The following is a 56,553-nucleotide window of genomic DNA, read 5'->3' as shown; positions in this document are numbered from 1 at the left end:
AGCTTCGACAGGTTTCTTTAAATGAGCTAAATCATATTTCTTAGGTATGTTCCTTCTGAAGTAGATGTATAAGACTAAAATACTTGCCACTAGAGAAAATAAATTTGGAACAAACATTCTTGAGGCAAACTCTGCAAATCCGATTCCAAAAAAGTCAGCCGAAACGATATTTACAAGATTACTTACTACTAGTGGTAATGAAGTTGTATCAGCTATAAAACCACTAGCAATAATGAAGGGGAATATCATTTTTTCTTCGAACTTTAAATTTCGTACCATCGCTAAGACGATTGGTGTAAGGATTAGTGCAGCACCATCATTAGCGAAAAATGCTGCCACTAGAGCACCAAGAATACTAACATAAACAAACATTTTTATTCCGTTGCCCTTAGCCGCTCTTGCCATGTGAAGTGCTGACCATTCAAAGAACCCAATTTCATCTAAAATTAAAGAAATAATGATAATGGCAATAAATGAAAAGGTAGCATTCCATACAATTTTGGTTACTTCGAGAACGTCCTGGAAGTCAACAACTCCCACGATTAGTGCAAGAATGGCACCCCCACAAGCGGACCAGCCAATGGATAAATTTCTTGGCTGCCATATAACTAAAATAAGCGTAATTAAAAAAATCAATGATGCAAATATCGTAGAAACCAATGATGAAACCTCCAATTATTCACATGAAATTCTTAAACCTTGCTCTTCCAATTCCTTTAATCTGAAATCTTGGTTTGGAAGGTGCAGGAATAAATCTTCAACCAATGGAAAATACTCACTATCTTTATTCAAAGAGTAGATTATCCATTGTCCTCTCCTTGTTTCCCTCACCAACCCAGCATCTTTTAACTTACGAACATGTTGACTAATGGCAGGCTGACTGGTTTTAAATATTTCTACAAATTCGCAGACGCAAGCATCATGATTATCCAGAAGTTTAATCATGGTTAAACGCGTTTTATCCCCTAATAATTTAAAAAGATTCGCAGCACGCTCTAATTCGACTTCGATTTTATTGAATTCTGACATTTAGACCCTCCTAGCTATATAGGTAAATAATAATATCCTTATAAATTGATAAAATAAGTGTTTGACTTAAATTTTACTAGTATGTACATTTTATGTAAATACCCTTACGATACCAACTTCACTTACCCATCGATATATAATCATTTGCTTATATGATAATTAACTTATAAATAAATTTCAACTATTACTTTCATGCTTTATTATCCCATTTAGTTAAATCCAATGAGTGAGCCATATGAAAAAAAATAAGACAGCATAAGCTGCCTTATTTGTTACATATACTTCCGGTGAACGCCTTTCCCGTCATAAGAGAATAACATCCTACGCTCTTCAATCATGGTGTCAATATGGACGGGTCTTCCCCATAGCTGATGGATATATGGCAAAACCTTTTCAAGGTATTTCACATCTAATTCCACGCCCTCATACCAATGCTTTAGATAGAGTTCACCGTTCTTCAAATAGTCGCCGTCATTGACGGTAATGTACGGGAACCCTCCATTTACACGCATATTCACCAACTGATCGCGAACATGCTCCCATTCCTTATCGACGATTTTATAGTCCCTTCCCTGCTTCTGGAAGAGATACATATCTTCCCTCATGACAAGATCCTTGTTTAAATAATTCCGCAAAAAGGATATATCTGATTCCACTTCACGAACCTCAAACATCTTTTCCCTGCCAGAGCCTGGAATAACTCCTCTTCTCATCATGTCTTCTGTTGGGTTATTATAACGTTCTTCAATGTCCTCAAATATCTTAATTCCTAGGTAATAGGGATTTATACCGGTCTTTGACGGCTGTACAACCCCCGCATTTAATTTTGCAAATTCAATTGCTTCCCCACTCGTTAAATCCATCTCACGGATGATTCGCTGGTGCCAATATGAAGCCCAGCCTTCATTCATGATTTTCGTTTCTAGCTGCGGCCAGAAATAAAGCATTTCCTCACGCATCATTGTTAAAATATCTCGCTGCCAATCCGTCAGTTCCCTGCTATAGCTTTCAATAAATAATAATAGGTCCTTTTCCGGTTTTGGCGGAAATTGTTTTTTCCTTGGCTGACTTGGCTGCTTATTAGCACTATCATCTAACTTCCATAAATCATCATAAGGGGTCGCTGCGATCTGCGGCGATTCTTCATCCCCTTCATCCTCTAGAGACCATGCCAGCTTTGGTCTCATTAATGAAGGATCAATATGTTCATCAATGGCCAGTACGGCATCCAGGAAGGTCTCCACTTCCTTTTTCCCAAATTGTATTTCATAGCGCCTGATTCTTTCAGCTGTGGCGGCCATGCTTTCAACCATATCCCGTTTGGTATTTTGGAAGCGGACATTATTCTTAAAGAAATCACAATGAGCCAATACGTGTGCAACAATTAATTTATTTTGGATAAGTGAATTGGAATCTAATAAGAAGGCATAACAAGGATTTGAATTGATAACAAGTTCGTAAATTTTACTTAATCCTAAATCATAATGAAGCTTCATCTTATGAAATTGCTTCCCAAAGCTCCAGTGTGAAAATCTGGTAGGCATTCCATAGGCACCAAACGTGTAAATGATTTCTGCTGGGCAAATTTCATATCGCATAGGATAAAAATCCAAGCCAAAGCCCCGAGCAATTTCAGTGATCTCACTAATCGCGTATTCTAGAGCTTTGCGATCGTCCCCATTCATCGCCATTCCCCCTTTTCCTCTTACCACAATGTATGAAGAAAAACCGGGAATGATGAAACAAGATGTAAAAAACAGCAAGTCTCCTGGTTATTTCCGCTTTTTCAAGCTCTTTGCCTCTTTAGCAAGGGTAAGTCCTACATATTTATTTCTTTCCCATTCTGCTTTAAAGACCGATAAAGGCGGGGAAGTTTCTCCAACAAGAGGACTAACCTCAATCGTCATTGCCGGGCGGTGATAGTTAGTGATAAACCAATCCGTAAAACCACCTCCCGTTGCATGTTTAGGTGGTTTTGCTAATGGATAACCGGTCAAAGTTGAAATTCTTTTTGCAATCCGTTTGTCACGTTTTAATTGCTTGCCATTTTTATAATTCCAAAAAATCTCTCTGCCAGCCGAGTGATAAGCAACAGCAATTTCAGGATGAATGTCGCGAATGAATTTTGTTACAGCCTTTACTTCTTTTGCTGCCAAAGGCCTCTTTCCCTTATAAAATTGGAAAAAGGGAAATGGAGGTCCATCGGTGAGCTCCTTCCACCCTGCTGGATACTGTCTATTTAAATCAATCCCGATTCCATTCGCTTTCCAGCGCTCAAAGTTCTCTACACCATCATTCATGGACACTAGTTGTTTCATGTGTTTTTCAGGGAACAGATTGAGTTTATTTTGTTGGATGGTCACACCGTCTGGATTGAGCATTGGAATAAACCAGATGGAAACATCATTTAATATATCTGTTGAAATGGACCCGAACTCTCTTTTACTTTGGTACAAATCAGCATACACTTCAAGTTTCTTCATTAAAAGCATACTTGTTATCCATTCACGTCCATGATGGGCTCCAATTAAAACGATATTCTTCTTTCCTTTTCCAAGCCTAATCGCATAAATGTCTCTTCCAAAATGAGTTTCCCCTATTTTTTTTACTTTTACTGCCGGGTATTGATGATTGAGCTTTTCTAGGTCATCCTTCATTTTCTCATATGTATACGGACGATTTGTTTCAACAACTTTTGCCAGTGAGACATTTTCATGCTGGAATAATAAAACCATCAATATACATAATAGCTTCTTCATACTGGCTCCTTTTCGTTACCATTTCGCTGCATGTTATACAGGTAAAAGTTGCAAATAGCGTTAGAACGGATTGTCCAACATTTTCTGTGAAAGTTATCGCCGAAATATCATAAAATAACTTCAACTCCTAGTAAGGAGGAGACAAACCAAATGAATAAAATGGATTATGATCGAGCTTTGTATTATACACATCGCTCTGAATGGGATAATTTGCTGATACTCATGGTACGAACAAAAGACCAATTTTTATCAAAGAGGATAGAGCAATTCCTGCATGCTTATCACTTTGAACGTGACTATTCAGTAATTGAAAAAAGTTTATATTCTTTACTTCGTTATATCGACCATGCTAACGAAACCATTGAACCTGATAATGAGTTACCGATGTATAGTCTTTCCTGAAAAAACAAGTGGATACAATTTTTATTGAGAAATATTTTAACAACCGGACCAAAGAATTCCACCAAAACCAAAAAACGGCTTCCTCAAGGAGGAGCCGTTTTCTTATGTTAGGCGATAGGATATTGTTGAACAAGTGGGTGAAGGACAATTTCATCAATAAGCATATACTTAGGAGCTGAAGCCATATATACCACAGCGTTTGCTATATCCTCAACCTTAAGCCAATCCTGTTTTTCTGGTAAACCTGGTGTAGATTCAGCAAAATAGGTATCCACCATTCCTGGGTTAATAGTACCTACTCTGATTCCATATTCACGTACCTCTTGTGCTACCGAACCAGAAAAACCTTGTACAGCGTATTTTGAAGCTGTATAAGCTGAACCGTTAGCTATCGTATATCTGGCTACGTCAGAAGCAATGGTAATAATCGTTCCTGATTTTCGCTTCTTCATATGTGGAAGGACAGCTTTTGTTGCCAGAAACACACCTTGCACGTTAACTTCAAACACCTTTTTCCATTCTTCGAGGGTTACTTCCTCTGTTAATTTAAAGAATCCCACACCTGCATTATTAACCAACATATCTATATGTCCATATTCCTCAATTGTTTTCGAAACTACTTGCTGTAGGTCTTCTTCTTTCGAAACGTCGGCTCGAATAGGCAATACATGTGGAAACCCTTTTTTCTTCAGGTCATCAGCTGTTTCTGAAATTTGTGCTGAACTCCCGATTATTGCTAATTTCACTCCTTGCTCTGCAAGTTTAACAGCAATTTCCTTGCCAATTCCTCTGGACGCTCCAGTAACAATTGCGATTTGGTTTTTTAACATGCTTTTGTTCCTTTCATGTTGAGGTACTAAGATGCTTGATGAAAAATCAGTTTCCTGTTACCCTTTTGACTTTTTCGTCCACCAGATTCATAAAATTCTTTTCGATCTCGAGTAATTTACTTCTACTTTCTTCTAATCCATTGCTATTCACACCAAAATAGAATTTCACTTTTGGTTCTGTACCAGAAGGTCTCAAGCAAACCCAGGAACCGTCTGTGAAGGTATATTTTAATACATTGGATTTTGGTAAATCGATTTTCTCTTCCCCATTAGAGGTTTGCTTAAGGCCTGTTAGGTAATCTTCCGACATTGCTATTGTTAAGTCACCAAGTTGCTTTATTGGCTCAGAACGGAAGGAAGCTAAAATTTGCTGAATCTGTTCTGCACCTTCTTTTCCTTTTAACGTTAAAGATCTTAATCCTTCTTGATAGTAGCCATACTTTTCAAATACCTGCAGTAAACCTTCATAGAGTGACATGCCTTGTTTTTTATAGTAAGCACATACTTCTACAGACAAAATAGCTGCTTGGACAGCATCCTTATCCCGAGCAAAATCTCCGATTAAATATCCATAGCTTTCTTCATAGCCAAATAAGAAAGTAAATTCTCCCGTTTCTTCATATTCCTTTATTTTTTCAGCAATAAATTTAAAACCAGTTAGCACATCAAAGGTTGGTAATTGGTATTCTTGGGCAATCTTCCTGCCAATTTCTGAAGTCACAATTGTTTTTAACACCACTCCATTTGAAGGAAGGGTCCCTTTGCTTTGCTTTTGTGAGAGAATGTAATCTAATAATAGGGCGCCTGTTTGATTCCCTGTTAAAACAACATATTCTCCTTCATGGTTTCGGACAGCAATTCCTAAGCGGTCTGCATCTGGATCGGTTGCAATTAATAGATCTGCACCCACTTTTTTACCATCCCTGATGGCAAGTTCAAATGCTGCATGTTCCTCAGGATTTGGACTCTTCACTGTTGAAAATTCAGGATCAGGCAGTTCTTGTTCCGCAACGACCGTTACGTCAGTATAGCCCAGCGCCATCAAGGCCTGACGAACTGGTTTATTAGCCGTACCATGCAGTGGTGTAAATACAATTTTGACATCTGTTTCTTTTGAAATAGAGGGATTCTCAGAAATAGTTTTCAGCATTTCGATATAGGCTTGGTCAATCTCATCACCAATGGTGTTAATTAATCCAAGTGATCTAAGGTTTTCCTCCGTATCTACTTCGATCAACAATTCATTTTCTATTTCGTCAACTTTCGTTATTACCTCGTCAGCTGCAGCAGGCGGCAACTGTCCGCCGTCAGAACCATATACTTTATATCCATTGTACTCTGGCGGATTATGGCTTGCTGTAACGACAATTCCAGAAAATGCGTTTAGATATCTTAAAGCAAATGATAGTTCGGGAGTTGGTCTTAATTCATTAAATACATAGGTTTTTATCCCTTTAGTGGCAAGAGTCCTTGCAGCCTCCATACAAAATTCAGGAGATTTATGTCGTGAATCGTAGGCAATCACCACTCCGCGTTGTTTTGCTTCACTACCTTGGTCATCTATGTATGCAGCTAATCCAGCAGAAGCTTTACGAACTGTATATAGATTCATCCGATTGGTTCCTACACCAATTTCGCCTCTCATCCCGCCGGTCCCAAATTCTAAATTTTTATAAAAAACTTCTTCAAGTTGTTTTTCATCTTTCTTGATTTCCTCAAGCTGCTGCCTTAGTTCCTCATTTAAATTTGAAAACTCCATCCACCTATTTGCATTTTCTTTCCAATCCATTATTATATCCTCCCTTTTTTACCTATTTCATATTGTTGGATTTTCCCAATAAACTTACACCTTCTATTTATTTTATATTTTATCTCTGTAAGTTCAAGGATTATAAAAAAAAATGTCTGCAATTTGCAGACATTTTCCCTAGAACTTATACAAGTAGTTCATTTGCGGCTTTGATATAAACACTAAACACACTGTTTTTCATATTTTTTGCTTCTACGAATTGTTCATACTCAAACGGAAAGAAAAGACCAAATTCTTGCAGGTTCGAAACATTTTTATTAAATAGAACTGCATATTGCTCATCAAGAGTAGGAGACTCAAGTATGGAAATCACGGTTTGCATACTTGCCATTACTTGAAAAGCGTCCTTTAATGTATTAAAGTCATCTGGAGTATGCAATACTTTTAATTGTTCAAACTCACTAATTTCCCTATCCGTAAAATAGAGTGGAAAAACAGTTGAATAGATGTACCTCACAAGTCCACAAATTTCTTCTTCCTGACCTGGTGTCGAGGCAAAAACAATTTTCACTTGTAACCCACCTTTGCGATAACTATAATCTATCGTAATATATATACATAAGGATAGCATAAAAAAGAATGAATTTCGGTGGTAATTATAACCACGCCATTACTTTAGAGAAATCTCATGATATAAGGAGTTCAAATGCTAAAAACGACACGAAAAGGGAATTGGATGGAAATTAATACACCCAAAAGCTGGGAAGGAAAAACCATAGAAGAAATTTTTCGAAAAGAATGGGAGGTCTCAAAGAAACTTACTCATTTATTCCGAATGGAACAAAAAGTATTTGTTAATGGATATAAAGCTTCGTGGACATCTCCTCTTAAATTAGGAGATAAGGTGCTAATTAAGTTATTTGAAGATGAGGAAAGAATAGACATTCCTGCTTTTTTCTATGATATACAGGTTCTATTTGAGGACGACCATGTAATCGTTTTTAATAAACCAGCTTTTATGAACACACATCCTAACGACGAAACCGATAAAAGTACACTTTTACAAGCAGCACAATTTTATCTGCATTCAAAAGGTGAAAAAGTTGAGATTCGGCATGTCCATCGTTTAGACAAGGATACCACAGGCACTATCCTCTTTGCTAAACACGCATTAGCAGGAGCGATTTTGGACAGAATGCTCGAAAAACATGAATTGAAGAGAACTTACCTTGCTATTGTTCAAGGACCTTTGAAAAAGAAAAAAGGGATTATAAATGAGCCAATTGGACGTGACCGTCATCATGCAACAAGAAGAAGAGTTTCTCCAACTGGTCAAGAGGCTATTACGCATTATCAACTAATTAAAGAGGAAAACAGTATTACTTATGTAAAATGTTGGCTAGAAACAGGGAGAACCCATCAAATACGTGTGCATTTCAGCCACATTGGTCACCCATTACTAGGCGATATTTTATATGGAGGAAAGCCGCAATTCAATCGACAGGCACTACACGCGGCAAAATTAGAATTCACACACCCTATTACTGGAGAAGAAATCATTTGTTATGCCCCATTTATAGATAACCCACCTATCTTCGAGAGTGTAGACATTAATAAGCTATAATTCAAATTAAGAGGCCGCCCATCTGGGCGGCCTCTCTTTCAATTATCTGTCAGTTTTTCTAAATGCCCTCATTATAAGTGATAACAGGAAGACAAGTGCAACCGATCCGATAATGGCAGGGATAATCGCAAAATCGGCAACATTTGGTCCCCAATCTCCTAATAATAAAGTACCGAGCCAAGCGCCAATAAACCCTGCAATTATATTACCAATAATACCACCTGGAACATCTCTACCAACAATAAGACCAGCTAACCAGCCAATCACTCCACCGACGATTAATGCCCAAATGAAACTCATTAGAACACTCCTTTTTTAATCATTCTTTTAAAGAATCACATTTACTTAACAAGCAGTATCAATTCTTGTAACACTGTCTTGTACCATTAAAGTACCCATTTTATTACTTTACATACCAATGAAATTTACTCCGTTTAATTAATACATAATAATAGTTCTTCAGGAAACATTAAAAAAAATGAATAAAGCTAATACCATAAGTTTATTTTCAGAATTTTCTTTTGTTAAGTTTTTGTAAATTAGGTCAATTTTTTATGTTTTTTTAGTGTATTTTCTGTAAAATGTTGTCCGTTAGTGTAAAAACTTTTTACATAATTTTTAGGGGGATAAAAAAATGGCAAAAAAAGTTGATAAATTTTCTGCTCTATTAAGTAATATTTCTTCAAACTTAAAGGAAGGTGCAAATTACTTTGCTGATTATAAATTAAAAAATATAAGTGATTTGAAAATTTTCTCAGAGAAGATGAAAGAGATTGAAACGAAGGGTGATACCTTTGTTCATGAAGTCATTAAGCAGCTAAATGATGCATTTATCACGCCTATTGAACGTGAAGATATTCTCCATTTATCAAACAGTATGGATGACGTACTGGACGGCCTAGAAGCAACAGCTGCATTATTTGAAATGTATTCAATTACACAGGCAGATGATTTTATGCTTCAATTTGTGGCTGCCTTAAAAGCAAGTGTTCACGAAATTGATCAAGCGATGGGATTGCTAGCGAATAAGAAACTTCCTCAAATGCGAGAACATGCTATCAAAATAAAAGATTATGAATCAAAATGCGATAATATCCTTCGTCAGTCCATTAAGCATTTATTTACAGTCGAAAAGGATCCAATAAAAATTATTCAATACAAAGAAATATACGAAAATCTCGAGGATATTGCTGACAGCTGTCAATCTGTTGCAAATACACTTGAAACCATTATTATGAAAAATGCATAAGGAGCAAACAAATGGAAATTTTAATTATTTTAGTTGTCATTGGTGCCCTTGCATTTGACTTTATTAATGGGTTCCATGATACGGCGAACTCAATTGCAACCTCTGTTTCTACAAAGGCTTTAAGACCACGGCATGCCATTCTGTTAGCCGCAATCATGAATTTTGTAGGGGCGATGACGTTTACGGGTGTAGCTAAATCCATTTCCAAGGATATTGTCGACCCTTTTACACTTGAAAATGGATCTGTGGTTATTCTGGCAGCACTATTATCAGCCATTTTTTGGAACTTATTAACATGGTATTATGGAATTCCGAGTAGTTCATCACATGCAATTATTGGGTCCATTGCAGGTGCCGCACTTGCATCAGCTGGTTTCGGTGCCCTTAACTACGGTGGATTCATGAAAATCATCCAAGCTCTCATTCTTTCACCAATATTAGCTTTTGTGGTCGGATATATTGTTTACAGTATTTTTAAAGTGGTTTTTAAGAATGCAAATTTAGCGAAGACGAATCGAAATTTTCGTTATATGCAAATAGCCACTGCAGCCCTACAGTCATATTCACATGGAACGAATGACGCCCAAAAAGCAATGGGGATTATCACTATGGCATTAATTGCGAATGGTTACCTTGGCAGTAATGCAGAAGTTCCGTTTTGGGTACAATTCTCCTGTGCGCTGGCAATGGGATTAGGTACATCTGTCGGAGGATGGAAAATTATTAAAACCGTTGGCGGCAAAATCATGAAAATCAGACCCATTAATGGTGTAGCAGCCGATTTGACTGGTGCAGCTGTTATCTTTGGTGCTACTTTCATGCATGTACCTGTTAGTACGACACACGTCATTTCTTCTGGTATATTAGGGGTTGGTGCTTCACACCGACTTAAAGGAGTAAAATGGGATACAGCACAACGTATGCTGATAACATGGGTAATAACCCTTCCTATCTCTGCAGGAATCGCTGCAATCTGTTATTTCATTTTAAATCTTTTCTTTTAAAAAAGTACGATTAAAGAGGATGGTTTTTCCATCCTCTTTTTTATTTGCAACACTTCTAAATCTAAATCATTTTCATACTTTTTATGTAGGGACAAGTTTGGAGTGATTTTTATTGAAACAAAAAATTATTGCAATGCTGATAGGCAGTTTATTATTAAGCCTTGGTGTTAATGGGTTTCTCGTACCCTACCATCTGCTTGATGGCGGCGTGATTGGTTTAGGGTTAATCATTCACTATTTTTATGGTTGGCCAACTGGCCTTAGTATGATTGTTTTAAGTCTCCCTCTCTATATCTTGGCATGGTTCTTTGAAAGACGTTATTTCTACTACAGCCTGCATGGACTTATTATTTCTTCTTTTTGTATTGACTTACTTTCCTTTATGAATGGGAAAATTCAGCTTGGCATTTTTCCAAGCACAATACTTGGGGGAATTCTGGTCGGAGTTGGGATTGGTCTAATGCTCCGCTATGAAACAAGTACGGGTGGAACAGATTTACTAGCCCAAATTCTCACCAAATTTACTTCTGTTAATATAGGGATTATCATTTTCTTCATTGATGGTCTCGTCATTACTAGCGGTATTCAAGTAGTGGGTTTAGAAAAATTCTTCTATTCTTTATTAACCATTATTTTTGTTGGATTGATGACCTCAATAACAGTCATTAGAAAACCAGAAGCAAATTGAAAGAACCTACAAATTGCAGGTTCTTTTTCATGTAAACGTATTAACCTAGTGATTTCACCTTTTTTGTACAGCTTTCCATTGCTGAAAGGACTGATCCGCGAAACTGTTTTTTCTCCAGTGTAGATACTGCTTCGATCGTTGCCCCCCCAGGAGTACAAACATTATCCTTAAGTACTCCGGGGTGACTGCCTGTTTCTAGTACCATCTTAGCAGCACCAAGAACTGCCTGTGCAGCCAAACGATAGGCTTTATCTCTTGGAATTCCCTGAAGAACACCTCCATCTGCCAGCGCTTCAATAAACATATACACATATGCAGGTGATGATCCGCTTATTGCCGGTATGGCATCCATTAATTTTTCATCCATTCTTTCGGTTTTACTAAAAGTATGAAAAAGCCTCTCTACCTCCAGGATTTCATTTTCGCTAATGCTATCATTAGGACAAATAGCACTCATACCTTCCCCTACTAACGAAGGGGTATTGGGCATTGTCCGAACAGTCTTGATTTTAAAACCAAAATCCCTTTCAATATCGGCTAATGTAACACCTGCAGCAATCGTTATTATGATCACATCTTGGCTAATCACACTCTTTATTTCTTCAATGATTTTTGTATGTAAGTCAGGTTTTATAGCAAGAAAAAGGATATCTGAAAACCTGGCAACTTCCTTATTATCATTGGTGACTGCTATTCGATAGGTTGTTTGAATTTTATTAATTGTTGTATCTGAAATAGCACTAGCGATAATGTTTTCTTTTGCTACTTGATTTGTTTTGAGGATCCCTTCAATCATTGCTTGAGCCATTTTTCCTGCACCAATGAATCCAATCTTCTTATTCACTTACTCACCCTCGCCTCTCCATAAGTCTGTTGAATAATTTTATACGATTTTTTCAAACGTTCGTAATAGGTTGGCTGTTCCCATTCATCCCATGTATATAATAGTCCTGGTATCGTCTGCTGAATTTCCCCTTTATATGTTGTCGCTAATGCTACTCGGATTCCTTCAATCCTTTCACTTTTAGTTAATCCAGATTTCCATATGTCACCCATCACCTCTTTTAAGCTAGGGTCTTTAACGTTGATGAGCTGCCATGGTATCCTCATTTCAATTATTTTTTTATCCCTACTCATACTAACATCTGTTAAGGAATTAAACTCCTTATGCTCAGGGTTAGCATTACCAAACTTAAGGACACCTGTTTCATACCCTTCAAAAGGAACACGAGTATTGGTTGAGGGGATAATCAATTCTTTATTAAGAGCTAACCGAATGGGATGGAAAACTCCATTATTTTTTTGATTAACATAAGATTCTCTACTTATCATCTTTAGCAAATGAGCATATTGGTAGTAGTAAGTATCATAATAACTATCTACCATAATCCTTGAATGATCTTGTCCTGATAAATCGATTAAAAAGTCAACCCCAAGATCTGATAGTAATACAGCATCTTTTGATAATTGAATATTATTTTGACCTTGGTCCCCGATAGAATCAAGGAGTAAATAGATTGATTGGGTAGCAAAGTCTACAGGCTGTCCTAATGAAAGTAGGAAGTATAAATATCCACTATTAGAGGAGATCCTAACTTCCTTTATTGCCTCATTTTTTTCTTCAGTCTGATAAATGGTTTTACTATTCTTTTCTTTCCAATCCTCGCTTTCACCATCTATCAATATGGCTGTGTCTTTATTTCCCGGTTCAAATGAAAGCAATCCAAAGTGCTGCTCGTTTGTCTGCTGGTTATTCCAAAATGGTCGCCGATCTGGATTATCGAAGTCCATAGTATTCCATGTTCGTTTAAACCACTCATCCTGCCAAGTGAAAATTAATCCTCCGGCATAGCCTTCTGAAACAATCGACTGAAATAATCGTTTGTCAATTAGGCCCTGTTCTTCCTCAGAATGAAATCCTTGATTCATTCCGTAGACATTTTTATGAGTTAACCCCCTAGAGGATGGAACGCCAAATTCAGCCACTAGCACTGGCATTTTATGAGCAGTTACTAATTCATTTAAATACCCAGCATAATTATTCCTTTTGCCTTCATGATCGACATATTCTAGATATTTCCTCTCATAATTAAGAAAATCAGGAAAGTATGGGTAAATATGATAGGAAGCGAATAAGCCTGCATTAAAGCTATCACCAGCCATAATATGATTTGGGTTAACAGATACCAAATCCTCTTTTTCTGATGGCTCTGAGGGGTGTTTCAATAAGTCTGTTTTTACCCAATTAGTAAAACTCGTGGAATGCTGCCATTTATATTGGGTTGTTTCATAGTCAGCAGCATATTCCATTAATTTTGCCAGCCAAAATTCAAAGGCACTAGCGCCTTTTGTTCTAAAATATTTCCCTTCAAACTCTCCAATATCTTTATGCTTAAGATTAGTCTCGGATACTAAATAAGGGTCCCACTCTGTGCCCACTATAATCCCCAGCACATATTTTGATAAATCGTATTTGTAAACCCCTGAGGCGTGCCCTGGACGTTCAGGTATATCAGCTTTTCCATGAATAATATCAATCATATTTTTTATTTCAGTCTTTGCATCCTCCTCATTTTCAGGTGCGAATGCATCTGGATTGTGAAGGAGCTTTTCCTCATTAACCCAGGAACCATGAAAAAGAAATAATGGTTTTTCGGCAATCTGATTGTACTCGTAGAAAGCTTCATAAAACTGTGGTGGATGGAGCGTATAGATTCTAATCGCGTTGGCGTTCATTTCACCAATTTCCTTAAACCAACGGGAATATTCCTCTTTACTAATAGCTGTTTCTCCAGGAAAATACCCTGGCTTTGCGATTCCCATATTGACCCCTTTTATTAAGAAGTCGTTCCACTTACCATTCTTTTGAACTTGTATATATGTATTACCTGTGGTGCTATTTGTATTAATTCCATTCCTTTTGACAACTTCCACTTGTTCTTGTTTTACTGTTTGCTTAAGATCACTAGCTAATAAAACTTTCATCATAGGAACATAAACTTCCCAATAGAAGGAACCTTGTGTTCCAAAATGTTTTTTCCAAACATCCAGCCCTTTTGTTTGATAAATGGCAGGTACTTCTGCTTCATCTGCATAATCTCCTGCAAAATAATAAGAATTGTATTTTGCATTTTGATGATGGATAATTGCCGGAAAATTAGTTGGTATCCCTAGCCCTTTTAACTCTTCTTTCTTACTATCTGTAATAGGAAGATTATATTCCGCTAAGATCTCATCATTGCTTCTAGCAACATTGATATCGAACCAATACTGATACTTCCCTTGGAGTTCTCGTTTAAAATAGCTCTCGCCTTTTTTAGTTAGATTAAATAGAGCGCCATTCTTCTTAACATTTTCTTGGTCCACTACAACAATTTCATTATTTTTATTAACAAAAACAAAACCTTTTCCTTTAAAATTCCACTTTTTATTATTTACTTCGTATTGCTCTCTCACCCATATAGGAACTTCGCTATTGTTGAGGTCAGGAAAATACCTGCCAATCCAACCTGTCCACTCAAGATTTAATAGGTTCGCTAGTTTATCCCGGACGATATCTGGAGTTGGACTTGCAAATGTATTAAATTCTGCAATTAATGTCTTCCCTTTTTCCCCGAGTAATGCTTGTTCTATTCGATCTATATCCGATGATTCTAAGCCTCCATAAATGATGGAAGATTTCTCACCTGTTTCGTTTTCCCCTACGAAATCTTCTTCGTACACTCCATACTGATCGGTTAAATAATAGACATCATATGTTCTTAAATCATTAGGTAATGATGTGATGGAATATTTTTGTCCATTTTTTGGAACAAATCCTTTATAATCCTTATTTATTTCATAAGGCTTTTTATTTTCCTTTACATATTTAGCATTATTTAATATCCAAACGAGTCCTTTGTGTTCCCTATAGGTCTGATCTGGAACTGTTTTATCAAAGATTAGTACATTTAATTCTTTAGAGGGTAGTAATGTCCAAATCCAAAATGGGCTTAATAAGACAATGATAAATAGTATGGCGTACACAATTAGTGTCCTTTGTTTTTTCATTTTGAAACACCTTTTCTTTTCATTTCTCCCCAACTCGTATCCCCTATTAGCATCTGCCATATCCCCTCACATCTCCAAAAGACAGTCATGGGCCGATACCAGATCGTTTCCGTTAATGAGAATAAAAAGAGCTTTACAATATCTGATACTTTGGGGTATTTTGTTAAACTCCACTCTTCTAATAAAACGGCTGTCATTGAAAAAAGTGAGCCATATAGACAGGATAGTAGAAATAATAATATGGCAAATTCAATATAAACCCCGCCTAAAAAAAGGCAAAGAATCATAAACAAGTAACCTAAAAGCTCAATTATTGGTCCCAAAAACTCAACAATCCAAAAATATGGAAATGATATCATTCCAATGGAACCGTATTTGGGGTTAAAGGTTAATCCACGATGTGTCCATAAGCTTTCAAAGAGGCCTCTATGCCAGCGCCGCCTTTGCCTTCTTAAGATCGTCATATCTTCGGGTACTTCCGTCCAACAAACCGGGTCAGGAACATATACAATCTTTTTATTTACCCTCCTTTCTTTCAATAGACGATGAATTCTCACAACTAACTCCATGTCTTCTCCAACCGTATCTGTCTTATATCCTCCCGCCTCTAGCGTCCAATGTTTAGAAAAAACGCCAAATGCACCGGAAATAATCAAAAGAAGATTATGTCTGCTTAAACCGATTCTTCCCATCAAAAAGGCACGTAGATATTCAATAATCTGCATGACGACGATAGGATTATCAGAAAGACCAATTTTCAAAATATGTCCGTTCTTTATTTCACAGCCATTCGCAATTCGCACACTGCCGCCAGAAGCTATCACCTCTTCATTGGAATCAATAATCGGTTTCATAACCTTTAAAAATGCATCTGGCTCTAATACCGAGTCACCATCTAGAGAGCAAAAGTAGGGATAATGTGAAAAATTAAGACCTACATTCAAAGCATCCGCTTTCCCGCCATTCTCTTTATCAATTAAGAACAGGTTTGAAAGTAAGGAAGATTGGTAAATAGTCTTAATCGGCTTTGTATGAACTTGTTTACGTACCACTCTACTTATCTCTTTCATATTATAATGATCAATCATCTTTTTTAAGGTATTATCTGTGGACCCGTCATTGACCACGATGATTTCATAAGTTGGATAGTTCACGCTCAATAGAGAACGTACACTTTGTATGATTCCTGCCTCCTCGTTATAAGCAGGAACAATAATCGAGACAGGTCTAGTATTAAATTCATCCATGTAATCCTCAAAAGCCTGTATTCTGTCTAATTGGTATTCCTTTCGAAGTTGATATGTTGAAATAATTAATATAACCGAATAGAAAATAATAACAATGACCATATATAACGCTATAAACCAACCAAAAAATGAAACAATATCCACCCATTGAACATTTAACATCTTCTATACTCCTTTATGCAGCCAATCCCAAGCCATATCTCTTGCATATGCATCCTTGGATGTTTCTAAGACCTTTTGCAAAATTGCCTTCCCATTAGGGAACTGACGAATCGATTGCCCTGCCTGTGAACGGACCCACCAAGTCTGATCATGCAGCAGCTCAATTAATCTTGGAATACCCTTCTCTTCCTTAATCGAACCTATGAGTTTTGCCGCCACCATCCTCTCCTGCCATTTAGAAGAGTGCAACATTTCTAAGCATGGCTCTATATCTTTTACATAGCCTATTTCAGCTAGAGCCTTTAAGGCACGAAGCTTCAATTCACCTTGATAGGTTGAAAAGACATTTTCGGTAAATACACAATATTCTTTTGCTCTTTTCACTGAAATAACATCTAGAATGGCATATTTAAATGGAGTGGGGCTTTTATGAAAAGTTAATACAAACTGATCAAATAATCCGTGTTCTAACCGGGTTAAAATACTTCGATAGTCATACCTAGATAAATAATGATATTGATTTGGAAGTAAGTCTTTTAAACCGCTAAATTGAAAGGATGCAAGGATTCTCAGAATATGAATCGTTTCTTGATGGGTAATATTCTTTTTACTAGATAACAGAACAACATCGTCTATTAGCTTTACCATATGAAAATCCTCAATATGGTAAAGAGCATTCATACGCTGACTCCATCTTTTGCTTTTAAGACGTTTCCGATAGTAATCCTCTAGCCAAAGAGTGGCCAATTCTGATAATCTCTTTTTTTCCTCTTCACCCTCTAAAATTTTCACATACTTACTAAGGAGTTCTTCGATAGCTTTTTGTTTTAAAACTTTTTTTTCAAAACTTATTCCCCTGACTAAGTCGCCTTCAGCAATTATCGAAAGAACTTTTGGATATATTTTATTTTTATAGTTTTCAATCTTTCTTCTTTTTTTTATATCGTAAAATTTCCGAGTCAACAAATAAAGCAATAAAAGAAATAGTAAAGACAAAAGAGATAAAGTAATTATAGAAAGGAATATAACCTCTTGATTTATCATTTACTTCATCCTTTGAATAATTTGTAGAACTCTTGCCTGGAGTTCCTTAATACTAAACGGTTTCGTAACATAATCATCAGCTCCTAGTTTAAGTGCCTTTTCAATTTCAGATTGACTTTTTCTGCCTGAAAGCATTAATACATAAACATTACTTCTTGTACTTTTTACTTTTTGCAGAATCTCAATACCGTCCATATTTGGCATAACACCATCCAGAATCAAGAGGTGTTCCCCGGCTTCTTCCAGGTTGTTTGATTCAAAAAATTGAACACCATCGTCATATGCTTTAATATAAATCTCGAAGTGGTCTATATTCATCAAATTGAGAATCTTTACCAGCAGTGATTGAACCATTTCATCATTATCAATGATAGATATAAACAATTTATTATTACTACTCATGGTTTCCTCTTTCTTTTGCATTTTCAAAATCATCCACTGACTTTAATTATTTTTTAATTATGCCCTTTTTATTAAATTGCATGAAAAAAAGGCAGGATTAGAATCAATCCTGCCTCAACTTTTTATTTTAAATCATTTGGAGAAAATGCACCAGGAAGAAGTTCCTTAACTAGGAATCTTTGAACATCACCCTTTATGTTCGTAAGGATAACTTCCATCTCAGGGTCACAAAGTTCTGAAATTACCTGCCTGCAGGCACCACAAGGTGGAACTGGCCGATCAGTATCCGCCACCACAACTAGTGTATCAAACTGAGTGACACCTTCAGAGTATGCCGAAAATAAAGCCGTTCTTTCCGCACAGTTTGTCATTCCATATGATGCATTTTCGATATTACATCCATGAAATACTTTCCCATCTTTTGCTTTAAGAGCAGCTCCAACCTTAAATTTTGAATACGGCACATAGGCAAACTCTCGTGCCTTGACTGCTTCTTCCAAAAGTTTTTTTTCATCCATTGTGTTTTCACTCTCCATAGTCCACTTTTACCCTTGGAAAAATTTAACCATCCAATTAGCAATAACTCCGCCAAAATAAACACCGAAAACGCCAACTACTGCAGAAAACACTGGAGGAGCAGGTAATGGAAGCTTCATAAATTTAAATATGATCCCTACAATTAAACCAGCAACTAATGCTAATACTGTTTCTTTCATTTGTATCCCTCAAATCTAAATATTAATAATTGCTTTGAGAAATTTCACCTTTACTGATTGACACTCCAGAACTTGCACCGATTCGAGTAGCTCCTGCTTCAATCATTGCAAGTGCATCCTCACGGCTGCGAACGCCTCCAGAAGCTTTTACACCTATATCAGGTCCAACTGTTTCACGCATTAGACGAATATCTTCAACAGTTGCTCCGCCGGTTGAAAATCCAGTAGAGGTTTTTACAAAATCGGCTCCAGCCTTAACTGAGAGTTCACATGCTCTTACTTTTTCTTCTTTCGTTAATAGACATGTCTCGATAATTACCTTTGTAAGTGCTTTACCTTTCGCTGCTTCAACCACTGCTTTGATATCTTTTTCTACTAATTCATCTTGTTTATCTTTGAGTGCACCGATATTGATCACCATATCGATTTCATTTGCACCATTTTCTATCGCATTTCTGGTTTCAAAAGCTTTTGTTTCTGATGTAGATGCTCCTAAAGGAAATCCAATTACCGTACATACTTTTACTTCTGGTGTATCTTTAAGCATATTTGCTGATATTTTTACCCAAGTTGGATTGACACATACGGAAGCGAAGGAATATTTCTTAGCCTCTTCTACTAACTTCACGATTTCTTCCTTAGTAGCATCGGCCTTTAATAATGTATGATCAATCATTTTAGTCACATTTATAGTCATAAGATATTTCCTCCTGTATTTGAAGAATTACAATTAATTGTTACTTTTCACAAGCTAACTATAACAAAACCTATGAACATTTGTAAATATTATTTTGAACAAATGTAAAATTTATTTTTTATCAAGAAGGAACTTTGCCGAGAATTGGTCTGTTATTAACACATTGGCATAATTCCCCTTTAATGCACCGTAGATGCCCTCAATTTTATTCGGTCCACCGGCGACAAGTATCGAATATTCTTTGTCCCGTAAATCCTCTAATTTCACTCCCAGTGTTCTTTCGTTCAGACTTTCATTACACACTTCCCCCTCTTTATCAAAGAAACGTGAACAAATGTCCCCAACCGCTTTTTCATTTAAGGCCTTTTGATCACTTTCTGTAAAATATCCCATTTGAAACAATAGAGAGTCCTTTTTAATCGAACCCATCGTGAACACTGCGATATTGGCCTTTTTGCCAAGCTCTAGGATTTTATGAATATGCCGGTCAGCCTCCATCGCCTGCTTTACGACAACATGGTCCACAATCGCCGGCAAAGGAAGATTATGTGGTGTAGTATTATATGCTTTTCCAAAAAGGTACAGAATTTCAGACGCATATGTATTCGTTTCAGCATGGCTGACTCCGCCTTTTAACTGAACAACCTTAACGTCTTTGACAAATTTCTGTTTTAGCTCAACGGCAATATGGTATAACGTAGTTCCCCAAGTTACTCCAATAATGTCATGATCCTTTACAATTTCATGTAGATATTGGGCCGCTCTTTCACCAAGGTAATTTTTAATAATATGATTTTCAAATTGCGGAATAGACGCAACGATTACTTTTTTCAAGTTGAACTTTTTTTCTAACTGATGAGCTAAATTTTCAACATCCTCGGTTGGGTCCATAATAGTGATTTGGACTATTCCCTCGCTTTTGGCCTGCTGTAATAAACGGGAGACTGTTGGGCGTGAAATACCCAGTATCTTCGCGATTTCGTTTTGATTATAGTCCAATAAGTAATATAGTTTTGCTGCTTCTATTACTTTACTTAGTTTCTCTCGGTCCACTGTACGTCACCTTCTATCCTGATTTTTTTATATTATAGCAAGAAGTTAGGTGATTCCCCTAATATTTTTACATTTGTAAAAATCCCGATGAACATTATTTAACATCCCTCCTGTTGCATTTTCATTCTTAAAAGAGGGAATGATTCCTATCATATTTACTATGTCCATTACGTTGACACGAAATAGTCAACCACTGCTATTGGTCTGTTATGATATTCTAAGTTCAGGGCTAGAAAAAGGAGGTCTTAAATTGGGGAAACTTGGTGGACTCATATACCGTCACCGGAAAACGGTGCTTGCATTTTGGCTGCTTATTATTATAATTTCAGTGGTTTTCGCCATAAAACTACCTTCCGTATTAAGCGGTAACGGCTTTGAATACAAAGGTGAATATAACGAAACAAGAATGCTCCTTGAAAAGGAATATGGACAAGCCAAATCGTCTATTATCCTTGTCTTCGAAAGAAAGAGTTCGGTTAATGATCGTGACTGGAATCAATATATCAAAGAAACCTTTGAAGATTTAAAAAACTTTGACGGTACCAAAAGCATAACAAGTCCTTTTGACCGAGAAGGAATGATAAAGGACGAAGTTGCCTATGGTCTGTTGGCTTTTGATAAAAAAGCAGAGGATCTCAGCACTGAGATTGATCAATTAAACAAGATTCTTAAAAATAAACAGGGATTAACCGTTACCATGACGGGTGAGCCAATTATTGTTCAAGACCTCAATATTGCCAGCCAAGAGGATTTAGCTAAAGCTGAAATGATTGGACTGCCGATTGCTTTACTTGTCTTAGTCCTGGCTTTCGGAGGTTTAATTGCAGCCTCCATTCCGATTGTTATCGGGGTTGTATCGATATTAACCACGATGGGTGCTGTTTTCTTTTTTAGTTATGGTACCGATTTGACCATTTTTATATTAAATATTGTCCCGATGATTGGACTCGCTTTAAGTATTGACTTTGCCTTATTACTAATAAACCGCTACAAAGAGGAATTACATACAAAATCCATTCGGGAAGCCATCGAAATAAGCGTAGCAACAGCTGGACGGTCGATTATTTTCTCAGGACTTTGTGTATTTATTGTCTTATCGGCTTTATGGTTTATTCAAATAGATATTTTTCAAAATGTTGCGCTAGGCGGCATGGCCGTTGTATTTATTTCAGCCCTTTGTGCCTTGACCTTTCTTCCTGCCTTATTGGCTGTAATAGGGACTAGAATAAATAAATTTAGCATCCTGCGATTAAAAGATACAAAAACTAGCATTTGGCATCGGTTTGCAAAATTTGTGATGAGGCGTCCGGTTCTTATGGCAGGGGCTGCCCTAGCCATCCTCCTTGCAGGTCTTATACCTGTTGCACAAATGACGATGTCGATTCCTGGGACCGAATCTCTTCCGGCTAAATATCCATCAAGAGTTGCATTTGAAACCTTTGAGGAGCATTTTATCTCTAAAGATAAACGCACTGAAAAGAAAGTATCTATCGTATTGGAAACAAAAGGAAGTATTCTAGAATTAAATAATCTTGAGAAGGTAAGCAGCTTACTTGATCAGCTTTCAAAGGATAAACTTGTTGATACAGTTGATTCTCCCTTTTCCGCTACAGGTATACAGGAGGAGAAAACATTGTCTCAACTGCTCTTATATGGACAAAAACAACAGACTGCTCCCATTCTAGACTACTTTGTTCGAGATAATAAAATGCTGATTGAGGTGTATTTAAAAACTACTGATCATTCCGCTGAAGCAAGGGAGTGGATTCGTGATTGGTCCTCCAGGGACTTGGGTTTGGCCACCCATTTCGGAGGAGCAATAAAGTTTGAGCAAGAAATCTTTGATGAGATATCTGAAAAGGCTCCCTATGGATTGTTACTAATTGTTGTCTCAACCTTCTTCATTCTGATGGCAGCTTTTCGCTCAATCCTCATTCCACTGAAAGCCATAATAATGAATATATTAAGTCTTAGCTGTACGTTCGGAATAGTCGTCTGGATTTTCCAGCAGGGGCATCTAGGAGTAGAGCCTGCAGATATTGCATTAATATTACCTGTTTTTGTATTTACCCTTGTCTTTGGGCTATCAATGGATTATGAGGTGTTTTTGATATCGAGGATTCAAGAGTTTTATTTAAAAACAGGAGATAATACCGAGGCTACGATATCGGGGTTAACGTACACTAGTAAAATTATCACCTCTGCCGCAGCGATTATGATTGTGGTAACAGGTGCTTTTGCCTTTACAGGCGTCATGCCGATTAAGCAGCTTGGTGTCGGTATCGCGATTGCGATTTTCATTGACGCCACTATTGTTAGAATGGTCCTTGTGCCAGCTTTGATGAAGTTATTCGGGGATTGGAACTGGTGGTTTTTTGGACTAAAGAATAAGGTACAATCGAAGGAAAGAAAGAGGCCAGCATAATATCATAAGTAGTTTAGAATTGGAGGGCTAAATAAAATAACTTTATAGCTTCCCGTTAGGAATCGTTCCCTTAGATGACGAAAATGAGGGTTCAAGGGAACACTACCTGTAAAATTCAACAAACAATTAAGCCATTAATGCAAAAAGGGCAGCAACTTTGCTGCCTTTCCTTTTTATAATGGTATTTTTCGCGTATTGTTCGCTAGGTACTTTACTTAACACAACATATAAGCTGACAGGTTCACTGCCATTATTGTTAAAGGCAAGCTCTTCGTCGCCGCCAACATGAACCAAATCTGCTTCTGATACTGGTGTTTCCTGACCATCGACAATGAAGGTGCCAGTCCCAGTGACTACATAAAGATAAACTTCTGTACCAGGGTGCTTATGAACGGGAAGCTGTTGTCCAGGCATGAAATTTAATACAAACGCTGTTGTTTCACCTTTTTTGTAAATAATACGTTTTGTAAATCTTTCTTCGCTGAACTCTTGATAGGCTTTAACTGAATTTTTTTCCATCCTATTTCCCTCCCAGTGAATTCCTGCCTTTATCTTAACTGAAAATCATTTTCAATTAAGTGAAACGTATCACTGTTTATTATTTCTAATCGTGTTGAGAAAAACCAAAAAAAACAGCTTGTAGACGTGTTAAATATAAATTAAATAAATCTATTAAATTAAATTCCTACCTTTTCTGCCTAATAAATCGTTTCTGATCAATAGTCCATTTAGCTTTTCAGAGCCCAAAAGCATGATTGCAATAAAACCTGCAATGAAAAATGGGAAGATTCCTATTGTTGAGTTTGCTGCAATGAAACCAAGAAGTGGAGGCAAGAACGTGCTGCCTGTATAAGCAACAGCCATTTGATACCCCATAATAGTCTGAGAATGCTCCTGTCCAAATCGGATTGGTGTCTCTTGTAACATACATGGAAAAATAGGTGCTAATCCTAGCCCGACCAAAATAAAGCCTACAAGCGAGAATGCGGACGGCAAGGGCAAGAATAGAAGTGAGGCACCAGTTAATGCAATTATTTGCCCCATCCGAATGAGATTGCGGTTACTTACTTTAAATGTAATAAAGCCTGTTATAAATCTTCCGACCGTTATTCCTGCGTAATACAAGGAAACCCATTTTGCTGCGACATCCACGGATAATTCTTTAACATTTACCAGGAAACTACTTCCCCAAAGTCCCATAGTTGCTTCTGCTCCACAATAAAACAAGAAAGCTAGTAAAGCTAGCTTCACGCCCCTAATGTGCAAGGGATTTTGATTTTTAGAATTTGCTTCATTCAATCCACTATTTGTTTTTTCATGCTCCGTAGCTGCGATCTCATTGTTGTTTCCTGCAACTTTGTTCCATAAGGGCAAAGTTAAGAAGAGAATAACAACTAAAACAAACTGGAAACCTGCAATGGCAAGATACCCGCTTCTCCAAGTATTTTGACCAGAAATATACTGTGCCATAATTACAGGTCCCATTGTAGCCCCAACTCCCCAAAAACAATGAAGCCAACTCATATGGTGGGCTTTGTAATGTGAAGCTACATAATTGTTTAATCCCGCATCCACTGCACCCGCACCTAAACCAAGTGGTATCGCACAAATAAATAACCAAAAAATTGAAGGGGCAAAGTGAAAGCCGAGCAATGCTCCGGCTGTCATTAAGACGCTGACAAATGTGACAATGCCGGTTCCGAAGCGTTTAAGCACAGCTCCGCTAGCAAAACTGGAAATGATCGTTCCTCCAGCAATGGTCATAAAAAGCAATCCGGCAGTTTCTAGCCGTGCTCCAAATTCCGATTCCATCAAAGACCATGACACTCCCAATAATGAATCTGGTAAACCTAAGCTGATAAAAGCCAAGTAAATAATAACTAAAAAGAATGTAGCCATGAATAAACTCCCCATGAATTTGAAATGTGTTAATATGTCTTAGCTGCTCATATCGGTGATCATGAGGTCAAGACCAAGACTTTGTAATCCAAGTAGATAGTCTTGTTTCCAATCACTCATTAAAAGTTCTGGAAGATGCTCTGCTGGAATATACTTTGAGCTTCGTTCTACAATTTGGTCTATGATAAATTGGTTGACTTCATCATCGCAAAAAATAATGGCGTGAGGGTTAATTATCGCTGCAAATGAAGCTACTAATCTGCTAATGGCATCGATCTCATTTTCCTCACTTATAATTGCTTTTTTAGACCGGTTTCCACTTTCCAAAGCCTGCCCGAAATTTCGTTCATCATACTGTGGAACGAAAGAAACTTCACCTGAAAAATTAGTGCTGCCTCGCACCACAACTCCATTTACCATGATTCCTGCACCTGGGCCATTTTGACCTGAATATAAATAAATTAGAGAGTTATTTTTTTTGATTCCCTTACTATCGTGATAACCAAGCACTGCCGCATTCATATCATTCTCTATTACAACAGGTATGGAGAAACGATTTTCCAAGAATCCCTTTAAATCAAAGTTCTGAAGAGGCTTATAACCTGGTATATAAAAGATTCGCCCATTTTCAACGGAACCAGGTACACCAATGGCTATAGAATTAATCTTCGGATATTTTTCCACTATCTCTTCAATACATTCGGTTATAGATGTTAAACCATCATCTACTAAAAAGTTTGAGGTATTCCCCGCATCCTTCACCTCTCCTAAACAGTTAAAAACAATATAATTTATCTCTGTTCTCTCTAAAAAGATGGCCAACCCTAGCATGTATTCCGGATTGTATGTATATCTTTTTGCCCTTCTTCCACCACTTGAATCATCAAGGCCGACTAAAATAAGTTCACCTTCCTTTTCCATCTGTGCTAAGAATTTACTTATTGTAGGGAAACTAATTCCTAATTTATCGCTTAGTTCAACTTTGGTTACACTTTCAACTTCTAAAAGAGATTTACGAATATTACGAAGGATTTCCGTTCTCAGCGTTTTTGGAGTAGCATTCACAAGGGTTACCTCCTATTAAATAGACTTATTAAACCATTTTAATAAGTATCGAACAAAAAAACTTATTAAACGACTTTAATAAGTAATGATAATAATATATCATAAAAAATTACCGAAAACAAAACTTATTTCAACAAGAGTAGCCCTTAGATAATTTCTAAGGACTTCTCTTTTAGTTAATATAAAGTTGTTTAATTTTTGATAAAAAACACTTAACTGAGCTTAAAAGGGACTAATAAAATCGTTAAAATTTGGCTACTTCGTCTTGAAGTTACTGCTGTATTATCTGAATAAGGTTGCCACATGTATCGTCAAAGACAGCTATTGTGACTTCGCCCATTTTTGTCGGTTCCATAGTAAACTTTACGTCTTTTTCCATTAATCGTTCGTACTCTTTTCGAATATCCGCAACGCCAAACATTGTTGCTGGGATGCCTTCAGAAGTTATTTTCTTTTGATACTCCTTTGCAGCAGGATGGACATTGGGTTCGAGCAAAAGTTCAGTACCGTTTTGTTCATCTGGAGAAACAAGTGTTATCCACCTATATTCTCCGGTGGGAACGTCATGCTTTTTAACAAAGCCTAGCTTTTCTGTATAAAACTCCAGTGCCTTGTCTTGATCTTGTACGAATAAACTGGTAACAATAATTTTCATACTGTTTTGCCTCCTTTTATATTTTAGATGTTCGTGCTCAGGCTACGAGTAGAAAAACCACAACATTTATCAGATGTTGTTGAATAAAATTACTCTAACCATCCTTTCAGCAAATTTTTAAGTGGTTCGTTGTTAAATAGAAGTACTCGGTATTTTCCCTTTCGTTTTGACTTTACGAGCCCTGCATCTTCCAATACAGAAAGATGTTTAGCGATCGCTTGTCGCGAAATGGAAAGATTGTGCTTCATAATGAGTCGTACCGTAAGTTCATACAACGTTAGCTCGTTGCGTTCGGATAGTTCGTCTAATATAAGCCTCCGAGTCGAATCTCCCAGTGCTTTAAATATAGCGTCTTTGTCCCAATTCATATATTAAGTATAAGCAACTCTAGGGTTGCCTGTCAAGCATACGCAACTGTATGGTTGCGTGATGAAGGAACCGTATCATACAATCTTTATAAGTTAAATTCACCTATTAAAAAAGTGAACTATTTATTTGTTTAATTGGTAACTTAATTAACAACTAAATTAGCACTAAAAAAGGAGCATATGAGTTATGCTCCTTTTACATTTTAGAAGTTTTAAACAGTTTGGTTGTTTAATCTTTTTAGCTCTTCTTCAATCCTAACTGGATCTATTCGTTCAAACAATGGTTCCACATTTGATAAATGCTTTGATTTGACTAAAAACGCTTTCCATTCGCTTTCTGTTGTGTTTATCATTTCCTTGACTTTTCTGCTTGAAAAAGGAAGAAATGGGGTGAGAATATGAGCTAAATTTGCAATCAGATAAACACAATCTGCCAAGGTTTGGTTGCAAGACTCAGGATCATCCTTAATTTGTTTCCAAGGCTGTTGCTGATCAAAGTATTTATTCGAGAATCTGACAAGTTCAAATGTTTTTTCTAATCCTCGTTTGAAAGAATCAACATCGATACAATGCCCCACTTCATTGTATAACAATATTTTTCATTTTAGAATCCCGCTTTTTCACCCATCAATGGAATCAGATGCATCACCAGATTCCCTCCGAACCACCTTTTACTCTTTAAGGGAACATGAAATTCATATCACTTGATAAATTGGCAAATAATATTCAGGAGGTGATATTGTGGATGAGAATAACTTAAAGCTTACATCCTCTGAAATAGGAACACTATGGGGAGAATATGTGAACGGTACCATGACAGATGTGGTAAATAGATATATGGTCACAATTATTGAGGACGCGCAAATTAAAGCCATTTTTGAGAGTGCAATTATGACGTTTGGAAAACAAAAGAAACAAATCGTAACCTTTATTGAGAAGGAGGGCTTTCCAGTTCCAATTGGATTTACAGAATTAGACCTTTTTGAAGGTAAACAAAGATTATTCACGGATATATTTTGCCTAAATTATTTACATATCATGACATTACATGGTCTGCTGGGGCATACCACTTCATTCGCTGTTTCTGTTAGAAAAGACTTAAGGGAATTTTACGATTCTTGTGATAATGATGCGAAAAAGATGTATCATCAAACGATTGAATTATTGCTTGAAAAAGGAAATTTTCAGAGGGATCCTTTATTTTATCCAGCAAAAAACCCTGAATTTGTAACCAGCCAAGATTTCACAGATGGACTTTTCGGAAAAGGTAGAAAATTAGCAGCAACTGAAATCATTACTATTTCTTTCAACCTAAAAAAAAGCATCATGGCAAAAACCCTATCTATTGCTTTCGGTCAAGTCGCCCAAACAAAAGAAGTAAGAAAGTTTTTAACGGATTCTCAGAACACAGCTGATGGTCAAATAAAAACATTTTCAAAAATAATGCAAACGGATAACCTTCCAGTTCCGAAATCTTGGGAAACAGAAGTTACAACTTCAACGGACTCCCCTTTTTCGGATAAGTTAATGTTGTATCATATTGGTTTCTTGTTCCAAGCTGCACAAAACTATCATGGGGCAGGTCTAGCATCATCCATGCGAACAGACCTTGTGGCCGCTTATGAGGGGACTATTCTAAAAAATCTTATGGTTACAAAAAAGTGGCTTAATCTTATGGTTCAAAATAAATGGCTAGAACAGCCGCCACTTGCCCCTAATAGAAAAGAAATTGCTAAAGAAGTGTAGCCAAACAACTTAACGATATTTGAAATGTTATGGGTCCTGTTTAGTCTCAACATTGTTTGTTTTTCCTGGAATAATAATTGGATTAATTCTAAAAACCATCCTCATTTACTTTTAAGAAGATGGTTTTTTAATGTTATAAAGGTATGAAAATTTACTCTGGATTGTTTAGGTTGAGAAAAGAATGTTTGCTCTTTGCCGTCCCGGCGTCAATGCTTCAATTTCTCCAATTTTTATAATATCACTCCCGCAAAGTTCCCTCTCAACACTTGTTTCTCATTCTGATTTAAACAAAGGAAAGTTGCCACAATAGACATTCTATTATTATCTTGCTTTTCAAACTGTTCAATTGTTACTTCACATATTATTGTGTCTCCTGTAAAAACTGGTCTCAAGAACTCAAAATTCATAGAGCGAGCCAGTACATTATTATCTCCACCAACCTTTGTAGGTAATGTGGCTGTCAACAATCCTTGTATGACAAGTCTTCCCTGTTCGTCTGGGGTAATATGATGATTCCCTTCATCCAAAGATACTTTTGTAAACATTTCCACATCTTCTTTGTTGAAGGTACGTTCAAACCTAATTATATCTCCTACATTTATTACCAATCTGGACTCCTCCTTGAATTTTATACTAATTCTAGTATAAATAAACTCGAAGATTCAAACAATTGTTGACTTTCTTATAGTTAACTAGCCCGTTAGGAGGAAATGGCATGTACTGACGGGCTTTAGAATCTACTTTTATTTATCCAAGAAACCCAAAAAGTCATTAATACGAATGACCACACCTTCTAGCTTATGTTCTGCAGTTAAATTAGCTTGCCCACTCACCGTTTCAACTTCCCATAACTCACTACCTTCCTTTTGATACTGTAATTCTACTGAGAAATTATAGACCATGTCGTTGGTATCTATTTTTTCGTATTCGATGTTTTTCACCTTTAATTGGTATCCATTCCTTAGCGGAGTATTCATTAATACTGCTCCATAGCTATTTACGAATTCCATGTAGGACGTATCATCTGCAAAATATTTTTTATATCGATTTTCTTCATATTGCCGTAAAGGTTCTATCCATTCGGTTTGATTGATAATTTCTTTGAATTCATCACTTGGACCTGTAAGGGCATTCTGTAAAACAGCTTCCATATTCCGTATATTTTCATCTTGAGTTTCGTTTGCTCCAAGTGAAGTGAGAGTATTCAAAACAATATCCTTTCCATTAAAAAAGAAAAACCATGAAAATGCCAGAACACACAATGTGATACCACTTGATACATACGATAACCGTTTCATCATGTACCTCCTACTGACTTTTCTTGCACTTTCTCTAAGTTTATCTTCCGTTGATGAAACAAATTCCTGCCTTGGTTGTAAAGGAAATGATTCTTTAATTAGATTGAACAAATCCTTATCAGTTTGCATTTCCAATTGCCTCCTTTACATCTATATACAATTTCTGTTTAAGGTCTTTTAAAGCTCTGTGATAATCTACTTTGACCTTTGATTCACTGCATTTGAGGATCTCAGCTGTTTCTTTTATTGAAAATTCATTTATACCTCTAAGCAAAACGACTGCTCTATAATTGGGTTTTAATTTCGAGATTCCTTCATGCACTAACTTTTGCATTTCACTAAGTTCAACTAATTCATTTGGTCCTTTTTCCTTTGAAACCATATTCTTGAAAAATCCCTCTTTAAAAATAGAAGAAAACCTCTTCTTTCTATAGTGGTCTATTGCTACATGTTTTGCGATTGAAAAAATCCAAGTTTTGATAGTACTATGACCATTGAAGTTTGATAAGTTTTTCAGTAAACGAATAAATACTTCTTGTGTCATATCCTCCGCTTCATCTTGATTCCCCGAAAAACAAATAAGGAATCTATAAACATCTAAATAATGATGATTATATATTTCACTGATTTTTTCTTCCAAATTCTCTAAATCAAACAAACCTTTCCCCCCTTACATTGAATTATTCATCTATTAATCGTTTAACTTAAGAAAAAGTTACAGGATTTTGTTTATTGACTGATTTCACTCACATAACAACACTTTGAAAGATAAAAAGCCTAATCCCTCCGCATTTTTAGCGAGGAATTAGGCATATGATTTTCCATAAACGCACCCGTATCTTGAAGAATGAAATTAAAGCTTTTCCCTAGGTGATCCCGTTCACAAATTCAAATTTAGCTGTCTGTGCAAATTTAGACCCTTAGCGAGCCACGAAACCCTCTGGCTCCATAGTAGGAGTCCGCACCGTTATGATACAAGAAGACGTGTCCGAAGCGACAATCGCAAAAAAGGGCACCGCCGAGTTTTCTAATATCAGAGGGTGTTTGCACCCAACTCGACGTTTTCAAATCGAATCTTTCAAGTTTCTGCAAGGCACGGTATTGTTCTTCCGTTAAAACTTCAATGCCCATTTCAACTGCCATATTCATAGCACTATTTTCTGGTTTATGTTTTTTCCTTGCCTCCAGCGCTTCACGGTCGTAACATACACTTCTGCGACCTATAGGACTTTCCGCTGAACAATCACAAAAAATGTATTCATCCTTCTTTTCATCATAACCAACAACATCCGGTTCACCGCCGGTTCTTTCCATTTCAATGAGCGACCACAGTTTTTCAGTATTAGCATCCAGCTTAGCTTGGACTTTAGCCCATTCGAGACCTTTATGGCGGTGCATGTTTTTCTCAAAACGGGCTTTTAATACGCTGAGCAATTCTTCAGGGTGTTCTAGTGATAACTCCTTTTTATTGCTGATTTCATTTTTGTTTGTCATGCTAATTTCCCCCTTAATAACTATGTAAATTTAGTTTACAATAATTTATCTGATTATGAAAATCCATTCCTCCAGATTAAATAAAAATAAAGGAAACTGTATACTTCAATACCAATATCATAAACTAATCCTAGAATAGAAAATGAGTAGAATTAGAGGTATTTCCTATGGGGATTTTCAGGAAATCAAAGACCATTACCTTGACCGCTGCAGAAGTATCCGCCCTTTGGCTTCAGTATTTGGGTGATAGTATGGCAGTATGTGTTTATAAATATTTCCTTAACATAGTTGAAAATAATGAAATTAAACCTATTTTAGAATTCGCATTAAAGTTAGCTGAGAGCCATATTACGAAAATCACCGAATTCTTAGATAGTGCTAATTTCCAAATCCCAAAAGGATTTACAGAGAATGACGTGAATGTTAATGCACCTCGTCTATTTTTCTGACCAATTTCTACTATTTTACTCCTATATTATGACAATACATGGGATAACTGCATATGGCTTGGCTGTTTCAAACACGGAGCGACTAGACCTTCAAGATTACTTTTTTGATTGCACAGTATCCTCTAAAGAATTGTTCCAAAAAATAGTGGAATTGGCTAAAAACCAACCAAAATATACAAGTGTTCCATCCATTCCTTCACCTCATGGAGTGGAGTTTATGGAATCGACAGGATTCATTTCTAATTTAATTGGAGACAAAAGACCACTAAATAGTTCGGAAATCAGCACCCTTTTCTTTAATTCAACGAAAACTGGATTTATCAGCTCGTTAAGTTTAGCTTTTAGTCAGGTGGCGGTGCGTGAAGATGTTCGTAATTTTATGTTAAAAAACGTTAAATTAGCAGGGAAAGATGCTGAAAGCTCTGACACTATATTACAACAGGATCATTTACCAATACCTGAAAAGTGGGATGAAGAGATTACAGATTCTACCGTAAGTCCATTTTCAGATAAATTGATCATGTTTCATGCCGGATTTTTAGTTAATGCGGCTCTTACTTATTATGGTGCATCATTAGGTTCAAGCTACAGGTCCGATATAATCGTAAACTATAGTAAAGTATTTACCCATGCTATGGAGGCAGGTGCGATTTCTTATAATATTATGGTTAAACATGGATGGTTAGAAAAACAACCTGAAACTAATTAACAGAAAACCTCATAACCACTGGCATATAATTAAACCACAAATTACATAAGAAAACGCAAAGTACATAGCAACTTTGCGTTATTGTGATGAAAACTAGCAGTGAGTGAACTGCTAGTTTTGTTGTTTGTATATTCCTTCAACGATTTGATAAAAACATTTTCACGAGTGATATTCTCGGTTATAAGAATTAAGCAAGAATACTGATGAGACGGGGTTTATGTTATATGAACCTGGGGAACGAGAAACAACGGTTGAACAACAAAGAATATCAATCAAAAAAATTATGATTGAAAAAAACTCAATCTTCTTTGTTGCCGAAACGGAAAACAAACTTGTAGGGTTTATTGCAGCAATAGGCAGTAATTTAAAACGAAATCAACATTCCTGCTATCTAGTTTTAGGAGTTTCAGAAGATTACCGAGGTCAAGGTATTGCGACTAAGCTATTTAACAAATTGTTTGTTTGGGCAAAAGACGTTGGAATTTCCAGATTGGGATTAACGGTTATTAAAGGCAAGACGAAGGCGTTTAACTTATAAAGAAGATGTGGTTTGTTTTAGAAGGAGAAAAAGTTCACTCACTGAAAATTAACGGGGAATTCGTAAACGAATATTACCTATATAAGTTGTTATAAAATCAATAAAGCACGATTAGAAATTTTCGTTACTACTTGGCTCCTTTTTTAGTCCGAACGGGCACGAATAGCCTTTATTCGTTACCACTTGGCCCCTTTTTCAACCTGAACGGGTACGAATAGCGTTAATGTCCGAAAAATTTCTAAATTTCCCGTGTATGCTTCCATTTAATGATGGCCCCCAAATGTAAAAACAGCCTGAATGATAATCAGGCTGTTTTTACAGAACTAAGCCCCTTATTGAGAGCTTGTTTGTTAACCTCAATTAAATGGTGTTTTTCTTCTGACAGTACTTTTTTCAATGATTCGATGATGGATTCACTCGAAACTACCTTTGTCAGTTCGATAAAGGCGCCTAATAAAATCATGTTCGCGACCCGTGCATTTCCAAGATCTGCTGCCATATCGGTTGCAGTTAATTCAATGATTTCGATATCACTGCGTTCGGAAACTCTTGTCACTAATGATGAATTAATAATCAATAATCCTCCTGGACGTACACGGTGTTCGAATTTATCGAAGGAAGGATTATTTAGAATTATAGCTGTCGAAGGATTTGTGACTAGCGGGGAACCAACGGGTTCATCGGATACAATCACTGCACAGTTTGCCGTTCCGCCGCGTTGTTCAGGACCATAGGATGGAAGCCATGAAACGCCTTTCCCTTCGAGCATGCCTGCATATGCTATCAGTTGACCCATTGACATGACACCCTGTCCGCCAAAACCTGCGATAATGATTTCCTCCAACATGTTTACTGGCCCCCCTCGATATTTTTGTAAACGCCTAGAGGATAAGCAGGAATCATATTTTCTTTTACCCATTCAAGGGATTCGTAAGGATCAAGACCCCAGTTTGTCGGGCAGGTTGATAATATCTCAACCATTGAAAAGCCAAGCCCATTTTTTTGTGCTTCAAACGCCTTCCGAATCGCACGTTTTGCCTTTTGGATATGTGGTACATCATGTGCAGAAACTCTTTCAATGTAGGCAGTTCCATCTAAAGTAGCCAGCATTTCACAGACTTTAATCGGCGATCCCTGAATACTTTCATCACGTCCAAAAGGGGTAGTAGCTGTTTTTTGGCCGATCAAGGTAGTCGGTGCCATTTGTCCGCCTGTCATACCATAAATCGCATTATTTACAAAAATAACCGTAATTTTTTCCCCTCTAGCGGCAGCATGAATGACTTCACTTATACCGATGGATGCTAGGTCCCCATCACCTTGATAGGTAAATACATAGCGGTCAGGCAGCACCCTCTTCACACCTGTTGCCACAGCTGGAGCCCGGCCGTGAGCCGCCTGGGTCATATCACAATTAAAATATTCATAGGATAAAACCGAACACCCGACAGAGGCAACCCCAATCGTGTCCTCTAAAATATCCATTTCTTCCAAAACCTCACCGACAAGCCGGTGGATGACGCCGTGTGTACAGCCCGGACAGTAGTGTGTTGGGTTATCGGTCAAACCGTTTGTCTTTTTAAAAACTGTTTTCATACTCATACCGTAATACCTCCGGTTACAGTTAAAATCTTTTGATAAATTTCTTCCTGAGTTGGTACTACTCCGCCTGTCCGTCCGTAAAAGTCCACCTCTGTATGACCATTAACAGCCAATCTCACATCCTCAACCATTTGACCGGCACTCATTTCTACGGAAATATATCCTTTTACTACATCTCTCGTTTCTAGGAACGGTTTTTCTGGGAATGGCCAAAGTGAAATTGGACGGATTAATCCTACTTTTAAACCTTGCTGTCTAGCTTTATTAATAGCATTCATCGTAATTCGGGCTACGGTGCCAACAGCTACCATAATATAGTCAGCATCATCGGTTAGATAGGTTTCGTAGCGAACCTCGTTTTCTTTTATTCTCGCAAACTTTTTCTGCAAGGCTTCGTTACGAGTTTCCAAGCTTTTAGCATTAAGCTCCAGTGAGGTGATAATTCTTCGCGGTCCGTCTCCGCGGGTTCCGGTTGTTGCCCAATTCTTTTCTGGAAGCTCTGATTCAGTCCGCTCTAAAAACTCTACTGGCTCCATCATTTGCCCGAGCATCCCATCTCCCATAAGAATCACAGGTGTACGGTAGCGGTCGGCGATGTCAAATGCTTCACTTGTTAATTCGACGATTTCTTGTAAAGAAGCGGGTGCCAACACGGGGATATTATAGTCCCCATGACCGCCGCCCTTTGTTACCTGGAAGTAATCAGATTGGGCAGGCTGGATATTCCCTAAGCCAGGGCCGCCCCGAACGATGTTTACAACGACAGCGGGTAACTCTGAACCTACTAAATAGGAAATTCCCTCCTGTTTTAAGCTGAATCCAGGACTTGAAGAGGAGGTCATAACCCTGACTCCTGTCCCAGCAGCACCATAAACCATATTGATCGCAGCGATTTCACTTTCATCCTGCAGAAATAAGCCGCCAACCTCTGGGAGTCTTCTCGCCATGTAGGCTACAAGCTCACTTTGCGGTGTAATCGGATAGCCAAAAAAGTATTTACAACCTGCTTGGACCGCTGCTTCCGCGATGACTTCATTTCCTTTCATCAACACTTTCCCCATAAATAAGGCTCCTTTCAAATTAAACAGTTTGCAAAACCTTGACTGGTCTGTATACGGAAATGACACAATCCGGGCAAATTTGGGCGCATTTCGCACAGCTAATACAATGGTCCTGATCGGTGACGGCTGCTGGACGATAGCCTTTTCCATTTAAATAGTCTGCTAGAAAAATAACATTTGTTGGGCATACCTGAACACAAAGTCCGCACGATTTACAAATATCCTCATTAAAAACAACTCTTTTTTCCACCTGTTTTCACTCCTATCCTTCCCAGGGTAATTTCATATAACGCTCGATGAACATCACCTGATGGCTTTTTGCAAAACAACTGGCTTCATTTTCTAAATCAACAGAGATGGTTGTGTATAGCAGCGGAATTGAAAGCATGTTTGACACCTCCAAACTCATCTCATACCCGTTGAGGATATCTGCCATGCTCGTTTCGCTGCCGATATTTGAATTGTTGATGATTCCCGTTACCTTTAAACGAGCAGCCTTTTCAATCTGCTCAATCGTGTAGCTCGCACCTTCTATGGTACTAACATATGGACGATTCGCGTTCAGGACGAATAACAGCTCTGGTTTTAAATACTTCCATTCGTGATAATACTGTCCCAAAGCCATAGCTCCATCTTTATCGCCACCGGCATCGATAATCACTCTGTAGCAAGGATCATGTAAAACACGATAGATTTCTCCCGAAACAATGGGTAAATCTGAGGTTGCCAGGCGGTTGGCAGGAGATATTAATTCAATATCCCGCTGCTCGAAAAGATCGGAAACATCCCTAGAACGAAAATAAGGATTAATGACATCTAAGTCGTTAATAGCTGTTTTGTTATGTAGCTTTTTCTCATTCATTGCCAGATTTATCGCAATCTCTGTTTTGCCACTACCAAAGTGACCGGTTAGGATGGTGATTCTGTTCAATGTAAAGGATACCTCCTTAAACGAAGCTCTTTTGCAAACGGTTACATTTAAATAAATACCTATTATATACTTTATTATAAAGTACGTTTTCACCAATAGGCGTTGACCAATGTCACAGTTTAATGAACATGTTGTTGTACTTTTAATGGTTCATTTCGCATGTATCAACAGCTGCAATCTGCCAAATAATAACACATAATTAACTGTTTGGAGGGGGTTGACGTTTATGAACAATAAAAAGGTGTTCCTTTTACTCATCATGTTTGCAATCACTCAAGTACTATTTCCTTCTAACATGGATGCAGAAAACACAAGAATCGTTGATTTACGAATCCTCGAGACGACCGATTTACATGCTACTTTAGTGAATTATGATTATTACCAGACGAAAACAGACAATACAATTGGACTGGTAAAGACCTCCAGCCTTATTCATCAGGCGAGAAATGAAGCAGTGAATTCCCTTCTGTTTGATAATGGCGACCATTTAAAAGGAAACCCGCTTGGTGAATACCTGGTTAGAATAAAAGGAATTCAAAAAGGAAAAATACATCCCGTTTACAGTGCCTTTAATTATCTAAAGTATGATGGGATTGCAATCGGCAATCATGAATTAAATTATGGGCTTAAATTTCTAAAAACTGTCCTAAAGGGAGCTAAAATGCCTGTGGTTAATGCAAATGTATATAAAGCAAAAACCAATAAGCCTTACTTTAAGCCTTATGTAATTTTAAAAAAGAATGTTGTCGACATTCAGGGACAAAGTCATGAATTAAAAATTGGAGTCATAGGTTTTATGCCGCCTCAAATTATGCGATGGGATAAAGCAAATTTAGAAGGTAAAGTGATTGCGCGGCCCATAGTGGAAGCCGCGAAGGAATTCGTACCGAAGATGAAGGCCGAAGGAGCAGATATTATAATTGCTCTTGCCCATACAGGTATTGATAGTGAACCATACCATCCTGAAACGGAACATGCAGTCTATTACCTAAGTGAGATTCAAGAAATTGATGCCATTCTAGCCGGACATTCTCATGGCATTTTCCCGGGACGCGCCTACAAGGATTTACCTAAGACAAATATTGACGAAGGGAAAATCAAGGGAAAGCCAGTTGTCATGGCAGGTGCCTTTGGAAGCAGGCTTGGAATTATCGATCTTCAGTTAGAGGTTCAAGACGGAAAGTGGAAAGTTTTAAACAGTACATCGTTTACAAGAGCGATTGCAGATGAAACCGGAAATCCCCTTGTAAAAACTGATAAAAAATTACTTAAACTAATTAAACCTGAGCATCAAGAAACAGTAGACTTCCTAAAAAAGCTTGGTTTATAGCAATTTATATACATGAAAAAAGCTGGAGCCTTTAAAGTGACCGTGGCTCCAGCTTTTTTGGGGTTTTGATATAGTTGCTAATTTTATTCGGTAAATTTTTTAAAAACCAAAGTGGCATTATGGCCACCAAATCCTAATGAGTTGGATAATACCACTTGAACATCCTTTACCTTAGCTACGTTAGGGACATAATCTAAATCCAGTTGTTCATCAGGTGTTTCATAATTGATCGTTGGCGGGATGATTCCATCCTTGATTGCAAAAAGAGAAAAAATCGCTTCTATTGCCCCCGTTGCGCCCAACAAGTGGCCTGTCATTGATTTCGTGGAACTGACAGATAATTTATAGGCATGGTCTTTGAAAACTTCTTTGATGGCTAATGTTTCATACAAATCATTATAATAGGTGGACGTGCCATGAGCATTGATATAGTCAACATGGTCAGGGGTAATCCCAGCATCTGCTAATGCTAATTTCATTGCTCTTCCAGCCCCTTCTCCTTCTGGTGCAGGAGTCGTAATATGATGGGCATCACCTGTTGCTCCATATCCTATTAATTCTCCATAAATGGCAGCACCACGAGCTAATGCATGTTCTAATTCTTCTAAGACCACAATCCCTGCGCCTTCCCCAATGACAAATCCATCACGATTTTTATCAAATGGTCTGCTTGCTGTGGCCGGGTCTGGATTTTTAGAAAGTGCGGTCATATTTGAAAATCCCGCAACCGTCATCCCGGTAATGGTTGCTTCCGTTCCACCAGCAATCATCACATCCACATCTCCCTTTTGAATCACGCGGAATGCATCACCAATGGAATTGGCACCGGACGCACATGCTGTAACCGAACAATTGTTGATTCCTTTAGCACCAAGTGAAATGGATACTTGACCTGCTGCCATATCAGGAATAAACATCGGTATTGTAAACGGGTTGACCCGTCTTTGGCCTTTTTCTATAAACTTCCGATGTTGTTCCTCAAATTCAGCCAAGCCGCCAATTCCTGATCCAATCCATACGCCGACCCGTTCTGGTCGGATCTCCTCTCCAATTTGGATTCCTGCATCCTTAACTGCCATTTGACTTGCTGCAATAGCAAACTGGCTATAACGACCCATCCTTCTTGCTTCTTTTTTATCCATAAACTCTTCTGGTGCAAATCCTTTAACTTCCGCTGCAATCTTAACGTCAACTTTTTCGACATCAAATAGGGTTGCAGGACCAATTCCGGAAACTCCACTTTTAATTTGTTTCCATGATGTATGAGCATCATTGCCCAAAGGAGTGACTGCTCCAACACCTGTAATCACTACTCTTTTATTCATTTAATGCTCACTCCCAAATAGATTCTTGATAATCTAACACTACACTCTTTCTATAGTTTATCGAATTCAGAGTGGCTGGACAAATTAATTTACTCCGGCATATCATTTCACATAAAAATAATTTCCGCCCTAATAGAGATTCCTTAGACTTTTGTGTAAATATTTAGGATAATATAATCATATTTACAATACGATTACTGATAAATCTCCCAATAGTTACCGTAAAAGTTTATAATAGATTTATTCATTAGACAAAAAAAGGATTTGGTATGAATTGTTTGGATTAGTAATTATCTTAATTTTAGTTTTATTTTTACCGTTTTCGGTAAAAAAGGTCGAACACAATTTGGAACTATTCTTATTTGTAATGGGAATTGCAGCTGCTTCGATAAGCGGCATGATGAATCTTCATTTAATCGAAAAAGCCCTGGTTGATCCTATTAATATTACACTAGCTGTTTTAATTGCAGGATTAGTTTGTAAATGGGGACAGGTTCAGCTGGAAAAATCAATACTATGGTTGAGCAGAATACTAACTCCTAGGATTTTCTTCGGATTAACCGTCATTATTCTAGGACTTGCATCAAGCATTATTACGGCAATTATTGCAGCGATTGTGCTCGTAATCATCATTAATGTCCTTCCACTCGACCGTAAATCTGAAATTCGCTTTACCGTTTTAGCTTGTTTTTCGATTGGGCTTGGCGCAGCCCTCACACCCATCGGTGAGCCTTTAGCAACCATAACACTCAGTAAGTTAAATGAAGACTTCTTCTATTTACTGAAATTAATTGGTCCTGAAGTGATTCCCGCCGTTGTGATTTTTGGTATATTGACAATATTTTTAGTTAAACCACAAGAAAGTGCTGATGGTTTAAAGTCAGATCAAAAAGTAGAAAGCTATAAAGAAATCATTATTAGATCAGCCAAAATCTACTTATTTGTAATGGGATTAACCTTCCTTGGTCATGGATTTGAACCGTTAATTAATGAATATATTCTAGGACTTCATCCGATGCTGCTCTATTGGATTAATATGATCTCCGCTATTTTAGATAATGCTACCCTGGCTGCAGCCGAAATTAGTCCAGCCATGGACCAAGCAACCATTCAGGCTGTTTTAATGGGGCTAATTATTAGTGGTGGAATGCTAATACCAGGTAATATACCAAATATTATTGCAGCAGGAAAACTCAACATTACCAGTAAAGAATGGGCAAGCTTTGGCGTTCCCGTTGGACTTATTACCATGGCTTTTTATTTTGTCATTTTGTTTGTTATTTATTAAGCTAAGGCTGAAAAAAAGAATCGAATCCACTCAAAGGTGATTCCGATTCTTTTTTATTTTGTCAGCATGCTCATACGAACAATGGCTTTCTCTTTCATCAAGGGAGTAAACAAGGAGTAGCAATTTCTTCCCCGCTCTTTAGAGTGATACATCGCAAGGTCAGCATTCTTTATTAGTGTTTCCATATCTTCACCATGGTTGGGATGCAAACTTATACCGATACTTGTTGAAATCGTAAACTTTTGACCATAAATACAAAATGGATTTTTCATAACTTTTACGATTTCTTCTGCTAAATCAAATACCTCGACTGCAGATAATAATTCAGGAATAAAGATAATAAATTCATCTCCGCCAAAACGTGATAAAACTTTATCAGCTTGAATAACTTCATCCAGTCTGCTGGCAACTAATTGTAATAACTGATCTCCTGCTTCATGCCCCAGGCTATCATTAATCAGTTTGAAATGATCTAAATCAAGCAATAGTACACCCTGCATACTATGAATTTTATCAATGTTAAAGTTTTTTAAACAGGTTTTTATAAACCAACGATTAGGCAAACCTGTTAGGGCATCATGGTAGGCCATATGTGAAATTTTTTCTTCGGCATTTTTCAACTCCGTAATATCCAATCCAAATCCGAGCAAATAGTCTCTCTTAGATTCTTCTAGTTGGATAATCGTCTTTCCGGTAAGCATATGCCCCTTTTTTCCTTGAAATTCGGTCTCCACCTCATTCGTTTGAAGAGTACGATTCTTCCATACTTCTAAGTCGATTTCTCGCTGTTTCATTGCAATAGGATGTGGAAAAAAGTCAAACACTGTTTTCCCCACAAGTTCCTCCATATTTACACCATGTGCAAGACAGGCCTGTTTATTTGCAAATATCGTTCCACCTTCAGGATCCTCTAGGAAAACATTTATAGGTAACGCATTAAGAATCTTTGAATGCAAGGATTGATTTAAGCGAAGACTTTTGACTAGCTGTTTTTCTCTCTCCTCAAGTTCTACAACTCTCTGACGTAATAACGCTAATTCACTTTCATCATTCATTTGGGAATTTTGTACATTCATAGTAATTCCGCCTTTTGGTATTAAATCTTCACAATGTTCTAACTTAATCATATTGCATTACTGATTAATTATCATAAAAGAATTCTAACAATTTAATGAATTAATTCCTACTTAAAATTAATAATATACTTACCACTTTTCGACACTTAATGTTCACGAACTTCACCATTTTTACAAAAATTGAGAGGGTTATATTTTTTATAATAGTAGTAATGAGGTTTATTAAAATGATTGGATGTGTCTAAGTGGGAAAATTATTATATATTACAGCAAATCCAAAAGGACTTGAGAAATCAAAAGGGCTGAAAATCGGTGAGGCATTTATCAATACAATAAAAGAAGAATGTCCAGAGATGGAAATGAAAACAATTGACTTGTTTTCATTTGATATCGCACATATGGATGCAGAATTAGTGTCTGCAAGAGGCAAACTAGCCGGCTATGGGTATACCTTAGATCAGTTAACAGAGGAAGAACGAGAGAAAATTCTTAAAATGCATGCACTTGCTGATGAATTTCTTTCTTATGACTACTATGTTTTCGTCTCTCCTATTTGGAACTTGAGCTCTCCAGCCGTATTAAAAGCATATTTAGATAATTTGTTTATTGCTGGTAAAACTTTTGCCCATACAGCAAATGGTCCAAAAGGTCTCCTCACTGGTAAAAAAGCAATCCATATCAATACACGCGGCGGCCTCTACACAGGTACACCAATGAAGGAATTAGAATGCGGCGATCGTTATTTAAGAATTGCGCTTGAATTCCTCGGTATTGAGGTTATGGATACCATTATTGCAGAAGCTTTAGACCTCTATCCGCAAAAGGTACCGGAAATAGTTGAAAAAGCCAAAGAAGAGACAATTCAAGCTGCCAAGGAAATGATAAAAGTGCCCATGCTTCAGTAATAGCATAGAGAAAAAGCTTCCCCCAACAGGAAGCTTTTTCTCTATGCAAAACGATAGTAAATAAGGAGAAAGGTGGCCAGTGTAAAAACAAAATTCAAAAATACAAACACCATTTGAGAAATTTTGGTCCGATGTATTTTTATTGGGGGATCATAAAATGATACTCCTTCTATGATAAAGATAATTAACACGATATGAATCATCAGGTGCCCAATAATTTCTGTGACACCAAATAACATGGTGGATGAAATAAATATCAATGTCAAGACAAAGGCCAGGAGACGATTTAAGATCCCTACGATTAATAAATATCCAACGACAAATTCAATAAAAGCAGCTAGTACCACAAACGTTGCCGGCGGAAAACCAAAGGTTGGCACACCATGCTGATGAATAATATCCATACTCATTGCAGGATAGACCCATTTCTCAACGGCTACCCAGCATAAGGATAATCCTGTCCCTAAATATAGAAACGGAAATCCCCAATCTTCAAGCTTCGTTTTCCCGACTAATAATACCCCCACAATGGCTAGATAAAAGCCATAGTCTAGCATATGAAACAATCCAGAGAGGATGAGTTGATGAATAAATAATCCCAATAAAATAAGGGCACCAGCTTTTGTTGCATAATGAATAGGTATCAATAGCAGGATAATCGTTATCCACATTAGGATTCTTATGATTTGATTTGTGATAGCAAATTCTGGTGCAAATATCGTCCCTGCCAAAACCTGAATAATTAACGCAATCGCAGTACCATATTTTAAAATATACCTAGAGGATTTTCGGTATCTGTCCAATACTTCATCGATATTTTTAGTAATAGGAACTTTATCCAGCAGAGGCAATAACTGAGTCAACATAGCGAGAAAAGCCGCAACCAATAAGGTAATCGTCATGAACAGCGGCGATAAGATATGTTCAACTTCTTCTTTTTCTGGAGTAACTTCTGTAAACCATTTTACATGTGCGTCTACAAAAAGAGGTGTACAAACAATAACCAATACGAACAAGATGAAGACTTTACCTCTATTTTTCATTAGGCCCTCCCTAAAAGTATTCATCTATATAGTTTTCGGTTACTTGCTTAAATATTCTATTTCACAGGAGAATGTTTTTCTTCTATAATAAATGGATATGCGAAACAGAAAAAAGATTGTATCTATTATTAGGAGAACATGAATGTTAAAAGATTTCTTTTCAAATGCAACCATTCTGATTGCGTCATTTGCAGTGATGGGTCAAATTTTTAAAAATATGCCATTATCTCCCTCTTCATCACATTTAACAAAGCTTTATTGGGGAATTTGCTATGGTGTTCTTGGAAACATCTTAATGGTATTTAGTTTTCAAATTAACTCCACTACGATTGCTGATTTACGTCACCTTGCCATTGTCGTTGCCGCTGCCTTTGGGGGCGTTGTACCTGCAATTATTGCTTCTGTATTTATTGCTTTTGGAAGGGTTACTCTCTTTGGTCTTACGGAAACTGCCTTTGTTGCAGCCATTAGTGCACTCCTGACAGGAATCGTGTGTGGCTGGTTTTCCAAATTAAACATCCAACCAACCTTAAAAGCATTTACTATGAACCTGATTGGATTATAATTGGTGGATTTTTCGCTTATCATCTATCGGTATATATTGTTAATTCAAATGCAGCAGAAAGAGAATTAAATCTTAGTCTACTAAAATTAAAGGAAAGTGAACAGAAGCTGCACAAGAACTTCTAAATCAACTTTCTTATATGGATGGGTTGACAAGTATCGGAAATAGAAGGCATTTTGATGAAGTTCTTAACAAGGAATGGACCAGATTAACTTCAACCGAGTCACCATTAACTTTACTTATGTTTGAATTGACTACTTTAAAAAGTACAACGATACTTACGGTCACCTTGCTGGTGACCAGTGCCTGCAAAACATTTCATCTACCATAAAAGAACTTGTGGCCAATAATTCATATGCCACATTTTGTCGATATGGCGGTGAGGAATTTGCCCTTATCTTAACCAAAACGAAGTTGGATAAGGCGGTTGAAATAGCTAATTTGGTTCAAAAAAAGATTCAGTCACTTAAAATTGACCATAGTAGTTCGGAAGTTTCAGACATCGTTACAATCAGCATTGGAATTGCATCAATCATTCCGAATTTTAATTTGCAGCCAAAAGATTTAATTCATTTAGCTGATACTTCTTTATATACCTCCAAGGCTAAAGGAAGGAATACCATTTCAACTCTATATTAATAAAACGGAAGGGCTTTAATCCTTCCGTCTTTATACATATTTCTACAATTTCCATCCCTTTTCATTTATTTATTCAAAATAATTAGTAAATTTTATTGTATTAATACGAAGAAAAATGTAAAATTTTCCTATAAGCACATTGGATGGTGAAATAGATGGAAATTACTAAACACCTTTTCTTAAATCTTTCCATTTTAATAATATTGCTTCTTTTTTGCTTAATTTGGCTTGACCGAAGCAAGACACTTCCTTTTTCCAAAACGACTATTACCATCATTTCTGTCTTATTATTATGGATATGTCTTCAGTTCGCCTATAGTCCTGTTCCCTATGCAAGATACGATTTGCGTATCATTCCTATCGTCATTGGCGGTTTATATCTCGGAATCGGTCTTATACTTGTCGCAGGATTATTAATCCTTAGAAGCCTATATGGCCTTGACTCAGGTTTGGTTGGAACGATACTTCTTTATGTACCACTCGCTATTGTTTTTTTTCGATTATCACCTTGGTTTTGGAAACAATCCTCCGAACGACGAATTTACACTGCAATTTGTCTAGGTATGATACTTGGAGTTCTAAGCACTGTTGGGGAAGTGCTTAAAGATACAGGCAGCCCCTGGTATGATGTTTTGTTTGCCTACCTAGTACTTCCTCCGCTAGGCATTGGTCTTATTGCCTATTCGATTGAATTTATCAAAAAAAGTGTAGAACTTAAACATGAATTAATCAAGGTAGAAAAACTAAAGGCCGTCGAACAAATGGGTGCTGCCATCTCACATGAGATTCGAAATCCGTTAACTGCTGCAAGTGGGTTTGTCCAGTTACTCAATGATGACTACCTCCCTAGACATAAACGTAAAGAATACCTTTCAATCGTAAAAGACGAACTTAATTCCGCTGAAAGAGTAATTGAAGATTATTTAACGTTTGCTAAGCCGTCTTTAGTCTCGATTGAAGAACTAAATGTTAAAAATGAACTTAGGCAAATTATTAACATCTTAACTCCAATGGCAAACCAAAATTCCGTTGAAATTATCACTGATTTTTCGGTCATTGGATTCATTAAAGGGGATAAACAAAGATTTCGTCAATGCTTCATTAATATCCTCAAAAATTCAGTTGAAGCGATGCCGACTGGCGGTCATCTTTATGTTGAAACCCATTTTAGCAAGGATTATATAACCATCTGCATCAGGGACACAGGAATTGGAATGACTTCTGAGCAGCTTGAACGTCTCGGAGAGCCTTATTATTCAACGAAAGGGAAGAATGGTACAGGTCTCGGAATGATGGTCGTTTATAGTATAGTCCGTGCTATGAATGGTTTTATTCGAGTCGAAAGTGAATTAGACGCTGGCACCACATTTCGCATTAAGTTTCCAACTATCACCTCTTTTATGAAAAATGAAAATTCACAAATACAATAGAAATCGACAGGTATTGTACCTGTCGATTTTAGTTAGGCATACATTTTATTCTCTTCTTCTTGGAAAAAGCTCTTCATCGCATGGAATACATCCGCTTTTTGCTTAAGAATATAATAACGGAACTGCTCATCCTTGATATTCTTGTAGGCTGACATTAATGTGGAATGACGATTATACTGATTAACTTCTCCATAACCAAACATGTTTGAAACCTTCATTAGTTCTTCAACAAGCTTGACGCAGCGAGCATTATCAGATGTTAGATTATCACCATCAGAAAAGTGGAATGGATAAATGTTGAACTTACGTGGATTATATTTAGCATCAATAATTTCTAAGGCTTTGCGGTATGCCGAAGAACAGATGGTTCCCCCACTTTCACCTTTTGAGAAGAAATCCTCCTCAGTAACGACCTTAGCTTCTGTATGATGCGCAATAAATTCAATTTCAACGGTTTCATATTTGGTACGTAAGAAGCGTGTCATCCAGAAGAAGAAGCTTCTAGCCATATATTTTTCCCATATACCCATCGATCCACTTGTATCCATCATGGCAATAACAACTGCCTTGGAATCTGGTTTGATTACTTCATTCCAAGTCTTAAATTTCAAATCTTCCTTATAAATAGGATGAAATGCAGGTTTCCCCGTCATGGCATTTCTCTTAAATGCAGACATCATGGTCCGCTTTTTATCAATATTACCCATTAATCCAGTTTTGCGGATATCATTGAATTCAATATTTTCTACTAAATGTTCCTGGTCTTCTTTTCTTTTCAGATTCGGCAGCTCTAGTTGTTTAAACAAAGCTTCCTCTAATTCCATTAATGAAACTTCTGCTTCAAAGTAATCCTCACCAGCTTGATCCCCAGCGCCCTGCCCTTTTCCTGGACCCTTTTGCGCATTTGAACCATCACGAGCAACTACGTCACCTACTTGGCTTTCACCGTCACCTTGGCCCACGTGTTTGTTTTTGTCATAATTGTAGCGGATTTTATATTCGTCTAATGAACGAATTGGTATTTTCACCACATCGCGTCCATTGGACATAATAATGCTTTCTTCTGTAATTAAGTCGGGAAGATTGTTTCTAATTGCCTCCTGAACTTTTTCTTGATGCCGTTGCTGATCATCGTGGCCTTTACGGTGGAGGGACCAATCTTCTCTTGAAATCACATATTGATGGTTATTGTCAGACAATGTAAACCCCTCCTTATTAATTTTTGTTGTTTTCCAGAGTCACATTTTTTTTGAAAAATCATAAGATAACCCGAGTGAAAAAATGCAGATAATGTTGATTACTTTATCCTATGCAGAAGCAGAAAATAATTTACAAATTATTTTGACAATTAGGCTCACACCTTTAAAAATGGACGAGCTACTTTGGTTTGACAAATTATTAAACTTATCACCATTATTGAAAAAAACAGACTGGCAGATTCCTTCCGCCAGTCCCTACTATTTTAATTACCGGTTTAATAAACTTCCAACATACCGTAATAGTTCATTTGCTGATGTTGAGTTATAGCCGTGTTCGTCAATTAATCTAGCAACAACATCATTTATTTTCTTTAGCTGCTGCTCATCAGGTGTTTTGGAAGAAGTGGTAATCTTGACAACATCTTTGAGGTCTGCAAATAATTTCTTTTGAATTGCTTCACGAAGTCGATCATGAGAATTGTAATCAAATCGTTTACCTTTTCTAGCAAAGGCGGAGATTCTAATCAGGATTTCTTCCCTAAATGCCTTTTTCGCATTTTCAGAAATCCCAATTTGTTCTTCAATCGAACGCATTAATTTTTCATCTGGGTTGATTTCCTCACCTGTTAACACATCACGAAGCTTCGCTTTGTTGCAGTAAGCCTCAACATTATCAAGGTAATTATCCATTAACGTTTTAGCGGACTCTTCATAGGAGTATACAAATGCTTTTTGAACTTCATTTTTGGCAATATTATCATACTCTTTCCGTGCAACCGAAATATAATTCATATAGCGCTCACGAAGTTCAGCTGTAATAGAAGGATGTTGATCTAGACCGTCTTTTAACGATCTTAAAACATCCAGCGCATTTATAGACGGTACTTCTTTACGGATGATAGTAGATGATATCCGGTTAATAACATAACGCGGGTCTATCCCACTCATACCTTCATCTGGGTATTCTTTCTTAAGTTCACTGACATCAACCGCATTAAAGCCTTCCACATTTTCACCATCGTACAGGCGCATTTTCTTGACTAAGTCAATATCACCCTTCTTTGGTTCCTTCAGACGGGTTAGAATCGTAAACATCGCTGCAACCCGTAATGTATGCGGTGCAATATGCACATCCGATACATCACTTTCACTAATCATCTTTTCATAGATTCTTTCTTCCTGTGAAACTTTTAAATTATACGGAATTGGCATAACGATAATCCTGGAATGCAAGGCTTCATTCTTCTTATTCGAAATAAATGAACGGTATTCCGTTTCGTTTGTGTGAGCTACGATAAGTTCATCCGCACTAATTAACGCAAACCTTCCAGCTTTAAAGTTTCCTTCTTGTGTTAAAGAAAGCAAATGCCACAAGAACTTTTCATCACACTTCAACATTTCCTGGAATTCCATCATTCCCCGATTCGCTTTATTCAGTTCACCATCAAAGCGGTAGGCGCGTGGATCTGATTCTGAACCAAATTCGGCAATAGTAGAGAAGTCAATACTTCCTGTTAAATCAGCAATATCCTGTGATTTTGGATCCGATGGGCTAAAGGTTCCAATTCCAGTTCGCTTATCCTCTGAGAAAAAGATTCTTTCAACTAACACATCTTCGATTCTTCCACCATACTCCTGCTCAAGGCGCATCATATTCAATGGTGAAAGATTTCCTTCAATTCGAATACCATACTCTTCATAAAAATCCCGACGTAAATGATGAGGGATTAAATGAAGAGGGTCTTCATGCATTGGGCAGCCTTTAATGGCGAATACAGAGCCTCTATCCGTATGGGAATAGGCCTCTAAACCACGTTTCAGCATGGTAACAAGTGTAGATTTACCTCCGCTTACCGGACCCATTAGTAATAAGATCCGCTTTCTTACATCCAGCCTTTTAGCCGCAGGATGGAAGTATTCCTCGACAAGTCTTTCCAATGATTCCTCTAAACCAAATAATTGATTCCCAAAGAAATTATAATTCTTAGTCCCTTTTACTTCCTCAATTCCAGCGTCTTTGATCATATTATATACTCGTGAATGTGCCGATTGTGCTACCCATGGCTTCTCTTTTAACAACAGTAAATAATCTCCAAATGACCCTTCCCAACGTAGCTTTTCTTCCTCTTCTCGAAACATCTCAATTTTTTTTAGGATATCCATAAGGCCCTCCCCCTGTAGCGTTATCAGAGACGATTAATATACTCTATGCACCAAAGAACTTGAACATGCGTAACGTTGAAGTATTCCTGCCTTTCTTTTTTGTTTTATGAAAAGATTGGAATATTGCTCTTTTCATTTTTTTAAGATAGGCTATAATAAATGTATATGTGTCTAAGCTAAGAAATATTTTAAAATTAAGGAGGCTTTACATAAGCATGGGACTATTTCTAGTTATTTTAGTTATGGTGGCGTTTCTAGCAGCTATCTTTGCATCAGGTTATAATGATAAGCCAGGATCTAGTAAATAATATCTTTCCATTTAAATAGGCTGCCATGAGGGCAGCCTTTTATATTTGTAATGAATCTATGCGTTTTTGTAGAAGCTGTATGTTTTTTGTAGAACCTGTACGGTTTTTTGGAAAACCTACACGCTATTATCTCAAATCCATCTTATTTTTTTGAACAAATTCCTGCATATACATCCGTGTTTGCTTTTCAAGCATGTTTGCCATTTGCTCAGTCCAGGTATCCTTCCTTTTCCCGCTTGTCCTCTCTAAATAATAGTTGGAGATTACCTGATTATATTCTTGCAGCTGGCGCAAATATACGTCTTGATCCTGTTCATATTCTTCTTCATGATAAACATGTTCAAAAGGAAGTCTTGGCTTTTGGTCGTTTATTTTCTCAGGATAGCCTATAGTCATTCCAAAGAGCGGGATGACCCTGTCAGGAGTTTTTAATAATTCTTTTACATCCTCAAGCTTATTTCGAATTCCACCTATGTAACAAATTCCGAGTCCCATGGATTCCGCCGCGATGGCAGCATTTTGAGCTGCCAGCGTCGCATCGATGAGCGCCACCATAAATTTCTCCGTACTTTCAATTGAAGCGAGTACATCTTTTCCTTCCATTTTTCCAATCAATTCATGCCGGCTTAAATCGGCGCAAAACACAAATAGATGGCCATTCTCCGCAACATATTCTTGGTTTCCTGCTATCTCCGCAAGCTTCCGCTTTTTTTCCTTATCCTTTATGCCTATAATCGAATATGCCTGGATAAAACTTGATGTTGAAGCAGCTTGGGCACAGGCGACAATCGTTTTTATTTGTTCATCACTTAACTGCTTATCCTTAAAATGACGGATCGATTGATGATTTAATATAGTAGTAATTACTTCATTCATTATTATTCTTCCTTTCTGTTTAGCAAAAAGAGGCCAGCAGCTTGGCCTCTTACGTCTTATTTTAAATGACGATAGTCTTGCTGCCTTAATGCCTCATAAATTAGAATCGCAGCGGTATTGGACAAATTCAAGGAACGTATATTGTCATTCATCGGAATCCTTAGGCTGACATCCTTATTATTTTCAATCACGTCTTTTGGGAGCCCTGTCGTTTCACGGCCAAAAATGAAAAAATAATCTTTATCGGGATTGCTATAATCAAAGGAACTATAGGGCTTCTCCCCAAACTTAGTGATATAGAAAAATTCTCCGCCTTCATTTTTCTGATAAAAATCATCTAGTGAATCATAATAAACAATATTTACAAATTCCCAATAATCCAATCCCGCTCTCTTTAACATTTTATCATCCGTTGAAAACCCTAATGGACGGATCAAATGTAAGGATGTATCGGTTCCAGCACAGGTTCTTGCGATGTTTCCTGTGTTTGAAGGTATTTGCGGCTGATATAGTACGACATGTATTGCCAAGAATCTCACCTCATAAAAAAAACTCTTTTAACATTATACCATTATCACCCAGCCAAACAAATTTTCTCACCCATCGACAATCGTGAAAAACTTATATTTAATATTCGGTGTATAGGCAGAAGAATCTTCATAGGCCCAATATCTCATACGGCTATTGTACGTGTTTGCATTAACCAGCGGCATTCCATAAGCATCCTTGGCTGTCACGATCGTGTTATGGTTATAACGGCCATCCCCTTCGAAATCGTAACAAATGACATCCCCCAATAATAATTGATTCGGGCTGCTAACTTCTTTTGCTCTCAAACCACTTTTAGAATTAGCTAAATATAACCGCATAGAATGTGCTACAGCCCAACTATAACTATAATTTTTATTTCGGAGCCACCAGCCAGTGCCCCGGTTAGGATAACCTCTCGTTGGAGCTCCTCCTGCATAAAGACATTGTGAAATAAAGTTTGTACAGTTATTTTCAAATTTTATAAACGCTGGATTATAGGTATTCCACCAGCGTTCCGCATATTGAACAGCTTTTAAGCGATTATACTGATAACTAATCCGTTCCTCCTGTTCATCCTCTGCTGCAAATTCCAACTCAGGCTGCTTCGTATAAGGATTTATTTCTTTATCCATAATCAAATCATTTTTAAAAAACTTGCACATTCGTACTTCGACTTCTTCCTCTTGATACAGCGTTCCTTTTTGTTTAATCAGGTATTGGTAATGAACCTGATAGATCGTGGTTTGAAAATCCCCATCCACGGATCGTTTGAGGATGTTCCCCCGTGCCTTAACCTTTACGATATCTGCGGACCGTTTCACAAAAGACGCCAGCTTCTGTTCGGCCTTTTCATAATTCCCCGACTGCCATTTACGCTTTAAAACAAATTGTTCGACTCGTCCTTCAAACAATTCTTGGAGTGATTGATTCACCTTCATCTCCCCCTTCTGTTTCATACATATGTGTAGTTGGGAAATTTAATTTAAAAAAATGAGCAAAGACAGAATGTCCTCGCTCATTTAGTTCTTTAGTTTTAGTAAACTTTTATTAATCTCACTCTTCACTACTAAATCGACTTCACTTTTTGCTGCTTTTTCTAGTGCCTCAACCGCTTCCGGACTGCCAATTTTCCCGAGAGCCCAAGCAGCCGTTTCCTTTAGAACACTGCTGGTTTCATTTTCTAACACACCTAGTAAATCTGGAATGGCACTTTCATCCTTGAAATGTGCCAGAGCAATGATGGCATTGCGCTGAATCGGCCTTTTGCCTCTCCACGATCCCGCTAAGGGACCAAATCTGTTCTTAAATTCACGATTACTCATTTTTAACATCGGTCTCAGTAACGGCTTGGCTGTCTCGGGGTCAGCCTCCATTTCCTCATGGAAGTGAAAATCCTTCCCTTTATTGACGGGGCAGGACGTTTGACAGGAATCACAGCCATACACCCGGTTGCCAATTTTATCTCTAAATTCTTCAGGAATCACAGCCTTTGTCTGCGTTAAAAAGGCGATACAGCGCTGAGCATTAATTTGTCCGCCCTGCACCAACGCTCCCGTCGGACAAGCGTCAATACAAGCTGTGCAGGAACCGCATTGATCCTCCATCGGAGTATCAGCTGCAAAAGGAAGGCTGGTAATCATTTCGCCTATATAGACGTAAGAGCCAAACTCCGGCGTCATGACTGCACAATTCTTACCGCTCCAGCCAATCCCCGCTCTCACTGCAACAGCGCGGTCAGAAAGCTCACCGGTATCAACCATCGATTTGAGACGAGCCTCTGGCACTTTTTCTAAAATAAACGCCTCCAGCTTTTTTAAACGGTCTCGTAAAATATGATGATAATCTAATCCCCATGAAGCTCGGGAAAAAAAGCCTCTCCGCTCACCTTTTCTCCCTTCAATACGAACCTTCATTTTTGAAGGATAGGCCAGAGCGATGGAAATAATAGACCTCGGTTCTGGAAGAAGCATGGCTGGTGTCACCCGTTTTTCAATATCAGGCTCTTCAAAACCAGATTGATACCCAAGTTCCTGCTGGCGAATCAGTCTATTTTTCAGCTCAGTGAAAGGATCTGCCGTGGTAAAACCAATCTTATCAATGCCAATCGTTTTACTATACGCAATGACTTCCTCCTTCAATTGATCAATATTCATTCGGAAACCTCCCTTCACTAAAAATACTCTATAGTAAGCCGCTAATTTCTCGTTCCACATCTCATTATGATAAACTATTTTTATGAAATTTTGGAGGTGGAATCATTGGAAATTCAGCTTTCGTCAGAAATAATCAGCCAGATTCCTCATTTTAAGCTTGGAATCATTGAATATAAAGAAATTACCGTAGGCGATTCCCCACAAATGGTCAAAGGAAGACTGCAGCTTTTTCAAGAATCGATTTACTTTGATTTAGAAAATAAAAATCTATCTGAGTTACCAGGAATCCAAGAATGGCGCAGTATTTTTAAAACTTTTGGCAAGGACCCTAACCGTTATCGCCCTTCTTCGGAGGCACTATACCGCAGAGTTCAGAAACAGAATTATCTTACCACTGTCCAAAGTGCCATTGATATCAATAACTTTTTCTCCTTACAATATCAAGTGCCGATTGGTATTTATGACAGCGATAAACTAGAGGGACAAATAACAATCGAAGTTGCGAAAGCAGGCGAAGAATATTTAGGACTGAATGGCCGGATGAACTCATTAGAAAACCTGATTGTCTCATCGGACCAGCTTGGACCATTCGGCAGCCCTTTTGTAGATTCCAATCGAGCGCCAGTTACGAAAACTACAAATAATGCGCTACAGATCATCTATTTACAGCCTACAACAGCGGTGAATAGCGCGGAAAGGCTGACAGAGTCATTAATGAGGATGTTCACACAAATACATGGTGGAGAAGCAAGCTTCTCCATACTAGGATGCCAGTAAGGCATCTTTTTTTTTAGTGACGGTATCATTTGAAGAGTAAGGGTGGTCTCCTATGTGGGTTGTTGATGACCATAATCAGAGGAAAAACGAAATAAATTTATTTGAGTGATGGACCAATTTATTATATCAAGAATATATTATTATTTTAAAACATGGATAAGCTGTAGGTGATAAAAATGGATCTTATTCTTGATAGCTATATAAGACCTGATGCATTTATTTTAGTCCCAGTACTTTATATTATCAGCTTGTTTCTTAGACAGACCCCTTTCATTCCTTTATGGACCCATGCTTGGATACAAATGCTTTTTGCTGTTATTGCTTGTCTACTTTATTATGGTCTAGAAATACAGTCTGTTGTTCAAGGTATACTTGTAACTGGAGCAGCAGTTATATCAACGAATTTATTCAATAGCACAATTAATGGACTAAATGAATCAAAAAATAAAAGAGAGTCTAATAAAGAAAAAAAGGATAAGCAGGAAGAGAGCTAATAATAAAGAACGTTCCTTACTTGTGTAAGAAACGTTTTTTAATTTTATTGCTTAAGTGACGGAAAAAATCAACAAATGTAATCAATAGGGTCTTTAAAAAAAATCTAAATATAGAAAAAACGCAATGCATCGTTCTCAAGTAACGATACACTGCGTTTGGTAATATGTATGGAGCGGGTGATGAGAATCGAACTCACAACATCAGCTTGGAAGGCTGAGGTTTTACCACTAAACTACACCCGCACAAAAGACATTATATACAAAAGTTAAAGAACTTAAACACATTTATAATATTACAAAGTTTTATTCCTATCGTCAAGAGAATTTCGCATTTTTTGTCGAAAAAATAATTAAACAAAATATCTGATTGGACCTTTTTTTAATGATATGCACCATACCAGGATAAATACCCTCAATTTATTTCATTCTGCCAACTTTTGATTAATAAAGATTCCAAATAAACACATATCAAAAAAAGTGCCAGGCACCTCCCAATTTTACGGATGGTGCCTGTTACTTTTTTTTGATAATCTTTTCGTTACGAGGAGGCAAAACTCTTTCCGTTTAGATAATAAGCGGACTCCAAGAATGTACTGAAAGCGACTTCTACCTCTGGAATATCGAGTGATTGAATATGTTGAGTTACAATGCTGGCAAATTGGTCTTGAATCTCCTGACCGCGTTCGAACCATTTAACTTCAATTAATGGATATCCTTGCACTTCATCGCCATCAAACACATAGGTTGATTGGACAATTTCTAAGGTGAAATTGTCACTTCCACATTCGCATAAATCTGCCAATTCTTGTACTAATGAAGCACTAATTGTTTTTACCTGATCTACTGAAACTCCTCTAATGATTAAATGTGGCATACAAATCCTCCAAGCGCCGTCTAAGACATTTTAAAGTAATAATCAAAGTCTATACTGACATAAATTTATCTAATTGCCAAATAAACCTAACCGATTATTGAGCAATGGGTATTGTTTTGGAAAGAGAAAAAAAAACAGACTCTATAAAGAGCCTGCTAGTTTGTTCTTAATTATTAAGCTTTACGAACGTTAGCAGCTTGAGCTCCACGTTGGCCTTGCTCAACGTCAAAAGTAACTGCTTGACCTTCGTCTAAAGATTTGAAACCTTCGCCTTGGATAGCTGAGAAATGAACGAATACGTCTTCTCCTGCTTCACGCTCGATAAATCCGAAACCTTTTTCTGCGTTAAACCATTTTACTTTACCTTGTTCCATGTTGTTTCCTCCTGCTGTGTGCTTTGCACACAATGTATTACTATCCTTGCACTCAGTGATCATCAAGACGAAAAGTTAATCTTATACTATCCTTTACACCGAACAAAAATAATTCTTCTATAGCTTAACATCTTTCAAAAGTATTTGCAAGAAGACATCACACCTGATTTGATTTCTTATGATTTCTCTTTAAAAAAGGCGGTGTTAAATTAGGCTGTTGATTTGCGCTCCAGGGCGCTATGCTTTCCGCGGGCTCA

The 56,553-nt window shown here is 37.3% G+C and carries 61 protein-coding genes and 1 tRNA gene; 18 read left to right on the top strand and 44 right to left on the bottom strand.

The features are described 5' to 3' along the window. The 4 genes from CHI06_RS10280 to CHI06_RS10265 form a co-directional block, all read right to left on the bottom strand. Positions 1-660 (bottom strand): ArsB/NhaD family transporter (locus CHI06_RS10280; RefSeq protein ID WP_257009234.1); only part of this gene is annotated, 660 nt, incomplete at its 3' end. Between the two features lie 15 nt (positions 661-675). After that, complete coding sequence (locus CHI06_RS10275) at positions 676-1,029, bottom strand: ArsR/SmtB family transcription factor (RefSeq protein ID WP_095248455.1); 354 nt, start codon at positions 1,027-1,029, stop codon at positions 676-678. 272 nt (positions 1,030-1,301) lie between these two features. Continuing rightward, entirely contained in the window at positions 1,302-2,714 is a 1,413-nt protein-coding gene (locus CHI06_RS10270; protein ID WP_095248454.1) for a SpoVR family protein, read from the bottom strand. Positions 2,715-2,801: 87 nt separating this feature from the next. Continuing rightward, positions 2,802-3,788, bottom strand: a complete 987-nt coding sequence (locus tag CHI06_RS10265; RefSeq protein WP_095248453.1) for a M14 family zinc carboxypeptidase — start codon at positions 3,786-3,788, stop codon at positions 2,802-2,804. Between the two features lie 150 nt (positions 3,789-3,938). Here CHI06_RS10265 and CHI06_RS10260 point away from each other — a divergent pair, with 150 nt between their 5' ends. Continuing rightward, positions 3,939-4,190 carry a YhdB family protein gene (locus CHI06_RS10260; RefSeq protein ID WP_095248452.1) on the top strand — a complete coding sequence of 84 codons (252 nt, stop codon included), beginning with the start codon at positions 3,939-3,941 and terminating at the stop codon, positions 4,188-4,190. A gap of 107 nt (positions 4,191-4,297) precedes the next feature. On the opposite strand, the gene CHI06_RS10255 is transcribed toward CHI06_RS10260, so the two are convergent. From CHI06_RS10255 to CHI06_RS10245, 3 genes are all read right to left on the bottom strand, one after another. Further along, the gene (locus tag CHI06_RS10255) at positions 4,298-5,020 is read right to left on the bottom strand and encodes an SDR family oxidoreductase (RefSeq protein WP_095248451.1); all 723 of its coding nucleotides are present in this window, start codon (positions 5,018-5,020) and stop codon (positions 4,298-4,300) included. Positions 5,021-5,066: 46 nt separating this feature from the next. Next, on the bottom strand, positions 5,067-6,809 hold the full coding sequence (locus CHI06_RS10250; protein ID WP_095248450.1) for a phospho-sugar mutase: 1,743 nt from the start codon (positions 6,807-6,809) through the stop codon (positions 5,067-5,069). A 145-nt stretch (positions 6,810-6,954) separates the two neighbouring features. Further along, complete coding sequence (locus tag CHI06_RS10245; protein ID WP_095248449.1) at positions 6,955-7,341, bottom strand: YhcU family protein; 387 nt, start codon at positions 7,339-7,341, stop codon at positions 6,955-6,957. A 135-nt stretch (positions 7,342-7,476) separates the two neighbouring features. Here CHI06_RS10245 and CHI06_RS10240 point away from each other — a divergent pair, with 135 nt between their 5' ends. Then, positions 7,477-8,394: an RluA family pseudouridine synthase gene (locus tag CHI06_RS10240; protein WP_095248448.1), complete on the top strand. Its 918-nt coding sequence runs from the start codon at positions 7,477-7,479 to the stop codon at positions 8,392-8,394. A gap of 42 nt (positions 8,395-8,436) precedes the next feature. Here CHI06_RS10240 and CHI06_RS10235 read toward each other — a convergent pair whose 3' ends face one another. Beyond that, positions 8,437-8,694 (bottom strand): GlsB/YeaQ/YmgE family stress response membrane protein, encoded by a 258-nt coding sequence (locus tag CHI06_RS10235; RefSeq protein ID WP_095248447.1) that lies wholly within the window; start codon positions 8,692-8,694, stop codon positions 8,437-8,439. A 334-nt stretch (positions 8,695-9,028) separates the two neighbouring features. Between CHI06_RS10235 and CHI06_RS10230 the strand changes: the two genes are divergently transcribed. From CHI06_RS10230 to CHI06_RS10220, 3 genes are all read left to right on the top strand, one after another. Next, positions 9,029-9,643, top strand: a complete 615-nt coding sequence (locus tag CHI06_RS10230) for a DUF47 domain-containing protein (protein WP_095248446.1) — start codon at positions 9,029-9,031, stop codon at positions 9,641-9,643. 11 nt (positions 9,644-9,654) lie between these two features. Continuing rightward, positions 9,655-10,647, top strand: coding sequence for an inorganic phosphate transporter (locus tag CHI06_RS10225; protein WP_095248445.1), 993 nt, complete (start codon positions 9,655-9,657; stop codon positions 10,645-10,647). 133 nt (positions 10,648-10,780) lie between these two features. After that, on the top strand, positions 10,781-11,335 hold the full coding sequence (locus CHI06_RS10220) for a YitT family protein (RefSeq protein WP_179292592.1): 555 nt from the start codon (positions 10,781-10,783) through the stop codon (positions 11,333-11,335). Positions 11,336-11,375: 40 nt separating this feature from the next. Here CHI06_RS10220 and proC read toward each other — a convergent pair whose 3' ends face one another. The 9 genes from proC to CHI06_RS10175 form a co-directional block, all read right to left on the bottom strand. Then, positions 11,376-12,179 carry a pyrroline-5-carboxylate reductase gene (gene proC, locus CHI06_RS10215; RefSeq protein ID WP_095248443.1) on the bottom strand — a complete coding sequence of 268 codons (804 nt, stop codon included), beginning with the start codon at positions 12,177-12,179 and terminating at the stop codon, positions 11,376-11,378. Then, positions 12,176-15,385, bottom strand: coding sequence for a hypothetical protein (locus CHI06_RS10210; protein WP_095248442.1), 3,210 nt, complete (start codon positions 15,383-15,385; stop codon positions 12,176-12,178). Before CHI06_RS10210 ends, proC begins: the two co-directional genes overlap by 4 nt. Continuing rightward, positions 15,382-16,794: a glycosyltransferase family 2 protein gene (locus CHI06_RS10205; protein ID WP_095248441.1), complete on the bottom strand. Its 1,413-nt coding sequence runs from the start codon at positions 16,792-16,794 to the stop codon at positions 15,382-15,384. Before CHI06_RS10205 ends, CHI06_RS10210 begins: the two co-directional genes overlap by 4 nt. A gap of 3 nt (positions 16,795-16,797) precedes the next feature. Then, positions 16,798-17,838 (bottom strand): HEAT repeat domain-containing protein, encoded by a 1,041-nt coding sequence (locus CHI06_RS10200; protein ID WP_095248440.1) that lies wholly within the window; start codon positions 17,836-17,838, stop codon positions 16,798-16,800. Next, positions 17,839-18,261 (bottom strand): response regulator transcription factor, encoded by a 423-nt coding sequence (locus CHI06_RS10195; protein ID WP_165979201.1) that lies wholly within the window; start codon positions 18,259-18,261, stop codon positions 17,839-17,841. Between the two features lie 101 nt (positions 18,262-18,362). Next, the gene (locus CHI06_RS10190; protein ID WP_095248438.1) at positions 18,363-18,758 is read right to left on the bottom strand and encodes a cytidine deaminase; all 396 of its coding nucleotides are present in this window, start codon (positions 18,756-18,758) and stop codon (positions 18,363-18,365) included. A 27-nt stretch (positions 18,759-18,785) separates the two neighbouring features. After that, the gene (locus CHI06_RS10185) at positions 18,786-18,956 is read right to left on the bottom strand and encodes a XapX domain-containing protein (protein ID WP_095248437.1); all 171 of its coding nucleotides are present in this window, start codon (positions 18,954-18,956) and stop codon (positions 18,786-18,788) included. A gap of 22 nt (positions 18,957-18,978) precedes the next feature. Beyond that, positions 18,979-19,653 (bottom strand): deoxyribose-phosphate aldolase, encoded by a 675-nt coding sequence (gene deoC / locus CHI06_RS10180; RefSeq protein WP_095248436.1) that lies wholly within the window; start codon positions 19,651-19,653, stop codon positions 18,979-18,981. 111 nt (positions 19,654-19,764) lie between these two features. Continuing rightward, positions 19,765-20,706: a sugar-binding transcriptional regulator gene (locus tag CHI06_RS10175; protein ID WP_095248435.1), complete on the bottom strand. Its 942-nt coding sequence runs from the start codon at positions 20,704-20,706 to the stop codon at positions 19,765-19,767. A 250-nt stretch (positions 20,707-20,956) separates the two neighbouring features. On the opposite strand from CHI06_RS10175, the gene CHI06_RS10170 reads away from it, so the two are divergent. Further along, a complete protein-coding gene (locus CHI06_RS10170; protein ID WP_257009232.1) occupies positions 20,957-23,131 on the top strand; it encodes an MMPL family transporter in 2,175 nt (724 codons plus the stop codon). Between the two features lie 126 nt (positions 23,132-23,257). Here the strand turns inward: CHI06_RS10170 and CHI06_RS10165 are convergent, their stop codons facing one another. The 6 genes from CHI06_RS10165 to CHI06_RS10140 all read right to left on the bottom strand — a co-directional run bounded on the left by CHI06_RS10165 (position 23,258) and on the right by CHI06_RS10140 (position 27,711). After that, on the bottom strand, positions 23,258-23,650 hold the full coding sequence (locus CHI06_RS10165; protein ID WP_095248434.1) for a cupin domain-containing protein: 393 nt from the start codon (positions 23,648-23,650) through the stop codon (positions 23,258-23,260). Positions 23,651-23,803: 153 nt separating this feature from the next. After that, a complete protein-coding gene (locus CHI06_RS10160) occupies positions 23,804-25,030 on the bottom strand; it encodes an MFS transporter (protein ID WP_095248433.1) in 1,227 nt (408 codons plus the stop codon). 39 nt (positions 25,031-25,069) lie between these two features. Beyond that, positions 25,070-26,095, bottom strand: a complete 1,026-nt coding sequence (locus tag CHI06_RS10155) for an ROK family transcriptional regulator (RefSeq protein ID WP_095248432.1) — start codon at positions 26,093-26,095, stop codon at positions 25,070-25,072. 271 nt (positions 26,096-26,366) lie between these two features. Continuing rightward, positions 26,367-26,750: a VOC family protein gene (locus CHI06_RS10150; RefSeq protein ID WP_095248431.1), complete on the bottom strand. Its 384-nt coding sequence runs from the start codon at positions 26,748-26,750 to the stop codon at positions 26,367-26,369. A gap of 89 nt (positions 26,751-26,839) precedes the next feature. After that, positions 26,840-27,118 carry an ArsR/SmtB family transcription factor gene (locus CHI06_RS10145; RefSeq protein ID WP_095248430.1) on the bottom strand — a complete coding sequence of 93 codons (279 nt, stop codon included), beginning with the start codon at positions 27,116-27,118 and terminating at the stop codon, positions 26,840-26,842. Between the two features lie 212 nt (positions 27,119-27,330). Next, on the bottom strand, positions 27,331-27,711 hold the full coding sequence (locus CHI06_RS10140) for a hypothetical protein (protein ID WP_095248429.1): 381 nt from the start codon (positions 27,709-27,711) through the stop codon (positions 27,331-27,333). A gap of 148 nt (positions 27,712-27,859) precedes the next feature. On the opposite strand from CHI06_RS10140, the gene CHI06_RS10135 reads away from it, so the two are divergent. Further along, positions 27,860-28,864: a DUF3231 family protein gene (locus CHI06_RS10135; protein ID WP_179292591.1), complete on the top strand. Its 1,005-nt coding sequence runs from the start codon at positions 27,860-27,862 to the stop codon at positions 28,862-28,864. 230 nt (positions 28,865-29,094) lie between these two features. Here CHI06_RS10135 and CHI06_RS10130 read toward each other — a convergent pair whose 3' ends face one another. The 4 genes from CHI06_RS10130 to CHI06_RS10115 form a co-directional block, all read right to left on the bottom strand. Further along, entirely contained in the window at positions 29,095-29,496 is a 402-nt protein-coding gene (locus CHI06_RS10130; RefSeq protein WP_373558144.1) for an FAS1-like dehydratase domain-containing protein, read from the bottom strand. A gap of 111 nt (positions 29,497-29,607) precedes the next feature. Next, complete coding sequence (locus tag CHI06_RS10125; RefSeq protein ID WP_095248426.1) at positions 29,608-30,291, bottom strand: hypothetical protein; 684 nt, start codon at positions 30,289-30,291, stop codon at positions 29,608-29,610. Beyond that, positions 30,281-30,820 carry an RNA polymerase sigma factor gene (locus tag CHI06_RS10120; protein ID WP_095248425.1) on the bottom strand — a complete coding sequence of 180 codons (540 nt, stop codon included), beginning with the start codon at positions 30,818-30,820 and terminating at the stop codon, positions 30,281-30,283. Before CHI06_RS10120 ends, CHI06_RS10125 begins: the two co-directional genes overlap by 11 nt. Positions 30,821-31,074: 254 nt before the next feature. Continuing rightward, a complete protein-coding gene (locus CHI06_RS10115) occupies positions 31,075-31,656 on the bottom strand; it encodes a DUF4256 domain-containing protein (RefSeq protein WP_095248424.1) in 582 nt (193 codons plus the stop codon). A 167-nt stretch (positions 31,657-31,823) separates the two neighbouring features. Between CHI06_RS10115 and CHI06_RS30430 the strand changes: the two genes are divergently transcribed. From CHI06_RS30430 to CHI06_RS10105, 3 genes are all read left to right on the top strand, one after another. Then, positions 31,824-32,105: a DUF3231 family protein gene (locus CHI06_RS30430; RefSeq protein ID WP_257009230.1), complete on the top strand. Its 282-nt coding sequence runs from the start codon at positions 31,824-31,826 to the stop codon at positions 32,103-32,105. Then, positions 32,077-32,814, top strand: a complete 738-nt coding sequence (locus CHI06_RS10110; protein ID WP_257009229.1) for a DUF3231 family protein — start codon at positions 32,077-32,079, stop codon at positions 32,812-32,814. The genes CHI06_RS30430 and CHI06_RS10110 overlap by 29 nt, the downstream gene beginning before the upstream one ends. Before the next feature lie 217 nt (positions 32,815-33,031). Further along, positions 33,032-33,352 carry a GNAT family N-acetyltransferase gene (locus CHI06_RS10105; RefSeq protein ID WP_306453807.1) on the top strand — a complete coding sequence of 107 codons (321 nt, stop codon included), beginning with the start codon at positions 33,032-33,034 and terminating at the stop codon, positions 33,350-33,352. A gap of 304 nt (positions 33,353-33,656) precedes the next feature. Here the strand turns inward: CHI06_RS10105 and CHI06_RS10100 are convergent, their stop codons facing one another. Genes CHI06_RS10100 through CHI06_RS10080 form a run of 5 tightly spaced genes read right to left on the bottom strand, consistent with a single transcriptional unit; the run spans position 33,657 to position 37,042 of the window. Further along, the gene (locus CHI06_RS10100; protein WP_095248423.1) at positions 33,657-34,199 is read right to left on the bottom strand and encodes a 2-oxoacid:acceptor oxidoreductase family protein; all 543 of its coding nucleotides are present in this window, start codon (positions 34,197-34,199) and stop codon (positions 33,657-33,659) included. Between the two features lie 2 nt (positions 34,200-34,201). Further along, positions 34,202-34,954 (bottom strand): thiamine pyrophosphate-dependent enzyme, encoded by a 753-nt coding sequence (locus CHI06_RS10095; RefSeq protein ID WP_257009228.1) that lies wholly within the window; start codon positions 34,952-34,954, stop codon positions 34,202-34,204. Continuing rightward, positions 34,951-36,015, bottom strand: a complete 1,065-nt coding sequence (locus CHI06_RS10090; RefSeq protein WP_095248422.1) for a 3-methyl-2-oxobutanoate dehydrogenase subunit VorB — start codon at positions 36,013-36,015, stop codon at positions 34,951-34,953. The genes CHI06_RS10095 and CHI06_RS10090 overlap by 4 nt, the downstream gene beginning before the upstream one ends. Before the next feature lie 19 nt (positions 36,016-36,034). Then, the gene (locus tag CHI06_RS10085) at positions 36,035-36,265 is read right to left on the bottom strand and encodes a 4Fe-4S dicluster domain-containing protein (protein ID WP_095248421.1); all 231 of its coding nucleotides are present in this window, start codon (positions 36,263-36,265) and stop codon (positions 36,035-36,037) included. 12 nt (positions 36,266-36,277) lie between these two features. After that, entirely contained in the window at positions 36,278-37,042 is a 765-nt protein-coding gene (locus tag CHI06_RS10080) for an ATP-binding protein (protein ID WP_142300941.1), read from the bottom strand. 130 nt (positions 37,043-37,172) lie between these two features. On the opposite strand from CHI06_RS10080, the gene CHI06_RS10075 reads away from it, so the two are divergent. Further along, positions 37,173-38,276, top strand: a complete 1,104-nt coding sequence (locus CHI06_RS10075; protein ID WP_095248419.1) for a metallophosphoesterase — start codon at positions 37,173-37,175, stop codon at positions 38,274-38,276. Between the two features lie 83 nt (positions 38,277-38,359). Here CHI06_RS10075 and fabF read toward each other — a convergent pair whose 3' ends face one another. Further along, complete coding sequence (gene fabF, locus CHI06_RS10070; protein WP_095248418.1) at positions 38,360-39,601, bottom strand: beta-ketoacyl-ACP synthase II; 1,242 nt, start codon at positions 39,599-39,601, stop codon at positions 38,360-38,362. A gap of 274 nt (positions 39,602-39,875) precedes the next feature. Here fabF and CHI06_RS10065 point away from each other — a divergent pair, with 274 nt between their 5' ends. Next, positions 39,876-40,889, top strand: coding sequence for a DUF1646 family protein (locus CHI06_RS10065; RefSeq protein ID WP_095248417.1), 1,014 nt, complete (start codon positions 39,876-39,878; stop codon positions 40,887-40,889). A 53-nt stretch (positions 40,890-40,942) separates the two neighbouring features. Here CHI06_RS10065 and CHI06_RS10060 read toward each other — a convergent pair whose 3' ends face one another. Then, the gene (locus CHI06_RS10060; RefSeq protein ID WP_179292590.1) at positions 40,943-41,965 is read right to left on the bottom strand and encodes a GGDEF domain-containing protein; all 1,023 of its coding nucleotides are present in this window, start codon (positions 41,963-41,965) and stop codon (positions 40,943-40,945) included. 245 nt (positions 41,966-42,210) lie between these two features. Here CHI06_RS10060 and CHI06_RS10055 point away from each other — a divergent pair, with 245 nt between their 5' ends. Further along, positions 42,211-42,870: an FMN-dependent NADH-azoreductase gene (locus CHI06_RS10055; protein WP_095248415.1), complete on the top strand. Its 660-nt coding sequence runs from the start codon at positions 42,211-42,213 to the stop codon at positions 42,868-42,870. A 41-nt stretch (positions 42,871-42,911) separates the two neighbouring features. On the opposite strand, the gene CHI06_RS10050 is transcribed toward CHI06_RS10055, so the two are convergent. Further along, positions 42,912-43,913: a DoxX family membrane protein gene (locus tag CHI06_RS10050; protein WP_095248414.1), complete on the bottom strand. Its 1,002-nt coding sequence runs from the start codon at positions 43,911-43,913 to the stop codon at positions 42,912-42,914. A 142-nt stretch (positions 43,914-44,055) separates the two neighbouring features. Between CHI06_RS10050 and CHI06_RS10045 the strand changes: the two genes are divergently transcribed. From CHI06_RS10045 to CHI06_RS10030, 3 genes are all read left to right on the top strand, one after another. After that, positions 44,056-44,478: a LytS/YhcK type 5TM receptor domain-containing protein gene (locus CHI06_RS10045; protein WP_095248413.1), complete on the top strand. Its 423-nt coding sequence runs from the start codon at positions 44,056-44,058 to the stop codon at positions 44,476-44,478. A gap of 249 nt (positions 44,479-44,727) precedes the next feature. Further along, the gene (locus tag CHI06_RS10035; protein ID WP_095248411.1) at positions 44,728-45,117 is read left to right on the top strand and encodes a diguanylate cyclase; all 390 of its coding nucleotides are present in this window, start codon (positions 44,728-44,730) and stop codon (positions 45,115-45,117) included. A 155-nt stretch (positions 45,118-45,272) separates the two neighbouring features. Then, entirely contained in the window at positions 45,273-46,547 is a 1,275-nt protein-coding gene (locus CHI06_RS10030; RefSeq protein WP_095248410.1) for a sensor histidine kinase, read from the top strand. A gap of 32 nt (positions 46,548-46,579) precedes the next feature. Here the strand turns inward: CHI06_RS10030 and yhbH are convergent, their stop codons facing one another. From yhbH to queG, 6 genes are all read right to left on the bottom strand, one after another. Beyond that, positions 46,580-47,746, bottom strand: coding sequence for a sporulation protein YhbH (yhbH, locus tag CHI06_RS10025; RefSeq protein ID WP_095248409.1), 1,167 nt, complete (start codon positions 47,744-47,746; stop codon positions 46,580-46,582). 267 nt (positions 47,747-48,013) lie between these two features. Continuing rightward, the gene (locus CHI06_RS10020; protein ID WP_095248408.1) at positions 48,014-49,909 is read right to left on the bottom strand and encodes a PrkA family serine protein kinase; all 1,896 of its coding nucleotides are present in this window, start codon (positions 49,907-49,909) and stop codon (positions 48,014-48,016) included. 434 nt (positions 49,910-50,343) lie between these two features. Continuing rightward, positions 50,344-51,093 (bottom strand): oxygen-insensitive NADPH nitroreductase, encoded by a 750-nt coding sequence (gene nfsA / locus CHI06_RS10015; protein ID WP_095248407.1) that lies wholly within the window; start codon positions 51,091-51,093, stop codon positions 50,344-50,346. A 56-nt stretch (positions 51,094-51,149) separates the two neighbouring features. Then, positions 51,150-51,623, bottom strand: coding sequence for a tRNA (uridine(34)/cytosine(34)/5-carboxymethylaminomethyluridine(34)-2'-O)-methyltransferase TrmL (trmL, locus tag CHI06_RS10010; RefSeq protein ID WP_095248406.1), 474 nt, complete (start codon positions 51,621-51,623; stop codon positions 51,150-51,152). Positions 51,624-51,689: 66 nt separating this feature from the next. Continuing rightward, positions 51,690-52,556 carry an amidase domain-containing protein gene (locus CHI06_RS10005; RefSeq protein WP_257009227.1) on the bottom strand — a complete coding sequence of 289 codons (867 nt, stop codon included), beginning with the start codon at positions 52,554-52,556 and terminating at the stop codon, positions 51,690-51,692. Positions 52,557-52,643: 87 nt separating this feature from the next. Continuing rightward, on the bottom strand, positions 52,644-53,777 hold the full coding sequence (gene queG, locus CHI06_RS10000) for a tRNA epoxyqueuosine(34) reductase QueG (protein WP_095248404.1): 1,134 nt from the start codon (positions 53,775-53,777) through the stop codon (positions 52,644-52,646). A 105-nt stretch (positions 53,778-53,882) separates the two neighbouring features. On the opposite strand from queG, the gene CHI06_RS09995 reads away from it, so the two are divergent. Both CHI06_RS09995 and CHI06_RS09990 read left to right on the top strand, forming a co-directional pair. Next, a complete protein-coding gene (locus CHI06_RS09995; protein WP_095248403.1) occupies positions 53,883-54,554 on the top strand; it encodes a B3/B4 domain-containing protein in 672 nt (223 codons plus the stop codon). Between the two features lie 176 nt (positions 54,555-54,730). Then, a complete protein-coding gene (locus tag CHI06_RS09990) occupies positions 54,731-55,048 on the top strand; it encodes a phage holin family protein (protein WP_095248402.1) in 318 nt (105 codons plus the stop codon). A 169-nt stretch (positions 55,049-55,217) separates the two neighbouring features. Here CHI06_RS09990 and CHI06_RS09985 read toward each other — a convergent pair. The 3 genes from CHI06_RS09985 to CHI06_RS09975 all read right to left on the bottom strand — a co-directional run bounded on the left by CHI06_RS09985 (position 55,218) and on the right by CHI06_RS09975 (position 56,296). After that, positions 55,218-55,291, bottom strand: a tRNA-Gly gene (locus tag CHI06_RS09985). 295 nt (positions 55,292-55,586) lie between these two features. After that, the gene (locus CHI06_RS09980) at positions 55,587-55,922 is read right to left on the bottom strand and encodes a DUF1904 family protein (protein ID WP_095248401.1); all 336 of its coding nucleotides are present in this window, start codon (positions 55,920-55,922) and stop codon (positions 55,587-55,589) included. 173 nt (positions 55,923-56,095) lie between these two features. Beyond that, positions 56,096-56,296 carry a cold-shock protein gene (locus CHI06_RS09975; RefSeq protein WP_066052309.1) on the bottom strand — a complete coding sequence of 67 codons (201 nt, stop codon included), beginning with the start codon at positions 56,294-56,296 and terminating at the stop codon, positions 56,096-56,098. Between the last annotated feature and the right edge of the window lie 257 nt (positions 56,297-56,553).

Source organism: Bacillus sp. 7884-1 (assembly GCF_002272245.1).
GTDB lineage: Bacteria > Bacillota > Bacilli > Bacillales > Cytobacillaceae > Neobacillus.
The sequence above is the reverse complement of the archived record's forward strand: the minus strand, read 5'-3'. Positions and strand labels throughout refer to the sequence as shown.

Coding starts and splice junctions, on each gene's coding strand:
- CHI06_RS10075 (WP_095248419.1), top strand. CDS start 37,173: ATGAACAATAAAAAGGTGTTCCTTTTACTCATCATGTTTGCAATCACT.
- CHI06_RS10255 (WP_095248451.1), bottom strand. CDS start 5,020: ATGTTAAAAAACCAAATCGCAATTGTTACTGGAGCGTCCAGAGGAATT.
- CHI06_RS10165 (WP_095248434.1), bottom strand. CDS start 23,650: ATGGAAAAAAATTCAGTTAAAGCCTATCAAGAGTTCAGCGAAGAAAGA.
- CHI06_RS10210 (WP_095248442.1), bottom strand. CDS start 15,385: ATGAAAAAACAAAGGACACTAATTGTGTACGCCATACTATTTATCATT.
- CHI06_RS10090 (WP_095248422.1), bottom strand. CDS start 36,015: ATGGGGAAAGTGTTGATGAAAGGAAATGAAGTCATCGCGGAAGCAGCG.
- fabF (WP_095248418.1), bottom strand. CDS start 39,601: ATGAATAAAAGAGTAGTGATTACAGGTGTTGGAGCAGTCACTCCTTTG.
- CHI06_RS09980 (WP_095248401.1), bottom strand. CDS start 55,922: ATGCCACATTTAATCATTAGAGGAGTTTCAGTAGATCAGGTAAAAACA.
- CHI06_RS09975 (WP_066052309.1), bottom strand. CDS start 56,296: ATGGAACAAGGTAAAGTAAAATGGTTTAACGCAGAAAAAGGTTTCGGA.
- CHI06_RS30430 (WP_257009230.1), top strand. CDS start 31,824: ATGGGGATTTTCAGGAAATCAAAGACCATTACCTTGACCGCTGCAGAA.
- CHI06_RS10045 (WP_095248413.1), top strand. CDS start 44,056: ATGTTAAAAGATTTCTTTTCAAATGCAACCATTCTGATTGCGTCATTT.
- CHI06_RS10265 (WP_095248453.1), bottom strand. CDS start 3,788: ATGAAGAAGCTATTATGTATATTGATGGTTTTATTATTCCAGCATGAA.
- CHI06_RS10195 (WP_165979201.1), bottom strand. CDS start 18,261: ATGCAAAAGAAAGAGGAAACCATGAGTAGTAATAATAAATTGTTTATA.
- CHI06_RS10020 (WP_095248408.1), bottom strand. CDS start 49,909: ATGGATATCCTAAAAAAAATTGAGATGTTTCGAGAAGAGGAAGAAAAG.
- CHI06_RS09990 (WP_095248402.1), top strand. CDS start 54,731: ATGGATCTTATTCTTGATAGCTATATAAGACCTGATGCATTTATTTTA.
- CHI06_RS10125 (WP_095248426.1), bottom strand. CDS start 30,291: ATGCAAACTGATAAGGATTTGTTCAATCTAATTAAAGAATCATTTCCT.
- CHI06_RS10250 (WP_095248450.1), bottom strand. CDS start 6,809: ATGGATTGGAAAGAAAATGCAAATAGGTGGATGGAGTTTTCAAATTTA.
- CHI06_RS10050 (WP_095248414.1), bottom strand. CDS start 43,913: ATGAAAAATAGAGGTAAAGTCTTCATCTTGTTCGTATTGGTTATTGTT.
- CHI06_RS10190 (WP_095248438.1), bottom strand. CDS start 18,758: ATGGATGAAAAAAAACTTTTGGAAGAAGCAGTCAAGGCACGAGAGTTT.
- CHI06_RS10275 (WP_095248455.1), bottom strand. CDS start 1,029: ATGTCAGAATTCAATAAAATCGAAGTCGAATTAGAGCGTGCTGCGAAT.
- CHI06_RS10145 (WP_095248430.1), bottom strand. CDS start 27,118: ATGAATTGGGACAAAGACGCTATATTTAAAGCACTGGGAGATTCGACT.
- CHI06_RS10030 (WP_095248410.1), top strand. CDS start 45,273: ATGGAAATTACTAAACACCTTTTCTTAAATCTTTCCATTTTAATAATA.
- CHI06_RS10060 (WP_179292590.1), bottom strand. CDS start 41,965: ATGAATGTACAAAATTCCCAAATGAATGATGAAAGTGAATTAGCGTTA.
- CHI06_RS10205 (WP_095248441.1), bottom strand. CDS start 16,794: ATGTTAAATGTTCAATGGGTGGATATTGTTTCATTTTTTGGTTGGTTT.
- CHI06_RS10235 (WP_095248447.1), bottom strand. CDS start 8,694: ATGAGTTTCATTTGGGCATTAATCGTCGGTGGAGTGATTGGCTGGTTA.
- CHI06_RS10185 (WP_095248437.1), bottom strand. CDS start 18,956: ATGAAAGAAACAGTATTAGCATTAGTTGCTGGTTTAATTGTAGGGATC.
- CHI06_RS10260 (WP_095248452.1), top strand. CDS start 3,939: ATGAATAAAATGGATTATGATCGAGCTTTGTATTATACACATCGCTCT.
- CHI06_RS10105 (WP_306453807.1), top strand. CDS start 33,032: ATGTTATATGAACCTGGGGAACGAGAAACAACGGTTGAACAACAAAGA.
- CHI06_RS10230 (WP_095248446.1), top strand. CDS start 9,029: ATGGCAAAAAAAGTTGATAAATTTTCTGCTCTATTAAGTAATATTTCT.
- queG (WP_095248404.1), bottom strand. CDS start 53,777: ATGAATATTGATCAATTGAAGGAGGAAGTCATTGCGTATAGTAAAACG.
- CHI06_RS10200 (WP_095248440.1), bottom strand. CDS start 17,838: ATGATAAATCAAGAGGTTATATTCCTTTCTATAATTACTTTATCTCTT.
- CHI06_RS10115 (WP_095248424.1), bottom strand. CDS start 31,656: ATGACAAACAAAAATGAAATCAGCAATAAAAAGGAGTTATCACTAGAA.
- deoC (WP_095248436.1), bottom strand. CDS start 19,653: ATGACTATAAATGTGACTAAAATGATTGATCATACATTATTAAAGGCC.
- CHI06_RS10095 (WP_257009228.1), bottom strand. CDS start 34,954: ATGAGTATGAAAACAGTTTTTAAAAAGACAAACGGTTTGACCGATAAC.
- nfsA (WP_095248407.1), bottom strand. CDS start 51,093: ATGAATGAAGTAATTACTACTATATTAAATCATCAATCGATCCGTCAT.
- CHI06_RS10240 (WP_095248448.1), top strand. CDS start 7,477: ATGCTAAAAACGACACGAAAAGGGAATTGGATGGAAATTAATACACCC.
- CHI06_RS10100 (WP_095248423.1), bottom strand. CDS start 34,199: ATGTTGGAGGAAATCATTATCGCAGGTTTTGGCGGACAGGGTGTCATG.
- CHI06_RS10160 (WP_095248433.1), bottom strand. CDS start 25,030: ATGGCTACATTCTTTTTAGTTATTATTTACTTGGCTTTTATCAGCTTA.
- CHI06_RS10110 (WP_257009229.1), top strand. CDS start 32,077: ATGTTAATGCACCTCGTCTATTTTTCTGACCAATTTCTACTATTTTAC.
- CHI06_RS10270 (WP_095248454.1), bottom strand. CDS start 2,714: ATGAATGGGGACGATCGCAAAGCTCTAGAATACGCGATTAGTGAGATC.
- CHI06_RS10150 (WP_095248431.1), bottom strand. CDS start 26,750: ATGAAAATTATTGTTACCAGTTTATTCGTACAAGATCAAGACAAGGCA.
- CHI06_RS10220 (WP_179292592.1), top strand. CDS start 10,781: ATGCTGATAGGCAGTTTATTATTAAGCCTTGGTGTTAATGGGTTTCTC.
- CHI06_RS10225 (WP_095248445.1), top strand. CDS start 9,655: ATGGAAATTTTAATTATTTTAGTTGTCATTGGTGCCCTTGCATTTGAC.